Raw genomic sequence first — 57,671 nt, 5'->3', positions numbered from 1 at the left:
ACTTTATCCCATCCCCCTTTAAAGGTCATCAGAAAATTAATAGTCCCCGATGTTACCGGGATCAGCATACCAACACTACCGACAATGGCGGTAGTCTGAAGCCACCATGGCAAGGCACTGAAAACGAAATGGTGGGTACCGATCAGGGTGTAAAAAAGTATCTGCGTCCAAAAAGCCAGTACTCCCAGACTATAAGAGTAAATCGGCTTATTAAACTGCTGCGGTAAAAAATAATACAGCAGCCCCAGGCAAAACATCATAAACCATAACCCCACTGCCTGATGCATGTAAAAACCCTGCAATATGACTTCCCCAATACCATTTTGCCAGAAAGGCAGATAGGATACCAAGGCAATAATCGGAAGGAAAATGACAGCTGCACTGATATACCAGTTAGAAATGTAAATCTCTTTCGTCTTACGCTGTGCAATCGTTTTCAGGTAATTAGTAGTACTAAGCCCAAGTCCGATGGCGAACAAAAGCATGATTGGCCAGATATATTCCCGGTATTCTCCGCCACCGTTATTAATGCCGGCCATCAGTGAGACCGTTCCCAAGACATGGGATAAGTTGATCAAATGCAACGACGCCCAGCCCATTTTAATGTTGTACAGCTTGCCATTCCCAACCATCGGGACAACATAATAACCCAGTCCCAGCATGCCCAAAGTAGCCCAACCCCAGAAAACCAGATTGGTGTGTACGGGCCTGAGCCTTCCAAAACTCAGCCAGCTGATCGCATCGGCATCAGGCGCAACGAATTTAATCCCTACGTACTCACCAATTGTTGTTCCGATAACCAGCCAGAGCACAGCCGATGCGATAAAAGCTAAAATCAGCTGTGTAAGTTTCGGATCAATTTTAGGACGTGGAATTGGTTTCTTCTTAACTGGAAATATATCTGTTCCATGCTGTATTTTTATGTTATTTAACAGGCCCTTTTCATCTGATGCAATATTTTCCCCGGCCAGTTCATTCTGTGATAATTGAAAAAGCAAGGCTTTTTTCCGATCACTGAGCACCGATACTTCCTCATAGAACATTTCATTACCCAGGTTATCGGCGATGGATTGCAGCTCAACCTGGATTTTAGAACGCTGGTATTTTTTAAGCAGTGTACTAATTTTGCTGATTAAAAGCAAAAACCCTGCTAAAAGGGGAATAAAGAGTAAAACGAAGGTAATCAGTACACCTGGCTGTGTCAGAATATTTTCACGCGTTGCGGCTTGTACCGTTGTTTGTGCATTTGAAAAATGGGGCCATAACCATATAATCAGGGCTGGCAAAATGATTTTTACAGCCGGGGCTGGACCAGGCGTTTTGGTAACGATTTTTAACATGATATCAATTTGATCAGCTGTCAATCCACTAATCTGATTTTTATCCACCTTAAACGATATTTTTTTTAACAGGGTACCGCCTACCTGGCTTAGCGAAATGATTATTTTTATGATATATGCCAAAAATAATCCCAGCAATACAAATACCAGTAATTTCACTCCTATATCAGTTCCTTTATACAAGACAGAATTTTCCGGAGCTTGAGCAACGGCTTGCCAAGATAAAAAAGATAATAAAGTGACCAACTGCCACCTATTTTTACGAAAGAACCACATACATAGCTTCATTTAGTTAAATTGTGCTGTATTCCGATAACAGAAATACATTATGTCAGCTTTACGTCACGGCAACGTATTAAGAAATTGTAATGTAGATTTGACATCATTTTAATTTGAAATTAGTAATAAAAATATCCTCTGGATTACGATACAATTATGTAAAAATCAGTGTATCCATTTACTAATTAAGGGGTAAACTAAAGAAAGGGAGAAAAACCGTCACGACTTTCGTGTAGCATTTTAACTTGCCATAAGTCCGGAATATTGAATTCTAAGGCGCTAGGTTCAGATCCATAATCGAGCCCAAATCAAACATTTTATAATCTTTACCATCAGAAAAGTCATATTCTCCCACCAGGTTAATATGTGCCCAGCTGTGGGTAGAAGTTGCAAGAATTTTTTTCAACAGGATCTGCCTGTCATGTTCGGCCCTAGCTGCTACCAGTTTTTCAGATAACAACAACAGATTATAAGTGTTCACCGCATTTGCTATCAGCCTTTTACAACCTTCTGCCGTCAATTGCTCTTTACGGGTGCCCCAGATCAATTCCTGGTTATTGCCTACGGTGATGGCCTTGGAAAAGTTATTGCTGCTTTCGATTTTAGAAAGCGATCCAGACACCGATTTCCGGATTAACTCATCATCTATATATTGATAAATGTATGCTGTTTTGTAGAGCCTTCCCAAATCTTTGAGGGCTTTATAAAGTGGGTGTTGCTTCGAATATGAATTAAGACGTCTGAACAATGTGGACGCCTTTGCGTAACCCAGTTTGATCGTACAGACAAGTCTTAAAATTTCATCCCAATGATTTTCCAGGTGGGCCAAATTGATTTTAAGACTTGGAACAATCTTATAATTCAGCTCACGATACGTCCGCGCTTCATCAATTGAATAAAGCTGCTGATGGTGAAATCTTGCAAACCTGGGACGGAATTCAATACCAAGCAGGCCAGTTACGGCAAATACCGGTTCACTAAAACCGTGGGTATCTGTTGAATGCGCATTGGGAATGATCACTTCATTGTGGGTCAAACCATCCAGGACATAATGCGATTCAGGTTCAGCTGCACTGAATACGGTGGAATAAAATAACTGCCCGGCTTCGTCCAGAAAGGAATACATGGTAACACCCCTGCCATTTCCAAAGTACTTAAAAGAAGGAGAAGCCACTAGCGAAGCAACGGATACATCGAACTTTTGACCGTCGCTGGAAGTATGAACAAAGTCTGCATCCTTTCTAAAATGTTCGGTAAGAGGTAAAGAGTTGCTAAATGCAAGTACTTTGTCATTTGCCTGTATTACAGTCTCTGGCGAAAAATATTGGAGTGCCGTTGTTTCTAATGAAGTGGTCCTGATACCCTTAGACATGAAAGAGAATTTGCGGATTCCGATATTGCACCCAAACCCAAGAATTGCTGCAAAAAATAACTTCTCTTCCGGACGTTTAGGAATGTGGTCAATACCGCTATGGGTAAACGAGGAAATAAAGTCGCTTGTATTTTGTACAGTAGAAAGAACTTCCGCTAACGGAATAACATATTCGTTGGGATAAAGCGATTCCAGATCCGTTACTTCTTCCAAACGTTTATCTTTCATCAGGTGCCAGTCACCGGTAGGATCAAAGTATACCTGTTTGTTATTTCCTTTTTCTATACGCTCATTTGTTAATTTTATCTGGGCATTCAACTTTTCGTTTAATTTGAGAAGGGTTTTTCGGGAATCTGCAAAAGGTGTTAAGCCAGCTTGTTCTATGAGCTTTTCCTTCTCTTTGTTCCAAACCGAAGCCGGTATTTGATACTCATCAAAACTTCGGTAATCATAAGATGAATCGATTGGAAGTACTCCGGATTTGATACTATCCCTGATTTCCTGAAACAGGAATACTTTATATAAACCTGTACGTAGTTTCCCTTCCGTAGTTAATACCCGCTGCTGCTCTTCCATCCCTAAAAAATCAGTTGGTACAGCTGCGCGCGAAATAATAGAACCATTCTTTTCCTGGTAGTACCGGACCGCTTCAAGGATATCTTTTCCTGATGAAGTCGAACTAGGGATCAATGCTTTTACGATATCACTGACTTTACCATTTAATTTCGATGCATTTTTTTCAAGCATCTGATAGAAATCTTCCCGGTCATTTATTTTTTGGTTGGCTTCTTTTAATGCTTTAAGGCGCTGCTGGTCTTCCTGTAACAATTTTTGAGATAACCGTTTGTTTTTAAAAAGCTGCTCGATCAATGTTACCTTGGCCAACGGTTCTATGGTAGTGTCAGCAATAATTTGTTCAATGGCACCCAAAACATCAATATGGGTACTGCTCCGGTGGGCAACACTGCTAACCAGTTGCGCGGTCTGCATCCTGTTTTCATAAAGCTGCTGCTTTACCAGGTTCTCACACCCATTGACATAATTGGTGACCGCACTATTCAAAGTCAGGATAAGTGCATCTCCTAACATATAGTATTGATGGATAATGAAGGAAATCAGAAGAAGATAACGATTTGTGCTACGTGTTGCTATTTGCGTTACCTGGTTATTGATAACGTATTCCGCATAAAATTGAACAGTGGTATCAGATAATTTCAAGCGCTTGACAATCGGTAATAACTGCAAATACATATTCTTTAAGCTTTCAAAGTTGGTTACTCGCTCACGGATCTGCTTTGTTTCCATGGATTGAGAAATCCGTTTAAAGAATGTAATCTCATAGCGTTTTACTTTCAAATGCTTCCTGCTATCCAGTTGATAAGAAGTGTGTTCAACAAGAAGCTGCTCTAAAAGCAAAATATCGGCGGAAGTCAGGTACTTATTTAAAATAGACTCTAAATTTTGCTCGAAACGAGCAAGAGATTTGTCCAAAATCGTTTTCAGGCTTTGGTATGTTGGAATTTCTATATGATGTGATTGGAGAAAGTCTACCATCCCTTCGAAAATCAGGTATGGCCTGGTCTGTACATGTGCCAGTCTGTGTGTTTCTTCGGCCAACGCTTCAACCGAAGATTTTTCAAAAGCTGCGAAGCCAAAATATCCAAGAATGTCCTCCCGGTGCCTAAGTGAAGTCCGTCCCTCGTAGTCGGTCATTTGTACAGCATTGACATCAACAGAAATTCTTGCCGCTACAAAGTCCACATCACTTTGCTGAAAACGGTTCGATCCAAAAAACCTGCTGACCACCCGGAAGTATCCAACCTGCAAAAGAAAGCCAACTTTATTGGATGGTGTCTGCAAAGTCTTGACATATTCTTCTGCCCATTCAGGAGCCTCTAAGAAAATCATTTTCTGGTCGACGCTCAAAACAGGTGGATTGTCAAATCGTTGCCGGGCTTCGGAAGTCAGGTATTCTTTTCTTGGCATAAGACGATTTGTGTGTATAAAAAAACGTTACTCAGAATGTACAAACCTGCCAAGCTCCATGAGTCCAAAAGACGGACCAAAACCAGGCATATCCTATCAAATTAGTAAAATAAACTTGTATAGCAATCTAAGTACATTAAATTTGGTGTCACAGATGCTTTAAAGTAGACAAAAAGTGAAAATAGGATATGCTCGGGTATCGACCCAGGACCAGAATCTGGAAATGCAGCTGGACGCCTTGCAAAACATTGGCTGTGAAAAAATATTTCAGGAAAAGGCTTCTGGAATTAAATCGGATCGGCCCCAGCTTGCCGCCATGCAACTGATCCTTCGTGAAGGGGATGTTATCTACATTTACAAGTTGGATCGGTTAGGACGTTCTTTAAAACACCTACTCGAAATGACCTCCGATTTTGAAAAGCGGGGAATTGGCATGGTCTCTATTAACGATTCCATTGATACGACTACTGCCCAAGGCAGGCTAATCTTTAATATTTTTGCTTCATTGGCTGAATTTGAAAGAGACCTGATCAGGGAGCGGACAAAATCCGGATTGGAAGCAGCCCGTGCGCGTGGACGAAAAGGTGGACGTAGTCGTGGCCTTTCAAAGGAAGCTGAGAAAAAAGCGATGCTTGCCCAAACTTTATATAACGAAAGAAAGTTAGGGGTGAACGAAATTGCCGCAGATCTTGAAATCTCGAAAATGACACTTTATAAGTATCTACGACACCGCGGTGTCCAAATTAATAGTAAGACCTGAATTTGTATCGTAAATGAAGCAATATTAATCGACTTTGATCCGTGAACTGCTGGTTCAATAAGCTTTTCTAAGATTATCGGCCAGTGCATCTGATAGCATACTAAGCTCTATCGCCTGAGCCGCTTTTTCAATATCATATTTCACCCGCATGAATTCAACCTGAACTCCATCCGCACTTGTGGTAGTAGCGGACTGGTTAATAGTAAGCATCACATAACATGCCCTTGAATCACCATCTTTGGGTTTTCCAACGGAGCCGGTATTGATCAGGTGATGATAATGGTCACCACCGTCTTTCCCAGAATTAATGATCCGGTGGTAAGGCTTATGTGAATGACCAAAACAAAGAATATCAGCCTTAAATTCTGTAACCAAATCCAGCATATATTGCTCGGGCAATTCTTCCAGAAGATATTCATTGATGCTGCGGGGACTGCCGTGTACCAAAAGCATATTTAAATGATCTTTGCCGAACTGAAATTCGAGTTTCAAGTGCCTGGGAAGTGTCAGAAGATAATCCCGCTCCTTTTGGCCTACCAGTTTATAAGCATAATCACTCCTTTGATCCGTGCTGCAGGCACCCGCTGATGGCAAAATTTTAGAGACTTTCAGATCATGGTTTCCCGCAATGGTGGCAATCCCTCTTTTACGGATATGTTCGATTACCTGGTTTGGCCATACGTTATACCCGATCAAATCACCCAGACAGTATACCGCATCGGGCTTTTGCTTCTCCAGGTCTTCCAGAACTGCTTCAAAGGCGGGCAAGTTCGCATGAATGTCTGAGAAAAGGGCAATCTTCATAAATTGGAAGATTGAGTTTTATAATATTTATCACGTAGCCAAAAAGCCACATTGACCAGGGCAATCAATGCCGGTACTTCAACCAGCGGACCGATCACACCGACAAATGCCTGGCCGGAGTTGATCCCGAACACGCCGATAGCAACTGCAATGGCAAGTTCAAAATTGTTACCTGCTGCGGTAAAGGCAATCGAAGCATTTTGTGCGTAATCAGCACCCAGCGATTTTGCCATGAAGAAGCTGACCAAAAACATGATGGAAAAATAAATGACCAGTGGAACAGCAATTAAAAGAACATCCCCCGGAAGCTGAACAATCAGCTCGCCTTTCAGGCTGAACATCAGCATGATCGTAGCTAAAAGCGCAACCAAAGTAACAGGTGATATCATAGGGATAAATTTTTTCTCATACCAGTCTTCTCCTTTCAGGGCAGTCAGCCCAAAACGGCTGATCATTCCGGTAGCAAAAGGAATTCCCAGATAGATGCCTACACTTTTAGCAATTTCAGTGATTGTAACATTTACATTTAGTCCTTTTAGTCCCACCAAGGGGGGCAAAACCGTAATAAAGAAATAAGCATAAAAGCTATAAAGCAGCACCTGAAACACACTGTTTAACGCTACCAGCCCGGCAGCGTATTCCCTGCTTCCTCCTGCCAGCTCATTCCAGACCAGTACCATGGCAATACACCGTGCCAGACCGATCAGAATTAACCCGATCATATAATCCGGATGATTTGGAAGAAAGATAATGGCCAGTATAAACATAAGTACCGGTCCGATGATCCAGTTCAGTACCAGGGAAACAGTCATCACTTTGGTATTGCGGAACACTTCGCCCATTTTATTGTATTTCACCTTGGCCAGTGGCGGGTACATCATCAGGATCAGGCCGATAGCAAGCGGGATATTGGTTGTACCACTTGAAAAAGTATTGATATAATCTGGCAATGAGGGAACAAAATTACCAAGGCCTACGCCAATGGCCATGGCCAGAAAAATCCATAATGTTAAGTAACGGTCCAAAAAGCCTAGTTTCTTACGACTGGCTGCCGGAGCACAATTAGTAGCTGACATAATTATTTTTAAAGGTTCTCACTGACAAAATTTTCTGAATAGGTTTTGATCATTTCGCGTACCGTACGGAACTGCTCAGTTACCTGCTCATCACTGCCGGTAGCTTTACCTGGATCCGGAAAGTTTTGGTGGAACTTCTTTGCATTGGTCGGAAAGTAAGGACAGCGCTCTTTGGCGTTGTCGCATACAGTGATCACATAATCGAAATCAATGTCTGTGTACTCATCAATATTGTTGGATGTGTGGCCAGATATATCAATCCCATCTTCTGCCATAATGGAAATGGCTTTGGGGTTGACGCCATGGGTTTCAACCCCTGCACTATAAACGATGGCTTTATTACCTGCAAATTTTCTAAGGTAGCCTTCGGCTATCTGGCTCCGGCAGCTGTTACCGGTGCAAAGCACTAATACTTTTTTCATCGAAATGTTTAATTGATCCCTGTTACTTTACTTCTTCTTTCCAAAAGATTAACACTGCGCCATACCCCTTTCATCTTTCCTATATTTTCACGGTAACCGATCAATCTGAACCCGTTCTTTTCGTGAAGGTGCATGCTGGCGATATTCTCCGAAAAAATACCTGCTTGTAGCGTCCAATACCCGTTTTGCTCACTTTGGTCGATCAGGTGCTTCAAGAGCAGGTCTCCAATTTTCTGCCCCCTGAAACTGCTACCGATATAAACACTCACTTCGGCAACACCCGCATACACGCATCGCCCTGAAACAGGGGTCAATGCAGCCCAACCAGCAATTTCATCCGAATCGTTAATCGCTACATATCTAAGGCCCGAAACATGCGACTGGTCCCAGGCTTCCCACTCAGGAGGATTTGTTTCCAAGGTGGCATCACCGGTGGCAATACCCTGGGCATAAATTTCACGGACAGCTGGCCAATCCTTAGGCTCTAATGGTCGTATCGTGATCATATTTGTCTGATTTGAAATAATTAACAGCATCCACCACCAGGTGTACAGCAGGAAGAATCTTCTGTCCCAACCAGTTCAAGTGCCTCTTTTTCTTGCTGGACTACTCTGGTATCAGCAGAAACGGTTATTGTCTCAGCATTGACAGGGCCACAACAAGATGAAGCGGTGTCTGGCTTAGCAGTGCCACAGCTACTATTTCTTGTCAGCGCTTTGCATTGTGTAAAATCGGGTACCAGATTTACCGTAAAGATGTCACCATCAGTCAAAAACTCGCCTGGGTACATCTGCCGGGTATCGAATTTAGAATTGCCAAACTCAATTTTGACTACGCCAAGCGGATTAAGTGGCAGTGATTTCTCTACTAAATTAATAATTGACAGCGCTTTACTTACTTTCATAGCACGTTCGGTTTCCGTCACCAACGGTTCCCAAAGCTGCACGATGATTTCCGTCCAGTTGTTCATCACACCGCCACAGTCCACAGAGACGATCGGGGCTTGTTTGATTTCAGTAATATGGTATGATGTATCAACAAATTGTCCTTCGGCATATTGAAATTGAAGTACCTTATCAGGATTCTCTAAAAGGGTACTTTTGAAAGACTGCCAGTTCATTGGATTGAAATCATTCATTGCTATGTTACGATTGAATTGAAGATGAAAAAATTCTGCTTACATATTAATTGCAGCATGCAGCTGCTACCGATGTTTCAAATAAGTCACCAAAAATAGCTTTGGCTTCTTGCCATACCGTTTCATTGATACAGTAACAAACCCTTGGCGGGTTAATCTCTCCGTGTATAATGCCAATCTGTTTCAATTCTTTCAAATGTTGTGAAACCGTGGCCTGGGCAAGTGGCAGCACTTCTACCAGGTCACCGCAAACGCATGAATTTACTTTTAATAAATGCTGGATGATCGCAACCCTTGCCGGGTGCGCCAGCGCTTTGGCTAAATCAGCGATACGGTTCTGCCTATCCGTAAAAACTTGTGTTTTTGTAACTCCCATGTGCCAAAGATAAAATTATTTTTATTCATTGCAATAATACGATAGATACTTTTTTCAACCAATCATTGATTGGTTATCCCTTTTTTAAATCTCTTCATAAAAAGTCAACAGATTGCGATGATGATCTAATGCCGGAAACTCCCGGTCTCCCCATGGCTGGTCTTCTACAACAGTTTCAGAGTCATAAATAACACCTTGCTTTTTATATTCTTCGTACAACTCATCTATGCCCTGGACTTCAATCCGGCAACTGGCCGTGCCCGCCAGAAAGCTTTCTGCCCCACTGCCAATTGGATCTGCTACCAAGGATAAGCCTTTGTTCTTCCAGCTTTCATCCGAAGAAGCCCACAAATGGATTTCAATTTCGTCCCGGACTACTTTGGCAAAGCCGTCGTCATAATAAGGTGCTGTAAAACCTAGTTTTTCAGAATAGAATTTAACGGACTCTTCAATATTTTGAACAGGAAGGGCCGGAATTGTTTTCATCATTTTCATGTCATTGATATTATATTGCTAGGCACAGCATGACTTGTTCATTTGGATCGGGGGACATTTTTCGGTTCCATATGTGCAAAAAACACAGCAATCCCCAGAAGCTGGCTTTAACAATGTCTTGCAATTTGTACACTCATAAAAGTACATACACGCATCAACAGGCATTATTTCCGCACGTTCGGTGCTGCAATGCGGGCAGGTAATTACAGATTCTAATATTACATTCATAACTGTCTAGTTTGTTTCAACGACTTTATATCCGGTAGCATCGACTGCCTTTTTAATTTCAGCAAGGGACGTCTTTGTACTGTCGTACTTAACGGTTGCACTAGCCGTTTTATACGATACCTGAACCTGCTGTATGCCTTTCAATTTATTGACTTCCTGTGTGACATGATGCTCACACCCTTCACAGGTCATACCTTTAATCTTTATAAAGGCTGTTTGCCCTTTCTTGGAAATAGGTTGTTTTACTTCCTGTTTCTGATGATAGAGTAGTCCAGAATAACTTGGGAAAGTAATGAGTAATGCTGCTGCAAGGGTTACCAGGCTTAAAAACTTTTTAGATTGCATAAATGGTTTGTTTTCAGGTTCGCAATTACATGAGACTTCAGAAACTGGTTTTAACTGCTGATACCAGGCAAAACCCAAAATCAATACAGTACCAATAATAAAATAAGGACGTGCTGGCTCAATCCAATCAAAAGTTGTTGCCAGGCTGCTTGTCCCGGCGAACATGGCCAGTAGTGGTGTGATACAACAAACAGAACTTGCGAATGCAGTAAGTATACCGGCATTAGCAGTAACTTTGGGCGCTTTCATACTGCTATACTTTCTGGATTGGGAATATGTATAAATAACTGGTTGATGACATCTGCCTGATCTGGTATGATCGAATAAAAGATGGTTTGTCCGGATTTTCGGGTACGTACTAAACTGGCATCCTTTAATTTACGAAGATGCTGAGAAACAGCCGGGACCGTCATCTGCAAAATATCGCTTAAATCGCAAGGACAAAGCTCATTCTGTTGCTGGATAAGATAAAGTATTTTTAAGCGGGCATCATTTCCAGCAAGTGCATAAACCTGGGATAATCTGGTAAATGCGTCATCATTTTCGTCTAGAATTTCCTTACATACCTGGATCTGCACCTGATCAGCGAACAAACGGATACAGCTACTGACTTGATCTAACTCTTTTTCCATATCTGCCTATGATTTTAGACAAATATAAACATTATTTAAGTATTTGCTTAAATAATGTTATACTTAAATATCGAAGATTAAAAAAAAATGATCCCAACTGCAGATAATAAAAGATTGACCGTAAAACTCAGATGTTAAATGTTGACTTTATAAATCTAAAACTAATAACTTAGCGGCCGTCTGCGGTTTCTTGGCGTATGTTTTCCTCGTTCGCGACTGCGGCCCATTTGTAAAGAAAACGTTATTTTGAACATTTGCTAGCTATTTAGGTTAAATTAAAAGATTGTACAGTAGCGGACTGGCCGTCCATGTCACGGCAAAATTGTGAGTCCGATTACCTGTTATTGGTGATAGCACAGCATCTTTACAAAATTATGGATGTTACTATTATTTTCCCATCACGTTCAAAAGTACAAATAGCTGTTTTTTGATCTTTCGCCAACGCGAGTTTGGGATATTGGCCATTACCTAGGGAAATCGTCTTTAAACCATCAGGGCTTCGGAATTGGACCACATTTTCCTGCTGCCATGCTATTGCATTACCTTTTGTAGTTTGCAATATAACAGGGGTGCGGCCAGTACCTAATTTCATTTCAGGTTTACTGGGCTGCGCAAGATAAACTTCCATCTGACGACGCCAAACAGTAGAAGCCTCACCATTTGAATTAACAGTCAAATCTCCGCCGTCCATTGGACAGGCATTGATCATATAATCTCCGATCCCTTGTTTTTGAGCTTTCCCAAAATGTTCTCCTTTGTCTGTCGAAGAAATCAGATACATATTACGAGCACCATCCAGTTTGTTTCTGAACATGACAAAAATATGGCCTATTTGATTGATATAAACGGATGGCTTGCAGCAGTCACAAATACCGTTTTGCGTGCCTTTGTAAATTAATTGATTTTTACCCCATGTTAGACCTCCGTCAGTAGAAAGGGCACCGTATAAGTTATTATTTCCAAGACGCGAATCCAGCCAGGCGGTATAAACAAAATTATCTTTACCAGCACCCAGACCTGAAAGCGCTTCTTTGGCTGTTGTATCAGCATCATTTACTTTAACCGGTGCTGACCACTGATTTGTTTTCTTGGAAAGATTTACTGCAAACAGGTTTCCATTATGGTCGCCAACAGTTACGACAGTGTAATCCCTTGTCGCAGTCAGCTGTGGTCCCCGTCCCATCCCCAAACCCATTTGTGAAAAATTTCCGATTAAAAATGGCTTGGAGTATGATTTACCTTCATCATTCGATGCCACATAATATAAATCCCTTTCTTTTCCATTTTTGATGCCATAAACGATACGGATAACCCCATCGGCATCGACGGCTATTTCTGGTTGACTTCCCACGCCTATGTTTTGTTCATTTACTGCAGCATTAAATGGTCTGATATCCATTTGATGCATCCATATCACCAGAACACCCATGATCAATCCTAATTTCGGTAACAGCATAACTTTGGTATAATAATTTTAATGGAATGATATGACTAACAAAAAAGCAACAGCGTTAACTTTTTACCCCTCAGGAGAAGCGAATACCATAATTATGTAAGGTATTTCTGCAATTGTGTAAAAATATTGGCAAAGGAACTGTAATCTTTGTAATGTTAAAAACCGTATATTTCTGTATGAAAGGTTTTGTTTTGATGTTACTGATAATGACTCACTTACTGGCGCTGTCGGTAAGTAATAGTTATGCGTGTGGCAGCAAGCATAAGATCTCTAAAACTGAAATAAAGCATACTGGTAATAAAACAGCTTATTGTAATGCCTCTGACCATCAAAAATCAGGCAGTAAGAAGAAAATGTGTGGCCACACTTGTGACGGCTCGGGATGCAGTTGTACCCACGGGTCTTCGGTATTTGCATTAAAAACACATCAAGTCGCACTGATTAGCAAAAATGTTTTTGTTATTTCCCAGGCTAATTTCTGGCTCTTCAAAGAATCTACTCCCAAACCGGTATACCTCTCTCTTTGGATGCCCCCAAACATAAGCTGTTAAATTGTCCGACGCCACAAGTGCGTCTTTTCGAAAGCACCCTTGCTTTTGATTAATCAGTTTATTATTAACAGTTTAGGTCTTTTCATATGAAATCAATAAAAATATTGATGGCAATAGTGTTGTTGCTATCCCCATTTCTGTCTAATGCAGAAATCAAAAATGTATCTACCGAAAATGTAAAAATTGCCGGATCATGTGCCCTATGTAAAGAAGGGATTGAAACAGCAGCATTTGAAAAAAACACATCAAAGGCTAGCTGGGACAAGGATTCAAAAATGGCTCTGGTCACCTACGACAGTAAGAAAACCTCGATTGATGCAGTTCTTAAAAAAGTAGCTTTGGCGGGTTATGACAATGACAGGTTCTTGGCTCCTGACGATGCTTATGCAAAGCTTGCGGACTGCTGCAAGTATGAACGTGCCGTTAAAAAGCAGGCCGTTGCAGAGAAGAAAATGACAGAACATCAGCATGGTGCTATGGCGGACACACAGAAAAACGCTGCCGCTGATACAGATCCGTTAAAACCTGTTTTGGATGCCTATTATGCCGTTAAAGATGCATTGGTAAGTTCTGACGGCAATACAGCATCAACAAATGCTACGAATCTTGTAAAAGCAATCAAAGCGGTCAAAATGGATCAGCTTGCTTCTGAGCAGCATATGGTCTGGATGAAAGTAATGAAAGACCTTGATTTTGATGCAGACCATATTTCTGAAACCAAGGACGTAGGCCACCAGAGAGATCATTTTTCTTCGCTTTCAGATAATATGTATAAACTCATAAAATCTGGAAAGCCATCTGAGGCAGTTTATTACCAGCATTGCCCTATGGCCAAGGAGGGTAAAGGAGCCAACTGGCTGAGCCAGGTACCTGCTATCAAAAACCCGTACTACGGCGCACAGATGCTAAACTGTGGCAAAACTACCGAAACCATCAAGTAACAAAAGCAGGCCTATTTTGCCATGCTTTAATTCTGCCCTTACAGCTAGCTGTAGGGGCAGAATATTCTTCTATTATTTAACGTAAAACATCTTATGTATTTTGGTAAAACTGCTGGCATAAAGGCTATTTTCCCTGGTATTATTTTTCTTCTATTTTCTGAAATAGCATTTGCACAGAAGATAGTCCGGTATGATCTATACGTAAAGGATACGACTGTAAACTTTACGGGCAAACTAAAAAGAGCGATCGCGGTAAACGGACAAATCCCTATGCCTACGCTGACCTTTACAGAAGGTGACACGGCTGAGATTTATGTCCATAATGAGCTTAATGAGGAAACCTCATTGCACTGGCATGGACTGTTCCTGCCAAACAAATATGACGGGGTTCCCAATCTAACGCAAATGCCTATTAAACCGCATACTACACATTTGTACCGGTTTGCCATTATTCAAAACGGGACGCACTGGTATCATAGCCATACCGGATTGCAGGAGCAGATCGGCATGTATGGTTCTATGATCCTGAACAAGAAAAAAGAGACGGTTATCCCGACAGTTCCTATCGTATTGAGTGAATGGACAGACTTGAACCCTAAAAATGTGCACCGGATGCTGCACAATGCCAGTGATTGGTTTTCGATCAAAAAGGGCACGACACAAAGTTATTCAGAGGCCATTAAACAGGGTTACTTTAAAACCAAGGTAGCCAATGAGTTCAAACGAATGAATGCAATGGATGTCAGCGACGTCTACTACGAGAAATTCCTGATCAATGGCAAAAATCAGAGCCAGCTTTCACAGTTCAAGCCCGGTGAGAAAGTGCGTTTGAGAATTTCGAACGGAGGCGCATCCACTTACTTCTGGCTTACTTACGCCGGAGGGAAAATGACAGTAGTTGCCAATGACGGCAATGATGTGGACCCAGTCGAAGTAGACAGGTTGATTATTGCCGTTTCGGAAACTTATGATGTGATTGTTACTATTCCACAGGTAAATCCGGGGGCCAAACCAATCGCCTACGAGTTTCTTGTAACCTCGGAAGACCGCACCAGATCTGCTTCCCTGTATTTGGGTGAAGGAATCAAACAGCTTACATCCCCACTGCCCAAACTCAAATATTTTGAGGGCATGAAAATGATGAACGGCATGATGAAAATGAATGGTGATCTGGATGATATGGGCATGAACATGAGCCTGAACCAGATGGATATGAACCTGGTCATGTATCCGGAAATTACAGGCCCGGTGAAAGGAAAGAAAATGAAAGAGGCTGGTAAACCGGCTGAGATGAAGGGTATGAAAATGGATGATAGTAAGAAGCCAATGGAAAGCGGACATGCCGATCATAACATGTATAACAGCAACGCCCTTTCTTCGATTACAACCCTGAATTATGCCATGCTCAAATCACCTCTCAATACATCGCTTCCAAAAGATGCACCTGTGAAAGAACTGCGGTTTGTACTGACGGGAAACATGAACCGTTACGTGTGGAGTATGGACAATAAGGTAGTTTCTGAAAGTGATAAGATCCTGATTAAAAAAGGTGAAAATGTCCGTATGGTGATTTACAATAATTCCATGATGCGCCATCCGATGCACCTTCATGGGCACGATTTCAGGGTTCTCAATGGTCAGGGTGAAAATGCTCCGATGAAAAATATCATTGACATTATGCCTATGGAAACTGATACCCTCGAATTTGCAGCAACTGAAAGCGGGGATTGGTTTTTTCACTGTCATATTCTTTATCACATGATGAGTGGTATGGGAAGGGTTTTCTCTTATCAGAACTCACCTGCAAACCCTGAAATACCAAACCCTAAACTTGCACAGCGCAAACTTTTTGCCGACGACAGGGAATTTCACTTTATGGCGGAAAACGATATTGCCACAAATGGAAATGATGGCGAAGCCATGCTGCAAAATACCCGATGGAGTATCGGCAGTGAATGGCGGCTGGGTTATAACGACCACCATGGCTACGAAGTGGAAACGCATGTAGGACGTTACATTGGCAAAATGCAGTGGCTTATGCCTTTTATAGGATTTGACTGGCGGTACAGAAAAATGGGCATGGATGAAGTTGAAACCAATCTGTTTGGGCAGCGGAATACGAAAGACAAACGCTCGATACTGAGTGCGGGTGTCAATTATACGCTACCCATGCTGGTTTCTGCACAGGCTGAAATCTTTACGGATGGTATTGTCAGGTTTCAGTTAGAAAGGATGGACATACCCGTTTCCAAACGTTTGCGTATGAACCTGATGGTCAACACCGATAAAGAGTACATGGCGGCGATCAAATATATTTTTACCAGGTATGCGGGTGTTACCGCCCATTATGATAGTGATATGGGATTTGGTGTAGGATTGACTTTGAATTATTGATCAATGAAAGGCTTGCCCTTTCCACATAAACAAAAAAAAATGGAAAATCACCACGGGCACCATCACATGCCAAAAGAGGTTCCAATGCCTGAAGATCATCATCCAACGAAGCAAATGGATGAGCACCATGGCCACGACAAACATGCGGGGCATCATACAGAGGATTTTCTAAAACGATTTTGGATATGCCTGGTACTGACGATTCCTGTATTGCTGCTCTCGCATATGATCCAGCAGATGGCCGGATTTGACATTGCATTTTCCGGGGACAAATATGTGCTCCTGATCCTAAGCACCATCATTTATTTTTATGGTGGCTGGCCTTTTCTGACAGGCCTTGTCAGTGAAGTCAAAAATAAGAACCTGGGCATGATGACGCTGGTGGCAGTTGCCATTACGACTGCCTATGTATATAGTGTCGCAGTTGTATTTGGGCTGGAAGGGATGGACTTCTTCTGGGAGCTGGCTACCCTGATCGATATCATGCTGGTCGGCCACTGGCTGGAAATGAAATCCCAGATGGCCGCATCGAGGGCACTGGAATCACTGGTAGAATTACTTCCATCCGTGGTGCATGTGGAAAGGGATAACCATGTAACTGATATTGCTTTAAAGGATCTTCGCTCCGGTGACACATTGCTTGTAAAACCCGGCGAAAAGATACCTGCTGATGGGGTAATCCTGGAAGGTAGCTCCTATGTAAATGAAAGTATGCTGACCGGGGAAAGTGTCCCGGTGCAGAAAAAGAAAGATGACAAAGTAATTGGAGGTGCCATTAACAGCGATGGGGTATTGAAAATACATGTTACCGGCGCAGGAGATGACACTTATCTGCAAAAGGTGATTGGTATGGTTAAATCGGCACAGAGTGCCAAATCCAATACACAGAATCTGGCTGATAAGGTTGCCAAATGGCTGACACTGGTTTCCATCACGGTCGGAGTCGTTACTTTTATTGTCTGGTTTTCCAGCGGGCAGAGCTTGTCTTTTGCTTTGGAAAGAATGGTAACAGTGATGGTAACTTCTTGCCCCCACGCCCTTGGTGTAGCGATTCCACTCGTCATCGCCATTTCAACAACACTTTCGGCAACGCATGGCCTTTTGATCCGTAACCGGACAGCTTTTGAGAATGCACGTAAACTGACGACAATCATCTTCGATAAAACTGGTACTCTTACCAAAGGCTCCCATGAAATCCAGCAGATCATTATTGAGGATCAGCAGTTTTCAGCGGATCAGATCCTGCAATATGCAGCCGCGGTTCAGCAAAACTCTGAACACCATATCGCGCATGGTGTTATCCGGAAACTGAAAGAAAAAGGGTTAGAACTATGGACATCTTCCGATTTCAATTACATGCCTGGTATCGGTGTGTCAGGAACTGTGAACGGAAAAAAAATAGTTGCGGCCGGACCCAATTACTTTAATCAGGAAAACAAACCAATACCTGCCATCCCTGATCAGGTTGATCAGAATACCGATACAGTAAACTTTATACTCGTTGACGGAAAGCTGGTTGGAATAATCACTTTTGCTGATTCTATAAGGGAAAGTGCATCAGGCGCAATCGACGCATTAAAAAAGATGAACATTAAAACCTTCCTGCTGACCGGGGACAATGAAAAGGTTGCCGAAGCTGTGAGCAAAAGACTAGGTATGGATGGCTATCTGGCTAATGTTCTTCCGCATCAGAAGCAGGACAAGGTCAAGGAATTTCAGGACAAAGGAGAAATTGTTGCCATGACCGGAGATGGTGTAAACGATGCGCCGGCCTTGGCACAGGCCGATGTGGGTATTGCTATTGGTTCAGGAACAGATGTTGCAGCTGAGACCGCTGATATTATACTGGTTAATAGTGATCCGATGGACGTTGTGCAAATGATCACCTTCGGAAGGGCTACTTACCGGAAAATGGTACAAAATTTAGCTTGGGCGGTTGGTTATAATGTCATCGCAATTCCGTTGGCAGCAGGTGTTCTTTATCCTACGTTTATGCTCAGTCCGGCCATGGGGGCAGTATTAATGAGCGCATCTACCATTGTTGTAGCGGTGAATGCCAAACTGCTCAGGGTGAAATAAAATTGATAGAATATCCGGTTTTTATTTTTAACATACTAAAATCAAACACTATGAAGACGACTTTCAAAACATTGATGCTACTTGCTTTACTTGGTTTTACTGCTGCATGTTCTGATGATGACGATGATGCACTTAAAATCCAGGCCCATGACCAGAATCAAATGATGACAGTAATGCATGATATGATGGCTGAAATGGAAACAATGAAAATGACGCAGGATCCTGATATCGATTATGCCGAAATGATGAAAATGCACCATATGGGAGCGATTGAAATGGCCGAACTGGAATTGAAATCAGGAATCAATAGTGAAATGAAAACAATGGCCCAGGCTATTGTCGAAGCGCAAAAAAAAGAAATTACCCAGCTTGATTCATTCCTGGCAACAAGTACCCCGACAACCATGAACATGAAATTTCACATGCAGATGATGGAAGGAATGAACCGGATGGGAAAACAGGCAGACTTACAAATTATCACCGGGAACATCGATCAGGATTTTGCGACACTTATGATTGGCCATCACCAGAGCGCAACCGAAATGGCGCAAATGCAGCTATTGATGGGAAAAAATACACAGCTTAAATCACTGTCAACGATGATCGTCGAAGAACAGAATAAAGAAATAGCCCAGTTTCAGACCTGGCTACTGGCAAACAGAAGTAAATAAATTCATCCTTAAATATTCAAATAATGGAAAATCAGCAATTTAAAGACTGCATTGATGCTTGTGTAGCCTGTGCACTCGCTTGTAGCCAGTGTGCAACCGCATGTTTGAAAGAAGAAAACGTGGGCCATTTGACCATGTGCATACAACTTGATCTTGAATGTGCCGCTGTGTGTCGAAGTGCAGCCGAGTTAATGAGTCTGGGAAGCAGCTTCAGTGCTCACTTGTGCCGCGTCTGTGCAGATGCCTGTAATGCCTGCGCTGACGAGTGTGAAAAACATGCAGCCATGGGAATGGATCATTGCCGAAAGTGCGCTGAAGCGTGCCGGACATGCGCCAAAGCTTGTGAAGAAATGGCTACACCGGTATAACAGAAAATGGCGAACGTTAATAGTGAAGATGTATCGGTATGGAGTTACTTCAATTCCCGGTATGTCTTCACAAGCAAACTCAGGTCACATAAGATGCTGACCGAAGTCACATTTTGCTTATTAGCAAAAACTTACATTTGACAAACATTCAATTAAAGAAAATTCAACAATGAAAAAGCTAATATTTTTATTTGCCCTAATAGTGGTGACTTTAACGGCTACCCAAAACAGCTTTGCGCAAAATTACAAAATGCCAGTAACTTCTATTGATGCAAAGGGAAAGATAACTGATGCTAAGGGAAAACACATTGGATGGGTAACCAGTGATGGAATAATCAAAGATGCTGCTGGAGTGAAAATCGCCCACGTTGATAATGCTGGAAATGCGATTGATGCTGTAACGGGGAAAAACCTGGGTAAAGCTTCAAAAAATGGCACCTATCTTTATCATGTAAAAAGCGGGGTCAGTGACAGCTTAACAGTATCTATCCCCATGAATGGGGTATGCGAAGTCAAAGATACAAGTGGTAAAACCGTGCTTTTGGTTCATGAAAATTATAAGCAATACGGAGCCTGCGCGATGCATTGTCTTCAATTGAAAAACGAGCACAAGGATATGAAGATGAAATGATTCTAGAAATTCAGTTGATGTAGGATTTCCGACAACCAAAATGACCTCCTTGACCAATTAGTTGGGTTTTATATTGGCTGACGATTGAATGTAGCACGATACACCAGGAGAAAAACCCTACGCGAAAGTCGTGACGGTTTTTCTCCCTTTCTTTAGTTTACCCCAATTAACAATGATGGGAGAAGTGTCTTTTACTTTACGTTTTATTTATCAGACTTTACTATTTAATTATATCATTTACAGAATGTTATCCCTAAAACGTATTTAGTTTTAAGGACTGAAATGAACAATAATTATTGCATAACAGCCCTTAATAGCTAACGAAAGCATTTAATACGTTAAATTAGATTGTCTTGACCGCTAAATACCAGTCAACCATTTCCAAATTAGACTCTTTTCTTTCTAAGAGGGACTCAACAGTTCTGGGTGCACCAATTATAACTTTCTCACCTGGCTTCCAGTCTAAAGGCATAGCCACTTTGTACTCGTCCGAAGTTTGAAGCGCTATCAATGATCGCTTGATCTCTTCCATATTACGGCCAACATTGAGAGGATAATACATTACAAGTCTTACCTTGCCTTTTGGATCTATAATAAAGACCGCACGAACGGCCGCAGTTTCGCTTTCACCAGGTTGTAGCATACCATAAAGTTTTGCAACTTTCATATCAATATCGGCAATGATGGGAAATTCGAACAAAACACCTGTCTTATCGTAAACAGCATTAACCCAGGCAATATGTGAATGAATACTGTCAATACTTAATCCCATCAACTTAGTATTATGAGCCGCAAAAAAATCTTTCTCTTTTGCAAATCCAGTCATTTCAGTTGTACAGACCGGAGTGAAATCCGCAGGGTGCGAAAATAAAATAACCCAACTGTCCTTGTTGTATTCCGAAAAAACAAGCTTCCCCGTAGTTGTTAAAGAATCGAAATCAGGTGCCTGATCGCCGATGCGTGGCATATAAATTTCCTTTTCTAAGTTTTCCATTTGATATATAATAAATAATAATATTCCCGTTGAATCAAAAACAGCAGTTTGCTGTCTGCATCAACCTTTACAAATCTCGCTTATTAAAAGATTGGGGTTAGTGACATTTGTCACGTATATCAAACTATTAACTAAAATTTTGTTCAATATTTATGATTTAAAACAAAAAAATCAGTCAGGTCATCAATCCTGACTGATCTATATGTAAAAGGTTATAAATTATGGATGGACAATGGCCCATCCTTGTTGTTGTCGGATTATGATTTCGCCATTGCCACTTGGAACAAATGATATAAAATCAAAAAGCTCATCCTTGCTGATATTACGCTCCCGAAGTGTGTTTTCGCATTCGGCCAGAATAACTCCCTTTGCCTGTAAAGCCTTCAATTGAATCTCATAAGGATTCGTTTTTTTGAAGACAGCAACTCCCCCGCCGTGTACTACAAGCTCTGCTTGAAGCTTTCCTTTCAAACGGGGATCTTCCAAGGCATTCATCATGTTTTTCATGGTAGCCTTAATTATTTTATCATCGTCACTATTAAGCTGATAAACGACTTTGTAAAATTTTTTATCGGCAACTGCGCCATGAAATTCACTTGGATTGACTGCTTTGTCTTGCGCCGATGCTCCGATTGAAAACAGCATAGCAATAGCAAATAAAAGGGATGCGATTTTTTTCATTTCTCGATAATTTTAATTGAAACGGATGTTAATTATTTATTTGTTTATTCTGGTCGCTGCAATGGGCTTGAAAGGACCATATTTATGCTGGTTTTCAGTATATGCATCTGAATAAGGCCCGAATGGAAAGTCTATTGGCTTTTGAGAAATATTCTTCCAATCCAGGGCTTGATCTTTATGGGGCCGTGGTTGCGAATTTACAAATGCTGCCAAATCCCAGGCCTGCTCATCGGTCAGAATTTGATTTTGATAATTTGCTCCAAATGGCATGTTGTCTTTAACAAAACCGGCAAAGGACGAATTTCTATATAACCCTGCGCCGTCGTTATAGCTTCTACTTCCCCAAAGAGGCGGATAGACAAATGATTTTTGATCGGGCTGCATAATCCCTTCTCCTTTTGCTCCATGACAGACCGCACATTTTTCTTTGTAAAGAATCCTGCCGGTCTTGGGATCAGCGGCCCTATCAAGATATGCAAGCTTGTTAAGCCCTGAACCTTCGGGTGTCTTCCCTTTTTGCACATCCTTTCCGACCCACTTCATGTAGGAGACCATTGCCTTCATCTCTTTACTTGCACTATCGGGTTTTCTGCCATTTAAACTTCTTTCAAAACAATCAGATATCCTTTTGATGATCGTTTCAGTCCCCGCAGATCTTGCCCTAAACTTGGGATATGTCGAGTAAACTGCCAGATAATTATTGCCCATTATCTTTGTCCCTGCTTCCAAATGACAATTCTGACAGTTCATCCCATTCGAGATTTGGCGCACACTGCCTTTGGGCCCCAAATATTTAGAAGTATTGGCAATCAGGTCTTTGCCATACAGGATAAGCTCATCTTGCAATGAGTCTACTGGCAGGATACTTGAACTCACTCGCGGATTAGAGCGATTTGCTGGCTTCTGATCTTGCTTTTTCATGGGCCAGCCTGCTTTTACTTGCAAGGCCTGAAACTTATCGGCATATAATTCCGGAAATATTACGCTAAATACAATGGCGACTAGTAAACCTGAGACCAATACAATCAGAAAAATCAGAAGTCTAAGAAGTAACCGCCATGAACTAGGTTCTATATTTTTCATGTTGGGCCTGGCTTTAGTAGTCAAATCAATATTGTAATAATCTGGATATCATCATCGATCAGCAGCATCTGATTGACTATCGCGCGTAGCCCCGCAAACTTTCCCAGGCACCTCCATTATAAGCCGTTATCCCGGCCTGCTTTAACATTTTGGTCGCTCTTGCACTTCTTGCACCGCTCCGACAGCAGGTAATTACCGGCAGCTCATTGCTTTTAAGTCCATCAATCTTAGAGAGCAGCGTATCTAATGGAATATTGACGCTCGATTCCAGATGCGCATGCCTGAACTCCTCGGGAGTGCGCACATCGATAATCAAACACCCCTGGTCGATAACAGGTTGTAAGTTTGTTTTTTCAATCCCTAAAAATCTCGCTAATAATCCCATGCTATTATATGTTTAATGGACATACATACTGACTTATTTTAATCGCTCCATGCTGCTTGACAGCCTTGAAACCTCCCTTGATATCGATCAGCCTACCATATCCGCGTGCCCTAAGAATTGAGTTAAAGATCATGGAGCGGTAGCCAGTGGCACAGTGCACAAAGTGTGTTTTGTCCTTTTCTATACCCGCAAGCATTGAATTGATCTCATCAAGTGGGATATTCAAGGCGCCGGTAACGTGCTCTGCCTCGTATTCGCTACGTTTACGCACATCCAGGATTGTGGCCCCAGGCATATCCATAAAGTTCTCGGCCATCTGCTCTGCTGTAATGGAATTAATACGATCAACCTGCTTACCTGAATTTCTCCATGCTTCAAACCCACTTTTCAAATAACCAATAGTAAAATCATACCCTACACGTGCCAGCCTGGTTATAACTTCTTCTTCCCTGCCGATTTCGCAAACAAGCAGGATAGGCTGATGGGTATCAGGGATCAGCGAGCCTACCCAGGGAGCAAATCCTCCGTTAATACCGATGTTGATCGAGTTAGGAATAAAGCCGTTGGAAAACGCTTCCGCATCCCGGGTATCCAGGATCAATGCGCCGGTTTCATTGGCTGCATTCTCAAACTGCTCCGGATCCAGTGCCATGTTTCCCCTTTTTAAAACCAGGTCTATGCTCTCATATCCCTTTATCTTCATCATTACATTCAATGGAAAATAAGCAGGTGGTGCTGAAAGACCGGCAGTCACCTCCTTTATGAACTGCTCGCGGCTCATATCTTTCCTTAATGCGTAATTATACCTTTTTTGGTTACCAAGTGTATCACTGGCCGGCATGCTCATATTCTTCCCGCATGCGCTTCCTGCTCCATGGGAAGGATAAACCATGATCTCATTAGACAGGGGCATAATCTTGCTGCGAAGAGACTCAAATAAGTAACCTGCCAGGATCTGTTCATTTAAACCATTATCAATTTTTTGGGCTAGATCAGGCCGTCCGACATCACCAATAAACAAGGTGTCACCCGTGAAAAGAGCAATTTCCTTATCGTCTTCATCTTTCAATAAATAACAGGTGCTTTCCATGGTATGTCCGGGCGTATGGATGGCTGTTAGCGTGATTTTTCCAATATGAAACTGCTGACCGTCAGCAGCGATCACTGCGCCAAATTCGGGCTTAGCGGTCGGGCCATACACAATATCTGCCCCCGTCTTTTGAGCAAGGTCAATATGCCCTGAGACAAAATCTGCATGAAAATGAGTTTCAAAAACATATTTAATTTTCGCTCCTCTCTTTTCGGCCATTTCCAGGTAAGGCTCTACTTCTCGAAGCGGATCGATTACGGCAGCTTCTCCGTCACTTTCGATATAATATGCACCCTGCGCCAGACATCCTGTATAAATTTGTTCGAAATGCATGATTCTTCCCATTTGTTTGAAATGATATACAAATCTGACAAACTAGCCTGAAAGCTTCGGTGATATTTGTCACGTAGCACCTTACTTTTAAAAAAAATTTATTAGTGACCACCACCTACTTAGCCAGCTGGGCAATCATCTCCGTCATCTCATCGCTACTATAGTCGGCGGCACCTTCCTGTCTATAAACCATTTTCCCTTCTTGATCCAGGATTACCGTGGTAGGAACAGCTCCCTGCATGAAAACGGGCGGTATCTCGCTGGCCGGACTTACCACCTTTAAAGCGTAGTGGTGCTTTTTCATGAAGCTGTCCGACTTCTGGTAATTGCCATCTACGTCGACCATTAAAAAGACCACATTTTCTTTGTCCTTGAACTTAGTATACAAATCATTGATTGAAGGCATCTCTGCAATACACGGAGGGCACCAGGTTGCCCAAAAATTGATAAATATGACCTTTCCTTTTAACGAGGCAAGATCAACCGCTTTACCATCGCCATTTTTAAAATAAACGTTTGGTAAAGGTTCTGCGGCAGCTTCATCAGGCTGCTTGTCAATTTTGGGTTGGAACAGGCCGATTTTCATTAGGCTCTGAATTGTCCATCCTTTTACCTGTGGGCTGACCACCATGGCAGCTATAAAGACCACCATCATGGCCGAGAATATGTTTGAAGGCGATAACCATTTCTTTTTCATCGTTATTTCTAGTTTAAAGCGTTATTTAATTATAATCTTACCGGCATTGAGCAGCTCTTCGCTGCCAATTTTGACAATCTGGTCTTTTCGATCCAGCTCGCCAAATACCTCTTGAATCGAATCCCTTCTTGTTCCCTCACTAACGGGCACTTTTATGACTGTTTGGTTTTCCACACGAAGTACAAATGTTCCCGACTGCGCGTGTACGATGCTGCTGGCAGGCACCCATAAAGTAGAATCTGGACGCCTTAGTTTCATCGTTACCTGAGCATATTCGCCCCCATCCAGGGAATTATCCTTGTTTTCCACATCAAATTCAGCGGTTACAGAGCGGTTCTGCTGCTGTAAAACCTGGCTCTTCCTGGACAGAACAGATGTAAACATTTTTCCAGGCAGATTGGAAACCGTAAAGCTGGCCATGGCATTTTTGCCAACCGACTGTGCATGTTTTTCCGGGATTGCAACAGTCAGCCTCAGCTTTCTGTTCTGGGCAATTACTAGCAGCGGTGTTGTATTATTTTCCCCCACCAGGGCTCCCACTGATACATTCCTTTCCACTACTACGCCATCGAATGGCGCAATAATTTTTAAGTATTCTTCGATCTGACCAAAGGATTGGGCACTCGAGATAGCAGATCGATATGCAGCACTGTCACTTCTTAGTTTGCTTTTAGCCCGATCCAGCTCGATGGCGGCAACAGAACCGTCCTTTTGAGTAGCTTTCAAAATCCTCTCATACATCTGGCGGCTCAGCTGAAAATCTTCATAGAACTTCTGCTGGTCAGACCTGGCTGACTGAAACCGTTGTGAGACTTCCGGAGCATCCAAAATGGCAAGCACCTGTCCTTTTCTTACTACGCTGCCACGGTCAACTTTTATGGCTTTTACAAAGCCCCTGACCTTTGCAAACAGGCTGACCTGTTCATAAGGTTTCAGCTCACCTGGCAATGCCAGCGTGTATTCTGGCTGGTATTTCACTGGGCTGATTACCTGAAGGCTCACAGGGCCTTTCTCATTTGGCTTGCTTTGGCTCTCTGTTTCCGGTTTGCTACCGCAGCCATTTATAACAACACTTATCAGGGCTAGGCCCAGAAAGAGAACGGTTGAATTTTTATGGATTGTCATCATGTTTGACAGCATTGTTGTATTCATTTAGTGATTGCAATTAATTGAGCCTCGGTGTCGTCCGGATCCAGTGATGGACTTTCCCGGCCTGTTTTACGCATGGCCCATGTAAAAAGGTGCGGCATAACCAAAAGCACAGTAAGCGTGGACAAAAGAAGGCCACCGATTACAGCCTGGCCCAGGGGGGCGACCTGCTCGCCGCCATCTCCCATGCCCGAAGCCATCGGTACCATACCGGCAATCATAGCCAGCGTCGTCATCACGATGGGCCGTAAGCGCGAGGATGCCGCAGCAAGGCTGGCCTGCCGTGCCTGCATCCCCATGTACAACCTGTTATGCTCAGCCTGATTGATTAAAAGCACCGCATTAGAAACAGATACACCTACCGACATGATAATACCCATGTAGGACTGTAAATTAAGAGTGCTGCCAAATACCAGAAGCATCAGGATACTTCCACCGATCACAGCCGGCACGACAGCAAGTATCATCGCAGATATTTTAAAGGACTGATAATAAGCTGTCAGCATCAAAAAGATCACCACAATTGCCACCACCAAACCCGTCTGGAGTCCCGACATGGTTTCATCCAGCAGCTGCATGAGCCCTTCGCTCGAAACAATCACCCCGCGCGGTGCATCACCTGCATCCGCCAGAACTTGCCTGACTGCGCCGGAAGCACTACCCAGATCCTTTTGGTAGGTATTGGCCAATATAGTAACGTACCGGTTTGCCCCCTGCCGGTTCACCTGGCCAGCTTGCTTGACCATTTCCAGGCTGGCCACGTCTTCGAGTACCGGGCGCGGCTCGCCCGATTTGAGCGGAATAGCGCGAAGTTTGTCCAGCGAGCCCATATCCGATTCCGGTATCTGCACCTGTACCTGAAATACCAGACCTGACTTAGGATCTACCCACAGGTTTTTATTGGTAAAACGGGTTGATGATGTGGCAATAGCCAGCGCCCGTGAGACGTCTTCCATAGTCAGACCAAATTGGGCCGCAAGCTGTCTGTCCACATTGATCTTTACACTCGGATAATTGACCGGCTCGGCAATACGAACATCTCTTAAAAAAGGGATTTTATCCATTTCCCCTTTCAACTTCAACGCATACTGATTAGCAGCTTTTAGCTGCCCAGCAGCAACTTTGATCTGTATGGGGGTCATGGCCCCCTGACTCATAATCTTTTCAACAAGCTCCATAGGCTCAAAGTTGATTTTCAGCTCAGGCAGCTCTTTTTTTACTTGTAACCTGATCCTTTCCTTGAGTGCAGCAACGGACTCTTTAAAAATCGTCTGATCAATTGAAATCTGCAAAACCGCTTCATGCGAACCACTGGTGAACAGGAAGATGGGATTAATGGCGGTAGCCGATGGCTGAAGGCCTACAAAGGCAGAGCTAATTTTGATCGCATTTTCAGGCAGTGCCTGCTGGATGATACCCGTCACTTTTTTTAGGTATGCCTCTGTATTTTCAAGCCTGCTGCCCTCGGGGGCGACAATCCGTAGCTGTATATCACCGCTGTTGCTAGCTGGTAAAATATCAGTTCCGACTGCTAGAAAAGATGCCGTCACCATAACACCCACTGTAAGCGCATAGACCGTCAAAACAGCCACGGGCTTGCCTTGCAAACGCCGGGTGAGCGATAAATAACGACCCTTAAAAGCATCAAACCTTGTTCGCCTTGCGCCGTTGACCTTATGATGGGCTTTTAACTTTTCCGGTTTCATTAGCCAGTTGGCCATGATAGGCACAAATGTCTGTGAAGCCAGAAAGGAAGCGATCATGGCAAAAGCCACAGCCAAAGAGAGCGGCATGAACATATCTTTTGGAATGCCGCTCATCATAAATGAAGGGATCAGCACAGCCAATATACAAAGCAGGATTAAAAGCTTAGGGACCGAAATTTCCAGCAGTGCATCCAGGATGGCCCTTTTCTTGGGTTTGTCCATCTCAAAATGCTGATGGATGTTTTCAATGGTCACCGTAGCTTCATCGACCAGGATCCCGATTGCCAGGGCAAGACCGCTCAAAGTCATCACATTGATCGTCTGACCGAGCATATATAGCATAATTACAGCCGAAAGAATCGCGATGGGTATGGTCATTACCACAATCAATGATCCACGCGAATCTCCCAGAAAAAGAAATACCATCAGCCCTGTTAGCAGCGCCCCTAATATGCCTTCGTGGATCAGGTTTTCAAGTGAACGCTCGATATAACCCGACTGGTCGAAAACATACCGGATATCTACATCTTCCGGCAAGGCTGCTTTCAGCATGGGTATGGCCGCTTTCAGGTTTTCTACCACTTTCAGCGTAGAAGCATCTGATTTTTTGATCACAGGCAAATACACAGACCGTTTGCCGTTGATGATCGCATAGCCGGTTGTGATATCAGCAGCATCTTCCACACTGGCAATATCTTTGACATATACATTAGTCCCTGATCCTTTGCGGATTGGAATATCTAAAAATTCCTGTGGATCATTGGCAATCGAGTTAAGCGGGCTCATCAAATTCTGGTTGCCGATCCGGATGTTACCCGCAGGGGCAGGAAAATTATTCTTGGCTATTGCAGTAGTGACTTCTTCCGCTGAAAGCCCGTAAGACTGCATCAGATCGGAATTAACCTTGACAACCATCGTGCGGATATTACCGCCGAAAGGTGCAGGGGCCGTCACCCCAGGGATGGACACAAACATAGGCCTGATCTTAGTCAGGGCCATATTTTGAAGCTCAGTGATTGATCTTTGAGGGCTTTCAAACACCAGTTGCCCGATCGGGATCGAGCTGCCGTCAAAGCGCACGACCTGAGGCGGTACTGCGCCAGGTGGCAGAAAGCCCATAGCCCTGGAAACCTGGGTTGAAACCTCGCCAGAAGCCTGCGCCATATTGGTACCAGGGTAAAATGTCAATTTCATCAGCGTAAAACCCTGGATACTTTTAAAGTCAATATCCTTGACACCGCTTACAAATATGAGCACTTTCTGAAACTCGTTGGCCATAAAACCATCCATATAGGCTGGTGATAGCCCACCATAGGGCATAGCAATATATATGACCGGAAGTTCGACGCTAGGGAATATATCCACATTGATCTTGCGGATCGCCGTGAAAGAAAAGTAAGCTATACCAATAACAGCTACCATTATCGATAAAGGTCTTCGCAAAGCAAGCCTTATAATATTCATCGTATTCTATTTAAATTGGTTTTGCAGATAGGAAAAATCGCCCGATGCCTCAGAGCGGACCAGAACCTGCTCCCATAGCTGACTATGGGCATCGATATTGGTTTTCTCTGCTTGCTGTAAGATCAACTGGATCTGCAATAGTTCTGTCAAACTGATCAGCCCGTTCTCATATCTGGACAAATAAAGCTCGTAAGCCAGCCTGGCGTTTTTAACCGCTGCATTAATGCTGCTGATTTGTCTTAGCTGGCCTTCAATACGTTTTGAGGCCGAACTCTGCCGTGTGTTTAGATCAAGTTTTTGAACGTCATAATTTGCCTGGCGCGACCTAACTCTCGATAGTATACGTTTCTTCTCCAAGTTACTGTTTGAAGCGTTAGTTATGTTCCAAGTGACAGCCAGCCCCAACAGGTAGTTGGTGGACCCGTTTCCATAGCCATCTAAAACTCCATTTTCCACAAAGCCATCCTGACCAATACCGCTGCCCCTCAGGGCTAGTCCCCCAAGTGCTGAAAATGATGGTAGCGCCTGGCGGCCCGCGAGCTCAGCCTGGGTCTGACCATACCTTACAGCATCATCAAGTACTTGCAGGTATGGGTGACCAGGCGCTATCACGCCGCCTTGCATTACAGGAGCCGGGGCCAGGTAAGGCTGATAATCTAGGACCTGGGCTGTGTCCACCTCAGGTGCGAGTTCAATCAGCGCTTGCAGGTCTGAGCTTAATTTTGCTTGCCATGACTCTTGCTCTGCATCCGTCTGTAAATAAGCAGACAAGGCAAGTGAACTGTCCGCTCCCGGCTTTAAGCCTGCCACAGCCAGACTTGCCGATAACTCAAAGATTTGTTTTGTACGTGCTTCATTTTGAAGTGCCCATTGCAAATTGACTTTACTGTTTAACAGCTTCAAAAACAATTGGGTAGACCTGGTTTTAAGCCTGAGCTGCTCTGCGCTGAGCTCATCTGTCGCCTGATCGATACCCAGATCAGCAGCTTTGATGGAAAGATTTTTGCGGCCAAATTCGAAGAACTTCCAATCTGCTACAACCGATCCGAAGGTATTGAATGCTGCTGACGGCTGGCCTGGTTGCCCTGCAGCCCGGCCATTGATATTAATCACGCCAGGAAGCGGAAAAAATGCACCGCTGCTGCTGGCGTAGGTCCCCATCGAATTTTGGAGCTGCAATTGCACATTGGGCATATAGGCATTACTCCGGGTAAGCCTTTTAGTCAATCTGGATTCATCCAGCTGCGCCTGTTTTGAGCTTATCGACGGATAATGAGAAAGGGTCATATCCCAGATTTTGGTAAGCCCCAAACTGGATTGTGCATGCAAAGATGAGCTGACAAGCATTATCAAAATGACTGGCAGACAAAGCTTATGCCTTATCATATTAAATCTGTTTAAATGGTAACGGCAGTTAGTAATGCTTAAAAGCACTAACTAATGCCAATTAAAAGTCAGACTGAATATGAAGGCTCAAATCAAAAGATACCGGTTTTTTAGATAAATGGGGCTTCTACCTACCGCAGGATGAACTTTGATGCGATGGGTAATAATACCGTGCGCATCACCAAAAAACCTTGCGAAAAATAGTAATAATGGAAAGTAGGATAGCACCGAACTTGATGCAGGTGGCACCAGATCAGTGGCCGCTTTAATATGAAGATCTTGATCTGAATAAGCAGCACTTTTACCCGATGCGCAAAGCCCGTTTTCAGAAATCTGCACAGAGCCAGCAGGTGCCTTTGCACTTCCCGGTGCTGAATGACCTGCTACTGGGTGATTTAAAAGAGCCGCGCTCAGCGATTTTTTGACCTGGCAGTTCGACAACAAAAACAAAGTAAAAAACAAGAATAGCAACGCCCTGACAGGTGTGCATGCTTGTTCTTTAAATTTTATTGATTGTTGCTTTATCATAAAGAATTCATTTGCGGCTGGTAAAAAATTAAGACTGCTTAATAGCCAGCACACGGGAACTTGTTCATATTAACGAAAAAGAATTGGATTTTATTGGTTCAAATTCAGGATTCTTTTTTAGATAGTCAATCATTGCAGCGACTGCTTTAATTTTTAAATCCTGACGGTTAGAACCTAGCCCTTCAGCTACACCTTGTGATGTGATAAAGGCTGCTTTATAAACTTTTCCTGGTTCAAGTGGCTGATCTCCTATGAAAATTTGCTGTATCCGATGCCCTTTAGGATTTTCAATGCGCATGTAAACATGGATATTCCAGCACCTTTTCACATATCCCCCCATTTGTTTCATCGGGTCGATGCAAAAAGTCCTTTCCAGGTTTTCTTCCAACATTTTAAAAATCTCTCCGCCGGTCAAATCAACCGTTGAAACCACCGGGTTCATCGGAACCATATTATACAGGTCGCCTTTTGTAATCGGGCCGGTTGGTATGGGAGCCCCGTACCGCCACCCATTGGAAAAAGCAATTTCACTACCACTGACGTCTTGCAGTGATCTTAAAAGGAGCTCATCCATGGGCGACTCCAACGTGTTATATCGGTCGAGCAGCATCGTCGTCCGCCCTACAACTTCATTCAACTCCCCATAGGGCTCCATAATCTCACCAATCAGCAGGTCCATGCCACCGTCCAAAGGAACGGTATTATCGACAGTGAGCAGCTGATAATCGAAATCCTGAATTTTTCCATCATTGATTTCTATATCCAGTTGCCCTACAAAACTACCATGACAACCACATTGGATCAGGATTGTCTCATTGATGATGGTGGCCTCATACAACCTGTTATGCGTATGCGCGCTCAGACATACGGCAATGCCCGGAATTTGCCCGAGCATATCAATGTCCTGGGGATATCCATTATGTGAAAGTAGAAAAACGATATCCGCACCCAGTGATCTGACACTTTCAATGGCACCAGGCAATTCTTTGATTCCATCTGTGACTAAAAGCCCTTCGCTGAACTGCTTGGGCATCGTTTTGTCTATAATATTAGAACAAACACCAATCACTGCCACCTTTATATTTTCAATTTCCAAAATAATGTATGGATCTAAAAACAGGCTTCCATCCTTATTATATACATTGATCCCCAAGACCGGGTGATTTAACAAACTTTGAAGTTTTTTTAACTGCGAGGGCCCGTAGGCAAAATCCCAATGGCCCACCATTGCCTGGAAACCAATTTTGTTCAGGATAGGAGTGATTGCTTCACCTTTTGAATCAATCAGCGGCAAAGTGCCATGAAAGGTATCTCCACCATCAAAAACAAGCGTATTGGGATTTTTACTTCTGATTTCCTGGATCAAGGAATATATGCGCGAGTAACCACCGGCCACGGCTACTTTTTTTTCACGTCCTTCAAAGAATATTTCCTGGTGCGGCTCCAAATAACCATGCACGTCATTGATGTAGGCAATTGAAATTTTCATTTTCTAATGTTTAATGCTTCACGACTGGCCAGGTCATGTTGTTTTTACCAGATAGATCATTAAAAGTATACTGGCCAGGAAAATAATCGCAGTCACAATTTTGATTAAAACAGATGATTGGTGATAGTGTCCCTGTTCCAGCTGCTTTTTAGTATTCGAATACCTGATATAAGCAAACAAGGTTGCCAAGGCACCCAAACCCACAAGCAAAACACCGATCACCGGTGAATAGCCCGTCGGGTGAATTTGGGCCTTTTCCCCCAATGCAGTCGATATCTGCCTGATGAACAGGGAAAATTTAACTACAACAAACCCAAAGCCCATAATACCAATACTTGTCCGGATCCAGGCAAGGAACGTCCTTTCATTGGCAAGATGATCACCTGCATTTTGTCTTTCTTTATTATTTGCCTCCTGATTCATTAATTGCTCAATGCTCCGTTGGCTGCTTGTCAAACTCCTTAATATGCTCACTTATGTCATAAACAGGCTTTGCACCCCCTGTTAGTGAAGCAATCAATGAGCTGCCTATCGCGCTCCTGTATCCGCCCGCGCAGTGAACAGCAACGGGTTTATCCATTGGTATTTCACCGACCCGGTCTTCTAATTCTGCCAACGGAATGGCGATGCTATCAGCAAAAATTTTGTTGGACTCTACTTCCGTTGGGTTTCTAACATCGACAATCGTATAGTTCTGTTGATGTTCACTAAAATCATCAATGTCCAGGACAGGCATAGTTTCTGGCCCATCATCTGCAACGAACGCCTCTTTGATGTTTGTTTCGTACCCAATGGATGCAGCCCGGGCTATAAGTCTTTCCAGTGTAGCAGTATCGGCTGCAACGAGATAAAATTGCTCATTGGGGTCAATCATGCTTCCCAGCCAGGTTTCAAACTTGGTTCCGTCCATGATGTTGATCGATTTGGCAAGATGCCCTTGCTTGAAATCCTTTTGTGGCCTGCTGTCGACGATCCATATATGCTGATCTAAACTAGATTGGTCTGAAACCGATGACAACATTTTGACTTTGCTGACACTTTCCTGAAATGGCAATGCACCTTTTTTATTGAGCTCAACATCAAAAGGGAAGTAGGCCGGAATAAATGGCTGGTCTGTCGTAAGCTCACTGACGAAGGCCTGCTCACTCATCGGCTGAAGGGACCAGTTCTCTGCTTTTTGCTCACCCATAGTACTACTATTAGCATCGCTTAGCGCTTTTCCGCACAATGTACCGGATCCATGTGCCGGGTACAAAATCACATCATCTGGCAACGGCATCAGTTTTTCGCGGAGAGAATGGTACATCTTAGCGGCCAGCTTTTCACGCTGAGCGTCCATATTCCCGCCAGACTCTCTTAAATCAGGCCGGCCACAATCTCCAATAAATAACGTGTCACCACTAAATATATATTTGGGTTGGCCATCGTGGATGAGCAACACCGATATACTATCATCGGAATGACCAGGTGTGTTGATGGCTTTTAAGACAATCTTGCCCAGGATTAGATCCTGGCCTTCATCAAAAGGCGTTAAGCTATATGCAGCTCCTATTTTTGCGCTTGCATAAATTGCCGCACCCGTAGTCTGGGCAATTTCCAAATGGCTGCTAACAAAATCGGCATGTGAATGCGTTTCTATGACTGCAATAATTTGCGCGCCATGCTGTTTTGCAAATTCATAATACTGTTCGGGGTTACGCCCGGGATCAATCAACGCTACTTTGCTTTCACATTCACTTAATATGGCATAGCTGTAATGTGCCAGGAATTTATCTTCAAACTGTTGAACCTTCATATGCAATCATTTTATAATTAAGCTGTTCCTTTAAGAATTTTGTTCCAGTAAAGCCACGGAAGCACCTTGGTCTTTAACAGCCACATGCTATATCTCTCTTTGCCCTGGTCAAATGGAAAGGTTTCCATTGGATTGTTATTGTAATCAAATTCGGCAAGTACTAGTTTGCCATAACCAGTAACCAGCGGGCAAGAACCATACCCGTTATAGACCTGGTCCAAAGATTTGCCTTCCATTACGTGAATAAGATTTTTGACAAGCACTGGCGCTTGTTTACGTATGGCTGCGCCGGTCTTAGAATTAGGCGTGCTTCCAGCATCACCTAAACCGAAAATATTCTTGTAACGGTTATGCTGCATCGTGTCCTTATTAAGATCTACCCATCCAAGCGGGTTATCTTTGAGGGTTAGAGGACTATTTTTAATAAAGTCGGGTGCTGATTGGGGTGGGGTCACATGCAGCATATCAAATGCTTGTGTAATGCGATGCGCGAGCCCATCTGCATTTTTTGTTTCAAAATGGGCCAGTTGGCCAGGCCCGTCAATTTCAACCAAGTTGTAATTGAAATGGGTTTGGATACCGTAATTGCTAACCACCCGGTTTAATACATCAGCATATTTTTTCACTCCGAATATTACACTGCCACCACTGTAAAAATGGACTTCTGAATCTGAGAGCAGCCCCTGTTTTCTTAAATAATCCGAGGCTAGGTACATGATTTTTTGTGGGGCACCACCACATTTAATAGGCGTATTCGGAGCTGTGAATATGGCCTTGCAAGGGCGCTTTATTGAGCTAAGCGTTTGCCAGGTGTAGGGGGCAGATTCAAAAGTATAATTGCTGCAAACTCCATACTGTCCCAGGTTTTCCCTGAGACCTTTGATTTTATCCCAATCAAGCTGGATACCCGGAGCCACTATCAGATAGTCGTAAGTGATCCGCCCACCACCCAGGCAAGTGATCGCATTTTGATCCGGCTCAAAAGACACTACTCTGTCCTTTATCAGTTGCGCCTGCTTAGGAACACAATCCGCCTCCTGCCTGACAGTTTTATCTATATCATATGCGCCGCCACCGACCAATGTCCAGGCCGGCTGGTAATAATGTTTTTCGGATGGATCAATAATGCCAATATCGAGTTTGCTATCCTGATTCAAGAGCTGTGCAGCGACTGAAATCCCGCCATTTCCACCTCCTACAATCAAAATCTGAAAGTGATTTTTCATAAAATTACCTGGTTGTTTTGTTTGTACGGAGTCCGAAAGTGTAATAGAGAGGACAAAAGCTCACGAAGCTTGTCAGGATAAAAATCCCGGCAACCACCAGCAGCACAATGGCTACCGTACCAGAAATGATATGGGTGTAATAAAGGATCACAATGGATACTGCGATCAGTATGCGTAAGACCCGGTCAAGTATTCCCATATTCGCTTTCATAGTTGTCTGGTTTAGTTTAATAAACCAAAGCTACTGACAGCGCCCTACGGGCACAGTGACTTATGTCACATAAGCCGATATAATTTTAAAATAATAAAATATTATAAAACCCTGACCCGACCACATCAGACTTAATGAGGTAACCAACGCTTAACTACCCCATAAAAGTAAGTACCGCCCAATGCACCCAAAATGACAATGAGCATTGGCCAGTACCCGTATCCTAAATTGACAAACATAGGCCCAGGGCACGCGCCTGTTAATGCCCAGCCCAGCCCGAATATGGAACCGCCGATTAGGTAACGGGGCCAGCTTCTATCCTTATCCTGAAATTTAATAGGCTCACCGCTGAAATCACGAACGCTGAATTTCTTGATGAGAAATACTGAAAGGGAGCCCAATACGACAGCAGTCCCAATAATACCATACATCTGAAACGATTGAAAACGGAACATTTCCTGGATCCTGTACCAGGAAACAGCCTCCGATTTGGCCATGACCACACCAAAGAGAATACCCGTCAAAATAAATTTTAAGCCTTTCATTGCATCAAAAAATTAAAGGGAAGAAAAAATACGTCATCACCAGGCCCCCTATAAAGAAACCAATTACGGCTATAAGTGAAGGCACCTGTAAATTGGACAACCCACTAATGGCATGTCCGGAGGTACAACCGCCCGCATACCGGGAACCAAAGCCCACTAAGGCCCCACCAATTAAAAGGATTAGAAAGCCTTTTGGCGATGTTGCAAAATCTTTCCCAAACAGCTGGGAAGGATTAAGACCGCCATCGAATTGGATCCCAAGGTTACTTAAATCACTGATGGTAGCTTCTGATAATTGGAGCTGTCCAGGATTGCTTAACCACTGAGAAACGATAAATCCCCCAATAACAGAGCCTACCAAAAACAGAAGGTTCCAAATTTCTTTACGCCAGTCAAAATCAAAGAATTTCACTTTCTTGCCTGCTCCCGACATGGTGCAGATGGTTCTCAAATTAGATGAAAAGCCGAACGATTTTCCGAAATATAACAGCATGACCATGATCAAACTGATTGCAAAGCCAGATATATACCATGGCCATGGCTGTCTTATGAATTCTAACATATCGTTTTAATGTTTGGAGAATGGGGTGTTATAAAAATGGAAAAAACCGGTAAGTGTGGCTGCGGTATTGCTTGTAATCATTATAAAAGGCCATCAGCATTTTTTCCTCGTACTGTGATTTAAAGTAAAAAAGCAGTAAAAGAAGCCCGCTGATTACAATTTTAGATGTGTCACCTGCTTGCAAACCATATCCTGCCGCGGCCAGGATAATGCCCGAATAGATGGGATGCCTTATGTATTTGTAGAGTCCCGTTGTAATAAGCTCCCCGTTCCTGACTGGTGAAGGAAAAGGGGTCAGACTCCGCCTGATTTGAAATATGGAAACCAGTATTATGACCACCCCTGATATGGCCGTCAATACCCCAGCGAATTTTAGGATCCTATTAACTGGAAAATGGCTGAAAGAGGGAGCGAAGGCATATAAGCCGAATAAGACGAGCTGTGTTCCTACAAAAAGGATATCTTTTCTTTTTCTCATATGTGCAGTTTACAGTGCTATGATCTCATGAGTTATAATATAGATTCCCATCACCAGAATGAACCAACCAAACCCTTTTTTAAGCTGGTCTGAGTTAACATGTTTTCCAAGCACCCCGCCAAGCATGATGCCAGCAACAGCAATACCCGTAATTTTTAAAAGGAATGGCCAGTCGATTGTAAAATGCCCGATATCCCCTACAAAACCAATCAAAGAGTTCAAGGCTATAATCAAAAGCGAAGTGCCTACGGCCTTTTTCATGGGCATACCTAAAAAAAGCACCAGTGTTGGGATCAGCAGGAAGCCACCTCCTGCGCCAAGTAAACCCGTTGTAAGCCCAATACCAATACCGAACACAAACAGTTTAAGATAATTGTTCCCTTTGCCTTCAGATTGATCTGTGACCTTTGCATCATTTCTAATCATACCAAAGGAGGCAGCCATCATCAACAGGGCAAACAGCACCATCGTTAAAATAGGTTCTGTAATCTGAAAACCGCCTATTGTAAAAAGCTGTTTTGGGATCAGGGGAATCAGAAATTTCCGTGTAAGGAACACCGTCGTTATCGAAGATGCACCAAATAAGAGTGCAGTGCGCACACTGACTGCCCCTTTTTTATAATTGTTGAAGGCCCCTATTAAGCTAGTCGAGCCAACAATGAACAAAGAATATGATGTTGATAAAAGTGGTGAGATCCCAAACATGTAGACCAGGACTGGGACTGTCAAAATGGAACCACCGCCACCGATCAGACCAAGCGAAATACCAATAAGCGCTGACGCTATGTAAGCTAAAATTTCCATTTTTCCATATTAACCTTACAAAGCAAGCACTTTCAATTTTGTCAGAAAGTGACTTTTGTCACATAGTCGTCTTTCTTATCAGTGATCAAGAGATACGGCCTAAAAACGAAAATATCCGAAGGCAACGACGATGCTGCGCTTCGGATATAAAGACAAAAAAACAGACCTGACTAACTAGGATTGTTCCTTGACGACAAAGTTGGTTATCAATGGCTCCTCGGTTGCTATCAGCTCATTCTCATGAGGGAAATTGGATGCAAGTGTCTGGGAATAGGGAATATTTTGAGGAATGAAATCTTCTATCGCGCCCGGTTTGCTGTAATCGTAGGGCCAACGGTACACGAATGGGATTTTGCCTGGCCAGTTTCCATGACCTGGCACCAATGGTGTTGTCCATTCCAGTGTATTGGAATTCCACGGATTAAGTGCTGCCTTTTTTCCATAGAAAATGCTTCTAATGAAATTAAAGAGAAATATAAATTGCGCTGAAAAAGTCAGAATGGCCGCAACACTGATAAAAGCATTCATATCCACAAATTTTGTTGTAAAGTCATAACTTGTAAATGCGTAATACCGGCGTGGAAATCCTGCAATTCCAAGGTAATGCATAGGAATAAATGTCATGTATACCCCCACAAAGGTTACCCAGAAGTGTATATAGCCCAGAACAGGGTTCATCATCCGCCCAAACATCTTGGGAAACCAGTGGTAGATACCGGCCATCATTCCAAAAAAGGATGCCGACCCCATGATCAGGTGAAAATGGGCCACGACAAAATATGTATCGTGAAGCTGGATATCCAATGCCGAGTTTCCCAGTATTGCCCCGGTAACACCTCCGGAAAAAAGGAACGAAACCATTCCAATCGAAAAAAGCATAGCTGGCGTGAAAATGATATTACCTCTCCATAAGGTCGTAATATAGTTGAAACCTTTCACCGCAGATGGTACTGCGATGATCAGCGTCAGGAACATAAAGACCGAACCTAAAAAAGGGTTCATGCCAGTCACAAACATGTGATGCGCCCAAACAATGAAGGATAAAAACATAATTGCCATCATCGAGGCGATCATGGCGCGGTAACCAAAAATGGGTTTGCGCGAGTTGGTAGCAATGATGTCGGAAGTAAGCCCAAGGGCAGGCAAAAAAATGATGTAGACCTCTGGATGGCCCAGAAACCAGAATAAATGCTGGTACAGGATTGGCGAACCGCCGACATTGGGCAAGGCCTGGCCGTTTATATAGATGTCTGAAAGAAAAAAGCTGGTACCAAAGCTCCTATCCATGAAGAGCAGTAAAAATGCCGATAAAAGAACAGGGAACGACATTACCCCGATTACGGCCGTAATTAAAAATGACCAGATAGTCAGCGGTAATCTATTAAAAGACATTCCCCTGGTTCTCATATTAATTACAGTTGTGATGTAATTAATACCTCCAAGAAGCGTCGATATAACAAACAGGGCAAAGGACAATAGGTAAAGGGTCATCCCCATTCCCGAACCTGATATCGCTTCCGGAACAGCGCTCAAAGGAGGATAAACAGTCCACCCTCCCATTGCAGGTCCTGTTTCCAGAAAAAACGAAGAAAAAAGAACCACGCTGGCCGCAAAGAAAAACCAATACGAAAGCATGTTCATAAACCCGGAAGCCATGTCGCGTGCACCGATCTGAAGGGGGATCAAAAGATTACTGAATGTCCCGCTTAACCCGGCGGTCAAAACAAAAAACATCATGATTGCCCCGTGCATGGTGACAAGGCCCAGATACATGGAAGGATCTAGCTTTCCACCATCATTAATCCATTTCCCTAAGATAGGCCTGAGCCACCCAAGGTTCATTGTTGGAAAACCTAATTGCAACCGGATGACCATGGATGCACCGCCACCGATTAACGCCCAAAAGATTCCTGAAAAAAGAAATTGTTTTGCGATTACTTTGTGGTCTGTACTAAAAATGTACTTTGTCCAAAACCCCTGCTTGTGATCTGAATGGTCAACTGGTTTTTCAGGGGTGACAATGACGTTATCGTGATTTTCCATAGATATTCCGGACTGTGAACTAACAACCCCAAATTTATCTGCTGGCAAATTCGGTTCATATAGCCAAATCGGGGCATCATCGGTACGGATCAACGATTACCATAATACTTGTTTGAATTCGGAAGGAGAAATCCCGAACTGCTTTTTAAAAAACCGGTTAAAGTACGAGGAGTCTTCAAAATTAAGGGCTGTGGCCACTTCTTTGATTGTTGCCCCTGTGTGTCCCAGTAAGCGCTGGGCTTCAATGCCGATCCGCTCATAGATCAGCTGGCTTGCGGTTTTATTCAGCACGTTTTTGCAGAGAAAATTCAGATGATTAGGTGTTATCCCAAGAAGATCCGCATAAAACATAACTTCCTTATGGTGCAAATAATGTCGGTTGATTTCCTGTTCATATCGTTGCACAAGCGTATGTTCTTGCTTGCCGGAGTGGTCCGGGAATTGAATTAGATAGAGACGGTTCGCCTTTTCAAGAAGTATATTGAAATATGATAATACGACTTGATTTCGCTGCGGCTGATAATTTATGTATTCGTCATAAGCTTGTTGAAACAGAGATAAGAACAGCTCGGGATGTCCGGATACATCGATGAGTGAGGACTGTCCTTGTGAATGAAAAAACGGATAACTATAAAGCCTATCCGGATATTGGGTCATCAGGAAATTGGACTCAAAAAATAGAACAAACCCCTCGATATCCTCACTTAGCTCCCAAGTATGGACTTGTGCAGGACTTAGCAAGTACATTTGATTTTTGTGTATGTCATACGTGTGAAGGTCAATAAAATGTTTACCCGAACCCTTTATGACAATCATCAGCATATAAAAAGAGTGTGAATGTGGGTGATCAACACCTTTTACCCTCTTTGACAATTCTTCAAGCCTGATCATGTAAAACGGCTCATTTTCCCCGCTTGAAGGGTACATACTCAGGCAAAATATCGGCAATTTAATTTTATGGATATCCATGTCTTATCTATGTGCTTTTCAGCCGGATTGTGATAAGACGAAATATCGCCTGAACATCCGATATAGTCAGTGACTTTTATCACACTGGGCGATATTTTTGTAAACCTGGGCACTATTCAACCCAGGCAATATGGTTTCGGAAAAGTTTGATCTTTTTATTTTGCTCCATCTTTTTGAGAAGTCGGGAGATCACTTCTCTGGAAGTATTCAGGTCGTTGGCAATTTCAAGGTGCGTAATTGGTAGCTCCTTGACACCACTATTTTTGAACTGATTTCTTAGATAAAAATCCAGACGCTCATCCATGCCTTTAAAGATGACACTGTCCAGCACTGTTAAAAGTTCTTCAAAGCGTGACCTGTAATTTTCAATTACGAAATAGTACCAGCTTCGGTAGGTCTTCATTAATTCATCCATCAATTGGATGGGGATCATAATCACCATCGTATCTTCCACGGCTTTGGCCATAATTTGGCTGGACTCCTGCTTGGTCGCACAAATCATCGATAATGCACACGCATTGCCTTGTTCCAGGTAGTAGATAAACGCTTCCTCTCCATCTGTACCTTCCCGGTAAAGCTTAACTCGTCCATCAGCAATCAGGACAGTATGTTTGATATACTGACCGGTTCGCATGATGATTTCTCCTGCTGGAATGCTCCTCAGAGTTCCAGCAGACGCGATTTTGGCCTTTAGTTCAGGCTCGAAAGATTTGAAAAACGTTTCTAGATAGTATGTGATATCAGTTTTTGGACTCATAAATGGAATATTAACTTTCGCAATTCATTAGATAAATGTCTATTATAACAAAATTGTCAAAAGTAAATTCAATAACGATTAGGGAACGTACATTCAAATCATCTCTGGAGGAAAGATTAGGGTTCTACCTGAAAAATCAGTTTTAAGGTAGTAAGACCAATATTTTGTCAATCACCCATCAGGAAATTGCCAATGACCTCAATACATCACGGGAGGTCGTATCAAGATTACTAAAAAAAATGGAACAGGATAAAAAGATCGGGTTGCTTAGAAATAGTATCCAGTGGCATTCCTTGAAATAAATCTAATGTCAACGCTCAAATTACGCTTTGGATAAGATATACAATCAATACTATACTGATCAGTAAAATCATGCCCGTTAGAACGGTAGTCAGAACATTGGACGGCTGGTAAGTGCTGCTTCTGAGCTGCTGGTCTGTCTTTCGGTATTGCCAGAAAGAAAACAAAATAGCCAGAACGCCCATTGCTACCAGCACAATCCCAATGATAGCAGAATAACCGTGCGAGGGAGTATTCACTTTAGTGCCCAGCGCCAGACCTATTTGTTTAACAAACAAAGAGAATTTTACCACCACAAAGCCAAATGCCATAATCCCGATCCCTGTCCTTATCCAGGCCAGATAAGTCCTTTCATTGGCTAGGTGATCAGCTGGCTTAAAAGGTGAATTTTCATTTTGATACATAAAACAAACGTAGCACTGATTGTAACTTAAGTTAGGATAGAGATAAAGTAGGCAAAAATATGCAAACCGTAGTACCCTTACCAGCTGCAGAATCAACTGTAAGTTGTCCCTGGTGCATATCAATAATTTTCTTGGCTATGGTAAGCCCGAGCCCAAAGCCCGGAAGACTGCCCACATTGGCAGCCCGCATCATGGGCAGAAATACATCTTCAAGCTGCGTAGCAGGAATGCCAATCCCCTGGTCGATCACTTTCATCATCACCAGATTTAGGTCGAAATCTACGATAAGTTCAACAGGTTTATTTAAAGAATACTTGCTGGCGTTTTCCAGAATATTGTTAAGGACGGTACGGAGCAGCGTTGAATTTCCCAGTATCCTTATTGACGAAGTATTTTCGGTAAAACTATCGGTTAGTTGCAGTTCAATATGCTGGTCGGGATGCTTTTCACCAAAATAAGTGATCGTATCCAATATCGTATCGACAATATTGATATCTTCCTTGAATTGCCCTGACTGCAAACCTTCTACTTCTGCCAGGTGCAAAAGCGAGTTCGCCAGATTGATGGCCCCTTCCAGGCGCACAAGTGCTTTTCCCATGCTTTGTTTTGTGTCTGCCAGGCTCTGATCATAAGCCAGCGAAGTTTCTAAAACACCTTTCACTACCGTTAAGGGGGTACGGATTTCGTGCGAAGCGTACGAAACAAAATGCTCCTGGCTCATCGCCAAGGTTTGCAAACGGGCTAGTAATTCGTTAAACGAACTCGCTAGATAAGCCGCTTCATCGTCTTTGGACTGCGTAGAAAGACGAAATGAAAAATCATTGACAGCGGCCGGGTTCATTTGTCCTATTAGCCCATCAAATGGCCTCAAAGCCCTTCTGGCAAACCAAAATCCCGCAAAAGCTACAATGACCAGCATAATCACGTTCCCGGAAATCAGGATAAAAAGCAGGCTTTCGTTGGCTTGTCTGCCGGTCAGATCATAGGCGGTAACCACAGAAACATATTGTGTTCCCTCAATTTTGAAGGACAGCGTAACACCTTCCTTCGCTGAACCCCAGGGTTCGGCTTTATACTGAAAATAAACCTCTTTTTTACGAGCTTCTGCAAGCAGATTTTTGGTTAACTCAAAATCATTGGCACCAGACGATTGGTAAATCAGCTTATTTTTTTCGTCGATCAACCACTCGTGCTGATCGGGAAGTGTCAGATAGCTTGAACGATGAAACTCAAGTCGATCTTTAAAATAGAGCTGCCCGGCCAATGCACGTCTTTGCAGCCGGTTTCTCATCAGAGACCTGCGGTAAGACTCGTAGTTCTGATAGATAAAAACAGAGAACAATAGCAGTAAAGTGGCCACCAAAACACCGAAGCCGATTGTTATCCTGCGCTTGATGCTCATGGTTCTGCGCCGATCATATAACCAACACCAAAAACGGTGTGAAGCAGTCGGGGTTCTGAACGGTCGATTTTTCTACGGAGATAATTCACATACACATCAACAACATTGGTGTTGGTATTAAAATGTACATCCCATACATTTTCCAGCAGGTCTATCCTATTCATTACCTTTCCTTGATTAATCATCAGATATTCAAGCAGCGCATATTCACGTGCCGTCAGTTCAATCCGCTCTCCTGCCCTCCATACCTTATGAGAATCAGTCTCAATTTCAAGGTCCAGCAATTCCAGCCTTTTGGCCATGGGAGCCCGGGACGGGTGTCTTCTTGCCAACGCTTTCAGACGGAACAACAGCTCTTTAAAAGCAAAGGGTTTTGATAAATAATCGTCTGCACCGGCCTCAAATCCTAATACCTTGTTATCCAGGCTGCCCAGCGCGGTGAGCATAATAACAGGAATTGCGGGCCAGTTCTCCTTAATAAAGCGGCAAAGGTCAAAACCATTCATGCCCGGAAGGTTTACATCCAGGATGACCACATCAAACCGGTGCTCATTGACCATACTACGGCCAATAACGCCGTCGAAGGCGACCGAAACCGCAACTCCTTCAGAAAGCAGTCCCTTTTGAATGAACTGAGTTAATTCGACATCATCTTCAACGACTAAAACATTCATAGCATTTTACCGGTCTCATACACTTCACCGGGTAAAATTAAGCAACCCAGATGGAACACCTGCTTAAAGCTGGCCTTCTAATCACATTTTAATAACCCTCTAACTACCCTCTAATCAGATCGGTATTTACTTTGGACTTTGATGCCAACGCTTATGACACTTAACGCTGAATGGACTGTGTATCTGGTAGATGATGACGATGATGATGCACTTTTCTTTGAAATGGCAGTAAAACAAACCCATTCTAACTGCATTGTAAGACGTTGCGCGAATGGAGAAAATTTTATGTTCGAATTACATAAGAATCGACAAGTAGCAACCAGTCTCGTCTTTCTTGATTTGACAATGCCATCTCTAAGTGGTATTGAAATATTACGTCAGGTTCGTGCAGTTCCTTTTTCATCGAATTTGCCCGTTGTTATTTTATCTGGCTCACAATCTCCCAGCGCGATTGGTCAGGCTTACAAAGCTGGGGTAACAGGCTACCTATCAAAACCGGCATTTCATGGCGATTGGACTTTTGTCCTGGACCGTGCTATTCATTTTGCAAAGAAAATTTCAATTCAATCATGACAAATATATCGCGCCGTTTGATCGGTGTTTTAATCGTTTTAATATCTCCATATGCACTATTCGGGCAGGTTTTGAGTCTGGAAGAAGCTGTTAAAACAACTTTGTCTAACTACCCTTCACTATCGGCTGCGCAGTCGGCGCTGGAAGCGGTTCGCGAGAATGCCCAGGTTATTAAGGACAACCGGCTGCCCAATGTTCGTTTGCATGATCAGATCAATGTGGGTACAGCTAACGGGCTTTCAGGTTCTTATTTTTCGATGGGGCTCATTGTTCCGACTTCTGGAGGACGGCGGTCAGAAAACAGCATGGATCTGGCCTCAGGCAACATTGCCTTGGCGACGGCCGATTGGGAGGTGTTTAATTTCGGACGTTTTCAGGCTGAAGACCGGCTGGCCCGTGCAGATATTATTGTGGGCGAATCTGCCGTTGAAAATGAAAAATTTGGCATCCGTCAAACCGTCATCAATACGTATCTGGATCTGCTCTGGCTCAGACAAACCCTTAAAATCGAGGAGCGAAACCTGGCGCGAGTCGATACAGTTCGCAGGATTATTATCAATCTGGTACATAATGGAATACGTCCTGGACTGGATTCTTCACTGGCCACCGTGGAATACTCTCGCGCTAAGCTTAATTATTTCCAGATGCAACAGGAACTCCAGCGGGCTTTTATCCAACTCGCTACCCTGACCGGCCGGCCTGTAAAAGGGTTGGAGATTGATACAACTTTTCAGCAGCAGGCTCTTTTGATGCAGCCTTTTGATATTAAACTCAACGCTGATCATCCGCTGCTGCGTTACCGTAGTAATCTGGTAAACCGACAAAATACAGAAGTCGAATTGATCCGAAAATCGGCATTGCCCAGGGTGTCGGTGCTTACCTCAGCATGGGCGCGCGGAACGAGCCTTGATATAGACAATAATTTTGGCCCGATTGGCTCAGGTTTTGGATACAGCAGGACAAATTTTTTGGTGGGCGTAGCAGCAACTGTAAACCTGACAGACTTCCACCGGATAAAAAACCGGACTCAATTGCAACAATGGCGGGTCAAACAAGCCCGCAGTCTATTAGAAACACAGCAAATTCAGCTGCAAAATACGCTCACTACCTCTGACTCGGTGATGGCAACAGTCCGGCTAGCATTAATGGAATTGCCAACTGCCCTGAACTCGGCTGAACGAGCCTATCAACAGCGGCTTTCACTGTATAACAACGGGATAGAAAATATTCTGGGCTTAACTGATGCATTGCAACTGCTGACTACCGTGGAAAAACAATCCGTGAATATCCAGCGCAGCGCAGTCGATGTCCGTCTGCAACGCGCATATGCAACCAGTAATTTTGACGATTTTTTTGCGCTTTTCCGTCGCTAATAAATTCCTATACCAACTAGATTTATGTTATCAACCTCATTAAAACGGCCAATTTCAATCCTGGTACTAGTAGCCGGGCTGATCGTTTTCTCGGTCATGTCTGCGACAAGGATACCCATTGACATTTTCCCGCGACTTAACTCACCGGTGATTTATGTCATCGAGCCGTATGGCGGGATGTCCCCTGCACAAATGGAGGGCTTTTTTGCTACCCGTATGCAGGACCAGTTTCTGTACATTGGTGGAATAAAGGAAATTTCCAGCCGGAGTGTGCAGGGATTAACCGTTGTAAAACTGGCTTTTTACGAAGGCAGCGACATGGCCCAGGCTTCTGCCGAAGTCGCCATTCAGGTCAACAGGGCCATGAAATTCTTTCCGCCCGGTGCATTGCCTCCGCAGGTCGTCCGCTATGATGCTTCCTCGGTACCCATTGGTGACCTGGTATTCAGCAGTAAGACGCGCTCCCTAAAAGAAATTCACGAGTTGGCCGTGACCAGAATCCGGCCTCTGTTTTCAACGGTACCTGGCCTGACTGCACCGCCTCCAATTGGTACCAATGCCAGGACGGTGGTGATCAACCTGGATCCACAGAAAGCGCGCAGTTTAAACATATCACCCGATGAAGTGGTTGAAGCCCTTGCGGCTAACAATGCCACGACGCCTTCGGGTAACATACGTGTGGGCAATACATCTTACATCACAACCCTGAATTCACTGGAAGAACAGGTCGCTGATTTCGGTCAGATACCCGTTACGACCGATGGACACCGGACCGTTTTCTTAAAAGATCTGGCAAATATCCTGGACGGATCAGATGTTACGGCCGGTTATGCGATTGTGAACGGAAGCCGGTCTTCTTATATACCAGTCGTTAAAACAGCGGACGCTTCTACCTGGGACGTGGTTACTGCCTTAAAAGCCAAACTTCCTGAAATGCGCAGTTTGCTACCGGATGACATTGAAGTAAATTACGAATTCGATCAGTCAATCTTCGTGATAAATGCCGTAAAAAGCCTTCTTTTTGAAGGAGGTTTGGGCGCTATTTTAACGGGTTTAATGGTTCTGCTCTTTCTGGGCGACTGGCGCTCATCGGTTATTGTAATTGTAACAATTCCGATTTCAATCATTGCAGCCGTGCTGTTTTTAAGCCTTGCCGGACAGACCATCAATATCATGACATTGTCCGGATTGGCCCTTGCCATCGGAGTGCTCGTCGATCAGGCAACGGTGACCATTGAAAATATCCACCAGCATCTGGAAATGGGCAAACCCAAAAAGCAGGCCATTTACGATGCTTGTCAGGAAGTTGCCTTGCCCCTCTTACTGATCTTGCTTTGTATCATAGCTGTATTTGCGCCTTCCTTTATCATGAGCGGCGTGCCCAGGGCTATGTTTCTTCCGCTTTCTCTATCGATCGGTTTTGCCATGACCGTATCCTATTTTCTTGCCCAAAGCCTGGTACCCATCCTGGCTAACTGGATGCTGAAAGACCATTCAGGGCACACCCAAACAAATGATACCCCTAAACCCGCTTCCTTTTTCGACCGCATCCGTGAAAGTTTCATGGGCCAGAACCGAAGGTTACTGCGCAGTAACCGCCTGATCGTGGTGGTATATCTGGTAGTGATCTTCGCTTTGGCAGCAGCGGGTTTTATGTTGATTGGAAAGGATATGCTTCCCCAATTAAATTCCGGGCAGATGGTGATCCGGCTAAAAACCCCTGACGGAACGCGGTTGGAAAGAACAGAAGAAAAAGTAAGTGAGTTGATAACCATAGTCGATCAGGCAGCGAATGGCCACCTGGCTATTTCTTCCGCTTATGTGGGTGTTGTACCAACCAATTACGCAACTACAAACCTATATGTGAGCACCAGTGGTTCTAATGACGCGGTCATCAAAGTGGGGCTTGATAGTGAGTATCATACGAATATGCAGGATTTAAAAGAAAGGATCCGCGATGCCGTAAAAGAACAGATGCCCGATGCCACATTGTCTTTTGAGCCCGCCGACCTGACTGAAAAACTAATGAGCGGCGGCGCTTTCACCCCGATCGAAGTGCAGGTGGCAGGACGGGATATGAAACAGATCGAAACCTATGCCAACAAACTGGTACATGGTTTGTCACAGGTTAGTAATCTTCGCGATGTGCGTATCGTACAGCCGCTAAAATTTCCGGTCATTAATATCAAACTGGACCGACAAAAATTAGCTGTCATGGGACTCAGTTTAGAGCAGACAGCGCGCTCGATTACTGCATCCACCTCATCCAGCCGTTTTACAGAAAAAAACCAGTGGCTTGACGCGAAGGCAGCTTACACCTATCAGGTCCAGGTGCAGATACCTGAATTTGCCATGCGCAACCTTTCTCAGTTACAGGAAATCCCGCTGGTAGCGGGGCAGGTCCGTCCAGTGCTAGCCGACGTAGCGACTTTGTCCATTGACACACTTCCCGGTGAATATGCCCGTATTGGCCCACGGCGTTTCGTAACTGTTTCAGCAAATCTTCACCACACAGATTTAGGAACCGCTACGAAATCCGTCGAGAAAGTAATTGCCGGTCTGGGTGAAGCACCTAAAGGATTAGTAACACAGGTGAAAGGAATGTCCTCGCTGCTGACTGAAACACTCGATAGTTTACAACTAGGGCTAGGCATTGCGATTGTCGTCATTTTCCTGCTGCTGGCAGCCAACTATCAATCGCTGAAATTGTCGTTGGTCATACTTTCAACAGTTCCAGCCGTTATTGTGGGCTCGATCGCAATCCTTCTTTTGACAGGAAGTACGTTGAACCTACAATCCTACATGGGCATTATTATGTCGACGGGTATCTCCGTTGCCAATGCAATCCTGATCGTTACCAACGCCGAGCGCCTTCGCTGGGAGTACCGCGATGTACGCCGTGCTGCCTTGGATAGTGCCGGCCTTCGCCTTCGCCCCGTGCTCATGACCAGTTTCGCTATGATTGCCGGTATGGTGCCTATGGCATTAGGGAGCGGAGAAGCAGGCGAACAGGTAGCGCCGTTGGGCCGCGCGGTTATAGGCGGATTAATCGCTTCGACGCTAGCCGCACTTTATATTGTACCACAGGTTTATGTTTGGCTGCAAGGTAAAACCACTTTTGAAGACCCATCGCTTTTACCTGATCAGGTTAATGCATCCCAGTTTATTGAACATTCCAATGGTATTTCCCATACAGATCCAATCATCCACTCATGAAAAACATACTATATAGCGGCTTGTCTTTGGCTTTAAGCCTTACTGTTTTATCGTCCTGTTCCTCATCGGAATCAGCCGAAGCCACATCAAAAGATAAGAAAATTAAATTTGTCCCAACCTATCAGTTTGGCACAGTTTCAAGCCAGAAAGTTGGAGAGGAAATCCAGTTACCCGGAGAATTCCTTCCCTTTCAGGAAGTCAGCATTTATCCAAAAGCGGATGGTTTTGTTGAAAAAGTGCTGGTAGACAGAGGATCTAATGTGCATAAAGGTCAGGTCCTGATGGTACTTGAAGCGCCGGAAACAGAGGAGCAATTAATAGCTGCCCGTTCCAACTATCTCAAAGCTCAAGCCATGCTGGTAGGCAGTAAAGAACATTACCGAAGGCTGGTCTCAGGAAGTAAAATTACTGGTTCTGTCTCGGCCCTGGATCTGGAAAGTGCCAACGCAAAAATGATGGCTGACAGCGCTGCAGCCATGGGTGAGCAGGCAAATTTCGGGGCATTGACCAAAATAAAATCCTACCTGGTAGTCCGAGCGCCATTTGATGGGGTCATTACCGAACGGAACGTTCATCCGGGTGCATTGGTTGGATCAGGTGTACGATTAGCCGGTCCGATGCTGATGCTTCAACAACAAAACCACCTAAGGCTTGTGGTTGACATTCCCGAGACTTACAGTCTGGGTGTTAAAAATGGGAAGGCGGTTACCTTCGAAGTAAACGCAATGCCAGGAAAGAAATTTACTGGAAAAATCAGCCGGCGCTCTGGGAATATGAATGAAAAATTCCGATCAGAAACCGTTGAAATTGATGTGAAAAACAATGACGGTATACTGAAACCGGGCATGTTTGCTGAAATCAGCATGGCTTCCGATGGTACCAATGGAGCGTTGGCCGTTCCTACTTCAGCTATTCTGACTTCAACCGAAAGCCAATATGTGGTACGGGTACAAAATGGATTGGCAGAATACGTTGAAATCAAGCCTGGTCAACAGTCTGATACAATGACAGAAGTTTTCGGAAATCTTCGTGTTGGTGATAAGATTGTTACCAATCCGCGTAATGATCTTAAAAGCGGGACTAAAATAGCGATGAAATGATTGTAAAAGTTAGGCAGGAAAAGGTTCCGATAAAAAATCCATATTTAGAGATTCAATTTCATCATAGCAATTCGAAACGTTTGAAAACGTACTTCAGAAATGATACTTCTGATCCTATTAATAATGATTGCTTTAGGGGCTGCAATTCTTGTATCTCAAGCAATTTATTGTCATAGTTCGGAATTAAGCCAAAAAAAGTACAGTCAAATAACCCACCAAAGAAAAAGAAGTCGAAGACAGATTGAAAAGGATCTTGATTGGTTAATACTTCTTAAAAAAAACGATGCAATTGATGAAAAAGAGTTTTGTAATCAAGTCGACCAGTTGATTGATGAACTTTCCACTTGCTCTAAATCATTTTTGTAAACGGGTTATTATCATCGGTAACATTGTATCCCCGGGCAAGTGATGCCCGGATTTCCAAATCTGCTTCTTGTCTGGCCAAAAGGCCTAGATATTCGTTATTGACTTTCCCATAAAATTCCCTTGGGTCAATCTGTCGGCCGTTCAGTGGTGTTTCTGCACCAAAGCGGTACCGAAGCCTAAATTCTGGCGGAGTTCCAGAACTAAACGTCTCATCTAGGACTATCCTGTGCGCGTTAATGAATACTTCCAGGTCTTTTACGTTGCTAAACTGTTGTATGAGGCGATGTGTAAAATTGCCGTCTTCCAACCTGGCGAAGTATCCCCCTCCTCTTGAATTATCCGCCGAAATCTTTTTGGTAAGAACCCAACTAGATCAGTTTTTTCATATTTTAACTGCTTAAATCAGGGACGCTTCGGGCTGCTTTTCACGAAAAATTTGCCTTGCCTCCAATTTCGTATTCAGCTTCCAATTTTCTGCAATCCTAACGTTGACATTAATTTGGGCAATCGAGCCAGTCTTGTAACTTGCCTGACCAAATACACTAACACCAGTTACAACGAACAAAAAACAACCAAGAAGGGTTTTTACATCAATAAATCAAGTTGTCAGTGTTGCGTTGTACAATTTCCTTAATGCTAACGACTGTCCCGTCATTTTCAGAAAGTACTTCAAAATAGCGCTCAATCCTGTCGCGAAACCCTTTTAATATAATTTCATAACGGACCAGAACACCTTTTACAGCCATGTTTTCAAGCAAAGATTCTTTTAAGATGCGCTCGGGTCCTTGCCAATGCACTTGGGTCTTGACGATTTTGTAATGTGAGAAGGATATGCTTAGGGAGTCTTTCAGTTTTGCCTGCCCACTTGAATTCATTTTACTAATACTCGATATTATTTCAACATCCTGGATATGTCCGGATTCATCGAACTCGATACTATAGCGTTTGCCGGAATATTTCAATTTAGCTTCTATTGACTTTCCCGTCAGGCTCTGCTCGCCATACCAATGGATTTTAGACTTTTTAAACACCGAGGATACAAACTCTACTGCCATTTCAGGAACAGCATTTGGCTTTATCCCGAACTCTCGCTCATATTTTTGTTGCCCTAGGCAAGGCGTACATAGAAACCAGGTGGCTAGACCAAAAAGGAGTTTACTATGAAATTCTGTGCTAATCATGCGAATAATTCGGACAATAAGGTTCAATTCTTATGTTAACTACTAAAAACTACGTACCACACGCATTTACCCATAAACATGTTCAAGAAATGAAGTACGGCTCAAAAAGACTTTATCTAGCTAATACTAAAACGGGCAGCACTTTTCAGGACGGGTTCAAAACTTGGATTGTCCGATTTAAATAGTAAAATGTATCATATCAGCGTACTGGTTATCCAGAACCCATAAAACAACTTTAATCCCATATGTTTTCTTGCTGAAACATTTACCAGAAAGACGCAATTTTGCATGATATGGCCTGCCGACATTTTTAGTAATTCTAACTGAGTTGGAACTTCAAAATCGAGAACTAGTATTTCGAGCAAAGTTACCCTAGTAGCTAAAATTAGCGAAACTGTACCGATTTAAAGTATCCACATCAAAATAGGGTTTTTGACGGTTTCCTTCATGATTTATAAATGCAAAAAATGTACCGATTTAAACATTAGTTTATTTCGGTACACCTTCTTATCTTCATGTCCATGAAAGTTCTGGAAGCAAAATCTCAAAAAGGCGACGTGTCGCACCTCTCGCCTCTAGCGATTATTTTTACGCGCGTCTCAAAAAACGTCCAAAACTATCAGCGCCAGATTGATGACTTGACTGCTTACGCTATTAAACAAGGTTGGACAGTAACTGGTGTGATCTCGGAGAAAATTTCCGGAAGCAAAAGTAATGAAGACCGTGGTGGCATCACCCAACTGATGGAAGCGGCTAGGCTTGGCAAGTTAAAAAAAGTCCTTGTGTCCGAAGTCTCACGCCTGGGGAGAAGACCCTCACAGACACACCAGGTATTAGAGCAGTTAACAAGTCTTAAAATTTCTCTTTATATCCATCAATTTAACATAGAAACGCTCTTACCCAATGGTAAGCTAAACCCGGCTGCCTCAATGATTTTTTCTATTACGGCGGATATGGCCCGGCAGGAAAAAGAAACCCACGTTGAACGGGTGATCAGTGGCATCCAGTTAGCCAAAAGAAACGGACAGAAGTTTGGCAGAAAATTCGGACCTCTCTATACGGAAGCGCAGCTGCTGCGAAAATATTCCAAAGCAGCAAAGGATTTACAATTGGGAATCAGTATACGAAAAGTGGCCAAGATATACGGAATATCTGCCGACACAGTGCAAAGGATTAAAAAGTTAATTAAAACCGAGACATCGCAATTACCTGATTAGACAAAACTAGTTACGGTACAGAATAACCATTTACGAACAGTAGCTTACCTTATATCTTTCAAATTTAGCTTCCTTTTAAAATGACCTACATTATCAGTGGATTGGAATTCAAAACAAAAAAGCTGTTGGAAGCCTATGCAAAGGATATCTTATATTCAGGCACTTTAAACGAACCAGTGACAGGACCGGATTCAGCCTTTATGTATGACTACTTCAAAAAAATGCATGTTGAGTTCGATATGAAAGAAGGTTGCGGTTTGCAAAGCATCATCAGGGTTATAGAACCCCTTTATGGTAAATACCGCGGTTTTAAACTTGTCAGAGTGGATGGATCCGATACCGATATATCATATATACTTTCCAACATAACAAAGAAAAATCCGTTAAGGGATCTGAAACAGGCATTCAGGGCAGCGATCGAGCCGCAGCTGAATTCCTTCAAGTTAGCTCAACTTGCCGAAAATCCTCAGATGAAATGTCCGTTTACATCAGAATCACTCTATTACGGACACAGCCATGTGGATCATCATGAGCCTACCTTTGATCAGTTAGTTTCAACATTTATACAAATGCATAGCTTAGACGACGTAAGGATAAATGAAATTATATCCCAGCCGGCCGACAACCAGCTTCTGGCTGAACTAACCGATAAATACTTGAAGGAGAGCTTTTGCGAGTTTCATGAAAAAAATGCAAAACTGAGGCTCTTATCCCCGCTGGGTAATTTGTCCCATGCAAAGACTAGTACACCTCTTTGACAATTAAGGTAAAGTCAATACATAAGACCGTTACTTCATTTTATTAAGAAAATCTTCAAGTCTATATCCATTCCTTGTAAGATCCCTGATCAAATTCGCTTCTAACTTTTCGCAATTTTCTTTCAAGTTCCGCTGTAAGAGGGATAAGGTCGAGTAATCCCCCTGCTTCAGTAATTCCTTTAATTTTTCTGTTGAGTCTTGGTGTTCTTCCGATATCTCTATCCTTAATTGCTCCAATAGAGAGTTCTCGGTCTCTGTCAAATTTTGCTCTAAGGTCTTGTTCAGATTTTGCAAGTTCTGATCGAAAGCTGTTTTCTCTTGATTCATTCTCAGCTCTGACTCGTTTTTCAATTTCTGCATATTCATCTGGTAATCTTGACGTTTCGATCTCAACTGCGACGATTTGGCTGTCAATTGCTGAGATTTCTTCTGTAGTAGCGTCTGTTTTTCCATCAATATCAACCTCTTTGGATTCAATTGATTGTCCATATCGTTCTTCTTCTGCTCGGAGTTTTGCAATTCTATCTGATAGAGGTTCTGGGTTTGCTCCCAATTCTCGAATTCGCTCTGCAATGTCGTCAATCTCGTCTTGGCTTGTTGCTCGATAAGTACTTTCTTCGTATCCAAGGCTTTGATCTTTGAATTTATATCGTCCCTCCAGATCTTCGTTTGTTTTTTCAAATTCTCTTCCTTCGAGAATAAACTTAGCTTCAATCTTGTCAAGTCTTGCTCTCTCTGATTCAAATCCTGCTGAGACCTCTCCGTCAATTGTTTCCTGTAATTCTCGCCATTGCTTTCGATGTGCTGTTGTATTTCTCTCAGTTCGTCGTATTTTTTTGTTGATTGATTCTCTAGTGCTTGTAATTGTTCTGATTCCAAATATCTTCTAAATCGCCGTATAGCTTCTTTAAGTTCAAAAGCTTTGCATTCGTAAGTCCTTTCAAAGTTGGCAAGTCCTTTCTCGAATTCATCACCAAGTGATATATCCTGGCCAGCTCTAGGGGGAACATGTTGGTATTCGGTATTTTCTCGCTCATAGTTGTAGACCCATTTTGTGCGGGCGGTTTTATGGAAGGTTTCTTCTATTTCAGGAGATGGTCCGGTGGGTAAACTCACCTGGATGGTATCAATGCCCAGATTTCTGATCTTTAAATATTTGTCCTCACTGATTTTATGAGTGGCGACTAATTCTATCAAAAGAATCGGTTTCCCTGTTTCATCAAAGAATGTGACATCGGGTTGAATCTGTAAAAATTTACCTGAGTCAGTCTTCCAATCAAGATCTCTACCCCAGACAATCTTTCCCTCTTCATTCTCATAAAAAGGCATTTCAACCGCTACGGAATCTGCTTCCACAGTCCAAGACTCACGAATGATCTGAACTCCCCCACTTTGCCCATCAGCCGGATATTTCCTAAGTGAGGGTACTTTTACATGTTTCAGGTGTTGGAGAATCTCTTTGCCAAGTTTGTGTCTGATTGTTTCATCAGAATAGGAACACTTTCCCCTGCGCTCAACATCTTGCGGATCATGAGCGAAATGGTGAATCTTGATATCTCCTTTTCTGGCTATCATCCTTTGGCGGCAGCCCGGACAAAAATAGCCCTTACGGCCTCGCTCTACCTGTGAAATATGCTGGAGCTCGTCTAGAAGATTTAATGCATATGAATGGTCGTCATGTTGGTTTTGTTCATTCATAGAACTTCTGTTCGTTTCTGGCCACTTCCGCCGCTAATCATGCTTTCAAGTGCAATCCACTATGCAGCGGTTTTTATGTAGGTATTTTAAATCGGCACAGTTTATGGATTAATTAACTGACCCAATGACAAAACTAATGAACCGATAGAACTTATATTTGCTCCCATACCTACTAAATTATTCCATGTAGACTTTGTCATACTAAATCCAATTTAAATAGACGTATTTCTGATATAGGGAAAACAAGTAAGTGAAATCACGTTGTCAATGGATTCTGAAATGTTCTCTACTACGGGTGCATATATAGGTAACTCTTAGAAAAAATATATTTGTCTCAAGTTGCTGAGCTATTCTGTAGAAGTTAAGGTTTAGTAGATTTGTGAACTTTGATCTAATACTAAATCCAATTTAAATAGACGTATTTCTGATATAGGGAAAACAAGTAAGTGAAATCACGTTGTCAATGGATTCTGAAATGTTCTCTACTACTTTCTGAATTTTTTGTTGTGCGAGTTCTAGGCTGTCAAAAACTTTGTTTTTCAGATACCTCCGCACTTCCTTGAAAAATCTTTCAATAGGATTTAGTTCAGGACAAGCGGGCGGCAATTTTTTAAATACTAATTTGTTGGCATCAAAAAGTTCGTCTTTATGAGCTTTCGCACCGTCGGCTATAAAAAGAGACTTTTGGTT

At 43.1% G+C, this 57,671-nt stretch carries 56 protein-coding genes and 1 pseudogene (1 of these 57 running past the window's edge); 15 read left to right on the top strand and 42 right to left on the bottom strand.

What is annotated here, in order from left to right; genetic code table 11:
- Positions 1 to 1,499 carry the 5' portion of a cbb3-type cytochrome c oxidase subunit I gene (locus E0F88_RS31170; RefSeq protein ID WP_229213966.1) on the bottom strand. 553 nt of this gene lie to the left of the window's left edge, so only the first 1,499 of its 2,052 coding nucleotides appear in the window; it begins with the start codon at positions 1,497 to 1,499; its stop codon lies beyond the left edge, outside the window.
- Positions 1,500 to 1,890: 391 nt separating this feature from the next.
- Positions 1,891 to 4,977, bottom strand: coding sequence for a Tn3 family transposase (locus E0F88_RS31165; RefSeq protein WP_131962304.1), 3,087 nt, complete (start codon positions 4,975 to 4,977; stop codon positions 1,891 to 1,893).
- Between the two features lie 175 nt (positions 4,978 to 5,152).
- On the opposite strand from E0F88_RS31165, the gene E0F88_RS31160 reads away from it, so the two are divergent.
- Entirely contained in the window at positions 5,153 to 5,737 is a 585-nt protein-coding gene (locus tag E0F88_RS31160; RefSeq protein WP_131962302.1) for a recombinase family protein, read from the top strand.
- Between the two features lie 54 nt (positions 5,738 to 5,791).
- Here E0F88_RS31160 and E0F88_RS31155 read toward each other — a convergent pair whose 3' ends face one another.
- From E0F88_RS31155 to E0F88_RS31105, 11 genes are all read right to left on the bottom strand, one after another.
- Positions 5,792 to 6,541: a metallophosphoesterase family protein gene (locus E0F88_RS31155; protein WP_131962300.1), complete on the bottom strand. Its 750-nt coding sequence runs from the start codon at positions 6,539 to 6,541 to the stop codon at positions 5,792 to 5,794.
- Positions 6,538 to 7,617 (bottom strand): ACR3 family arsenite efflux transporter, encoded by a 1,080-nt coding sequence (arsB, locus tag E0F88_RS31150; RefSeq protein WP_131962298.1) that lies wholly within the window; start codon positions 7,615 to 7,617, stop codon positions 6,538 to 6,540. Before arsB ends, E0F88_RS31155 begins: the two co-directional genes overlap by 4 nt.
- Before the next feature lie 8 nt (positions 7,618 to 7,625).
- Positions 7,626 to 8,039, bottom strand: coding sequence for an arsenate reductase ArsC (locus E0F88_RS31145; RefSeq protein ID WP_131962296.1), 414 nt, complete (start codon positions 8,037 to 8,039; stop codon positions 7,626 to 7,628).
- Positions 8,040 to 8,047: 8 nt separating this feature from the next.
- The gene (locus E0F88_RS31140; RefSeq protein WP_220466409.1) at positions 8,048 to 8,545 is read right to left on the bottom strand and encodes a GNAT family N-acetyltransferase; all 498 of its coding nucleotides are present in this window, start codon (positions 8,543 to 8,545) and stop codon (positions 8,048 to 8,050) included.
- 20 nt (positions 8,546 to 8,565) lie between these two features.
- Positions 8,566 to 9,177: a DUF6428 family protein gene (locus tag E0F88_RS31135; protein WP_131962292.1), complete on the bottom strand. Its 612-nt coding sequence runs from the start codon at positions 9,175 to 9,177 to the stop codon at positions 8,566 to 8,568.
- Between the two features lie 46 nt (positions 9,178 to 9,223).
- A complete protein-coding gene (locus E0F88_RS31130) occupies positions 9,224 to 9,553 on the bottom strand; it encodes an ArsR/SmtB family transcription factor (protein ID WP_131962290.1) in 330 nt (109 codons plus the stop codon).
- A gap of 84 nt (positions 9,554 to 9,637) precedes the next feature.
- Positions 9,638 to 10,048, bottom strand: coding sequence for a bleomycin resistance protein (locus E0F88_RS31125; protein WP_131962288.1), 411 nt, complete (start codon positions 10,046 to 10,048; stop codon positions 9,638 to 9,640).
- 18 nt (positions 10,049 to 10,066) lie between these two features.
- Positions 10,067 to 10,276 carry a GDCCVxC domain-containing (seleno)protein gene (locus tag E0F88_RS34450; RefSeq protein ID WP_131962286.1) on the bottom strand — a complete coding sequence of 70 codons (210 nt, stop codon included), beginning with the start codon at positions 10,274 to 10,276 and terminating at the stop codon, positions 10,067 to 10,069.
- 6 nt (positions 10,277 to 10,282) lie between these two features.
- A complete protein-coding gene (gene merTP, locus E0F88_RS31115; protein WP_131962284.1) occupies positions 10,283 to 10,870 on the bottom strand; it encodes a mercuric transport protein MerTP in 588 nt (195 codons plus the stop codon).
- The gene (locus tag E0F88_RS31110; RefSeq protein WP_131962282.1) at positions 10,867 to 11,253 is read right to left on the bottom strand and encodes an ArsR/SmtB family transcription factor; all 387 of its coding nucleotides are present in this window, start codon (positions 11,251 to 11,253) and stop codon (positions 10,867 to 10,869) included. The genes merTP and E0F88_RS31110 overlap by 4 nt, the downstream gene beginning before the upstream one ends.
- A 364-nt stretch (positions 11,254 to 11,617) precedes the next feature.
- Positions 11,618 to 12,709, bottom strand: coding sequence for a sialidase/neuraminidase family protein (locus E0F88_RS31105; RefSeq protein WP_131962280.1), 1,092 nt, complete (start codon positions 12,707 to 12,709; stop codon positions 11,618 to 11,620).
- Positions 12,710 to 13,367: 658 nt separating this feature from the next.
- Here E0F88_RS31105 and E0F88_RS31100 point away from each other — a divergent pair.
- The 6 genes from E0F88_RS31100 to E0F88_RS31075 all read left to right on the top strand — a co-directional run bounded on the left by E0F88_RS31100 (position 13,368) and on the right by E0F88_RS31075 (position 20,344).
- The gene (locus E0F88_RS31100; RefSeq protein WP_229213965.1) at positions 13,368 to 14,201 is read left to right on the top strand and encodes a DUF3347 domain-containing protein; all 834 of its coding nucleotides are present in this window, start codon (positions 13,368 to 13,370) and stop codon (positions 14,199 to 14,201) included.
- A gap of 93 nt (positions 14,202 to 14,294) precedes the next feature.
- Positions 14,295 to 16,595, top strand: coding sequence for a multicopper oxidase domain-containing protein (locus tag E0F88_RS31095; protein WP_131962276.1), 2,301 nt, complete (start codon positions 14,295 to 14,297; stop codon positions 16,593 to 16,595).
- A 39-nt stretch (positions 16,596 to 16,634) separates the two neighbouring features.
- A complete protein-coding gene (locus tag E0F88_RS31090) occupies positions 16,635 to 18,674 on the top strand; it encodes a heavy metal translocating P-type ATPase (RefSeq protein ID WP_220466408.1) in 2,040 nt (679 codons plus the stop codon).
- Between the two features lie 50 nt (positions 18,675 to 18,724).
- Positions 18,725 to 19,345 carry a DUF305 domain-containing protein gene (locus E0F88_RS31085; protein WP_131962272.1) on the top strand — a complete coding sequence of 207 codons (621 nt, stop codon included), beginning with the start codon at positions 18,725 to 18,727 and terminating at the stop codon, positions 19,343 to 19,345.
- Between the two features lie 23 nt (positions 19,346 to 19,368).
- Entirely contained in the window at positions 19,369 to 19,713 is a 345-nt protein-coding gene (locus E0F88_RS31080; protein ID WP_131962270.1) for a four-helix bundle copper-binding protein, read from the top strand.
- Between the two features lie 169 nt (positions 19,714 to 19,882).
- On the top strand, positions 19,883 to 20,344 hold the full coding sequence (locus E0F88_RS31075) for a hypothetical protein (protein ID WP_131962268.1): 462 nt from the start codon (positions 19,883 to 19,885) through the stop codon (positions 20,342 to 20,344).
- A gap of 343 nt (positions 20,345 to 20,687) precedes the next feature.
- Here the strand turns inward: E0F88_RS31075 and E0F88_RS31070 are convergent, their stop codons facing one another.
- The 22 genes from E0F88_RS31070 to E0F88_RS30965 all read right to left on the bottom strand — a co-directional run bounded on the left by E0F88_RS31070 (position 20,688) and on the right by E0F88_RS30965 (position 42,719).
- Positions 20,688 to 21,338, bottom strand: coding sequence for a peroxiredoxin (locus E0F88_RS31070; RefSeq protein ID WP_165940201.1), 651 nt, complete (start codon positions 21,336 to 21,338; stop codon positions 20,688 to 20,690).
- Between the two features lie 219 nt (positions 21,339 to 21,557).
- Positions 21,558 to 22,019 carry a DsrE family protein gene (locus E0F88_RS31065; RefSeq protein WP_131962266.1) on the bottom strand — a complete coding sequence of 154 codons (462 nt, stop codon included), beginning with the start codon at positions 22,017 to 22,019 and terminating at the stop codon, positions 21,558 to 21,560.
- Between the two features lie 36 nt (positions 22,020 to 22,055).
- Positions 22,056 to 23,102, bottom strand: a complete 1,047-nt coding sequence (locus E0F88_RS31060) for a c-type cytochrome (protein ID WP_131962264.1) — start codon at positions 23,100 to 23,102, stop codon at positions 22,056 to 22,058.
- A gap of 76 nt (positions 23,103 to 23,178) precedes the next feature.
- Entirely contained in the window at positions 23,179 to 23,487 is a 309-nt protein-coding gene (locus tag E0F88_RS31055; protein WP_131962262.1) for a rhodanese-like domain-containing protein, read from the bottom strand.
- Positions 23,488 to 23,491: 4 nt separating this feature from the next.
- Positions 23,492 to 24,910 carry an MBL fold metallo-hydrolase gene (locus E0F88_RS31050; protein ID WP_131962260.1) on the bottom strand — a complete coding sequence of 473 codons (1,419 nt, stop codon included), beginning with the start codon at positions 24,908 to 24,910 and terminating at the stop codon, positions 23,492 to 23,494.
- A 115-nt stretch (positions 24,911 to 25,025) separates the two neighbouring features.
- Positions 25,026 to 25,607 (bottom strand): TlpA family protein disulfide reductase, encoded by a 582-nt coding sequence (locus tag E0F88_RS31045; RefSeq protein ID WP_131962258.1) that lies wholly within the window; start codon positions 25,605 to 25,607, stop codon positions 25,026 to 25,028.
- 21 nt (positions 25,608 to 25,628) lie between these two features.
- Positions 25,629 to 26,759: an efflux RND transporter periplasmic adaptor subunit gene (locus E0F88_RS31040; RefSeq protein ID WP_131962257.1), complete on the bottom strand. Its 1,131-nt coding sequence runs from the start codon at positions 26,757 to 26,759 to the stop codon at positions 25,629 to 25,631.
- Positions 26,756 to 29,926 (bottom strand): efflux RND transporter permease subunit, encoded by a 3,171-nt coding sequence (locus E0F88_RS31035; RefSeq protein ID WP_131962255.1) that lies wholly within the window; start codon positions 29,924 to 29,926, stop codon positions 26,756 to 26,758. The genes E0F88_RS31040 and E0F88_RS31035 overlap by 4 nt, the downstream gene beginning before the upstream one ends.
- Positions 29,927 to 29,932: 6 nt before the next feature.
- Complete coding sequence (locus tag E0F88_RS31030) at positions 29,933 to 31,312, bottom strand: TolC family protein (protein ID WP_131962253.1); 1,380 nt, start codon at positions 31,310 to 31,312, stop codon at positions 29,933 to 29,935.
- An 87-nt stretch (positions 31,313 to 31,399) separates the two neighbouring features.
- On the bottom strand, positions 31,400 to 31,840 hold the full coding sequence (locus E0F88_RS31025; protein ID WP_131962251.1) for a hypothetical protein: 441 nt from the start codon (positions 31,838 to 31,840) through the stop codon (positions 31,400 to 31,402).
- A gap of 64 nt (positions 31,841 to 31,904) precedes the next feature.
- On the bottom strand, positions 31,905 to 33,329 hold the full coding sequence (locus tag E0F88_RS31020; RefSeq protein WP_131962249.1) for a bifunctional metallophosphatase/5'-nucleotidase: 1,425 nt from the start codon (positions 33,327 to 33,329) through the stop codon (positions 31,905 to 31,907).
- 33 nt (positions 33,330 to 33,362) lie between these two features.
- Entirely contained in the window at positions 33,363 to 33,752 is a 390-nt protein-coding gene (locus E0F88_RS31015) for a YidH family protein (RefSeq protein WP_131962247.1), read from the bottom strand.
- Between the two features lie 7 nt (positions 33,753 to 33,759).
- Entirely contained in the window at positions 33,760 to 35,124 is a 1,365-nt protein-coding gene (locus tag E0F88_RS31010) for an MBL fold metallo-hydrolase (RefSeq protein WP_131962245.1), read from the bottom strand.
- A 17-nt stretch (positions 35,125 to 35,141) separates the two neighbouring features.
- A complete protein-coding gene (locus E0F88_RS31005) occupies positions 35,142 to 36,350 on the bottom strand; it encodes an NAD(P)/FAD-dependent oxidoreductase (RefSeq protein ID WP_131962243.1) in 1,209 nt (402 codons plus the stop codon).
- Between the two features lie 4 nt (positions 36,351 to 36,354).
- Complete coding sequence (locus E0F88_RS31000) at positions 36,355 to 36,561, bottom strand: YgaP family membrane protein (RefSeq protein ID WP_131962241.1); 207 nt, start codon at positions 36,559 to 36,561, stop codon at positions 36,355 to 36,357.
- 131 nt (positions 36,562 to 36,692) lie between these two features.
- Positions 36,693 to 37,106, bottom strand: coding sequence for a DUF6691 family protein (locus tag E0F88_RS30995; protein WP_131962239.1), 414 nt, complete (start codon positions 37,104 to 37,106; stop codon positions 36,693 to 36,695).
- A 4-nt stretch (positions 37,107 to 37,110) separates the two neighbouring features.
- Positions 37,111 to 37,668, bottom strand: coding sequence for a YeeE/YedE family protein (locus E0F88_RS30990; RefSeq protein WP_131962237.1), 558 nt, complete (start codon positions 37,666 to 37,668; stop codon positions 37,111 to 37,113).
- A gap of 28 nt (positions 37,669 to 37,696) precedes the next feature.
- Entirely contained in the window at positions 37,697 to 38,146 is a 450-nt protein-coding gene (locus tag E0F88_RS30985; protein WP_131962235.1) for a methyltransferase family protein, read from the bottom strand.
- Positions 38,147 to 38,155: 9 nt separating this feature from the next.
- Complete coding sequence (locus E0F88_RS30980; RefSeq protein WP_131962233.1) at positions 38,156 to 38,950, bottom strand: sulfite exporter TauE/SafE family protein; 795 nt, start codon at positions 38,948 to 38,950, stop codon at positions 38,156 to 38,158.
- Between the two features lie 174 nt (positions 38,951 to 39,124).
- Positions 39,125 to 40,993, bottom strand: coding sequence for a cytochrome c oxidase subunit I (locus tag E0F88_RS30975; protein WP_131962231.1), 1,869 nt, complete (start codon positions 40,991 to 40,993; stop codon positions 39,125 to 39,127).
- A 96-nt stretch (positions 40,994 to 41,089) separates the two neighbouring features.
- Positions 41,090 to 41,962, bottom strand: coding sequence for an AraC family transcriptional regulator (locus E0F88_RS30970; RefSeq protein WP_131962229.1), 873 nt, complete (start codon positions 41,960 to 41,962; stop codon positions 41,090 to 41,092).
- Between the two features lie 112 nt (positions 41,963 to 42,074).
- Positions 42,075 to 42,719 carry a Crp/Fnr family transcriptional regulator gene (locus tag E0F88_RS30965; RefSeq protein WP_220466407.1) on the bottom strand — a complete coding sequence of 215 codons (645 nt, stop codon included), beginning with the start codon at positions 42,717 to 42,719 and terminating at the stop codon, positions 42,075 to 42,077.
- Positions 42,720 to 42,871: 152 nt separating this feature from the next.
- Here E0F88_RS30965 and E0F88_RS30960 point away from each other — a divergent pair.
- Positions 42,872 to 43,021: pseudogene (locus tag E0F88_RS30960) on the top strand (helix-turn-helix domain-containing protein); the annotation flags it as partial.
- A gap of 15 nt (positions 43,022 to 43,036) precedes the next feature.
- Here E0F88_RS30960 and E0F88_RS30955 read toward each other — a convergent pair.
- From E0F88_RS30955 to E0F88_RS30945, 3 genes are read right to left on the bottom strand one after another with little or no spacing between them, the layout of a single operon-like run.
- Positions 43,037 to 43,423, bottom strand: a complete 387-nt coding sequence (locus E0F88_RS30955) for a YidH family protein (protein WP_131962227.1) — start codon at positions 43,421 to 43,423, stop codon at positions 43,037 to 43,039.
- Between the two features lie 31 nt (positions 43,424 to 43,454).
- Entirely contained in the window at positions 43,455 to 44,825 is a 1,371-nt protein-coding gene (locus tag E0F88_RS30950) for a HAMP domain-containing sensor histidine kinase (protein ID WP_131962225.1), read from the bottom strand.
- Entirely contained in the window at positions 44,822 to 45,499 is a 678-nt protein-coding gene (locus E0F88_RS30945; RefSeq protein ID WP_131962223.1) for a response regulator transcription factor, read from the bottom strand. Before E0F88_RS30945 ends, E0F88_RS30950 begins: the two co-directional genes overlap by 4 nt.
- 153 nt (positions 45,500 to 45,652) lie before the next feature.
- Here E0F88_RS30945 and E0F88_RS30940 point away from each other — a divergent pair, with 153 nt between their 5' ends.
- The 5 genes from E0F88_RS30940 (at position 45,653) to E0F88_RS30920 (ending at position 52,127) form a co-directional block, all read left to right on the top strand.
- A complete protein-coding gene (locus E0F88_RS30940; protein ID WP_165940199.1) occupies positions 45,653 to 46,072 on the top strand; it encodes a response regulator in 420 nt (139 codons plus the stop codon).
- Positions 46,069 to 47,445, top strand: a complete 1,377-nt coding sequence (locus E0F88_RS30935) for a TolC family protein (protein ID WP_131962219.1) — start codon at positions 46,069 to 46,071, stop codon at positions 47,443 to 47,445. Before E0F88_RS30940 ends, E0F88_RS30935 begins: the two co-directional genes overlap by 4 nt.
- Before the next feature lie 24 nt (positions 47,446 to 47,469).
- Complete coding sequence (locus E0F88_RS30930) at positions 47,470 to 50,661, top strand: efflux RND transporter permease subunit (protein WP_131962217.1); 3,192 nt, start codon at positions 47,470 to 47,472, stop codon at positions 50,659 to 50,661.
- Positions 50,658 to 51,761, top strand: a complete 1,104-nt coding sequence (locus E0F88_RS30925) for an efflux RND transporter periplasmic adaptor subunit (protein ID WP_131962215.1) — start codon at positions 50,658 to 50,660, stop codon at positions 51,759 to 51,761. Before E0F88_RS30930 ends, E0F88_RS30925 begins: the two co-directional genes overlap by 4 nt.
- Before the next feature lie 99 nt (positions 51,762 to 51,860).
- Positions 51,861 to 52,127 carry a hypothetical protein gene (locus tag E0F88_RS30920; RefSeq protein WP_131962213.1) on the top strand — a complete coding sequence of 89 codons (267 nt, stop codon included), beginning with the start codon at positions 51,861 to 51,863 and terminating at the stop codon, positions 52,125 to 52,127.
- On the opposite strand, the gene E0F88_RS34930 is transcribed toward E0F88_RS30920, so the two are convergent.
- Positions 52,111 to 52,476, bottom strand: coding sequence for a DUF2490 domain-containing protein (locus tag E0F88_RS34930; RefSeq protein WP_131962354.1), 366 nt, complete (start codon positions 52,474 to 52,476; stop codon positions 52,111 to 52,113). The genes E0F88_RS30920 and E0F88_RS34930 overlap by 17 nt on opposite strands.
- A gap of 241 nt (positions 52,477 to 52,717) precedes the next feature.
- Complete coding sequence (locus E0F88_RS30910) at positions 52,718 to 53,308, bottom strand: hypothetical protein (RefSeq protein ID WP_131962211.1); 591 nt, start codon at positions 53,306 to 53,308, stop codon at positions 52,718 to 52,720.
- 521 nt (positions 53,309 to 53,829) lie between these two features.
- Here E0F88_RS30910 and E0F88_RS30905 point away from each other — a divergent pair.
- Positions 53,830 to 54,525: a recombinase family protein gene (locus E0F88_RS30905; RefSeq protein WP_165940198.1), complete on the top strand. Its 696-nt coding sequence runs from the start codon at positions 53,830 to 53,832 to the stop codon at positions 54,523 to 54,525.
- 80 nt (positions 54,526 to 54,605) lie between these two features.
- Positions 54,606 to 55,283, top strand: coding sequence for a DCL family protein (locus tag E0F88_RS30900; RefSeq protein WP_131962207.1), 678 nt, complete (start codon positions 54,606 to 54,608; stop codon positions 55,281 to 55,283).
- 30 nt (positions 55,284 to 55,313) lie between these two features.
- On the opposite strand, the gene E0F88_RS30895 is transcribed toward E0F88_RS30900, so the two are convergent.
- Together E0F88_RS30895 and E0F88_RS30890 are read right to left on the bottom strand one after the other, a co-directional pair.
- Complete coding sequence (locus E0F88_RS30895) at positions 55,314 to 56,981, bottom strand: competence protein CoiA family protein (protein WP_131962205.1); 1,668 nt, start codon at positions 56,979 to 56,981, stop codon at positions 55,314 to 55,316.
- Positions 56,982 to 57,389: 408 nt separating this feature from the next.
- Positions 57,390 to 57,671 (bottom strand): transposase (locus E0F88_RS30890; protein ID WP_181956071.1); only part of this gene is annotated, 282 nt, incomplete at its 5' end.

Source organism: Dyadobacter psychrotolerans (genome assembly GCF_004349265.1).
GTDB classification, from domain to species: domain Bacteria; phylum Bacteroidota; class Bacteroidia; order Cytophagales; family Spirosomataceae; genus Dyadobacter; species Dyadobacter psychrotolerans.
The sequence above is the reverse complement of the archived record's forward strand: the minus strand, read 5'-3'. Positions and strand labels throughout refer to the sequence as shown.

Bases quoted from the DNA above. Each gene is read 5' to 3' on its own strand.
- E0F88_RS31065 (WP_131962266.1), bottom strand. From the start codon at position 22,019: ATGAAAAAAATCGCATCCCTTTTATTTGCTATTGCTATGCTGTTTTCA.
- E0F88_RS31095 (WP_131962276.1), top strand. From the start codon at position 14,295: ATGTATTTTGGTAAAACTGCTGGCATAAAGGCTATTTTCCCTGGTATT.
- E0F88_RS30895 (WP_131962205.1), bottom strand. From the start codon at position 56,981: ATGAATGAACAAAACCAACATGACGACCATTCATATGCATTAAATCTT.
- E0F88_RS31140 (WP_220466409.1), bottom strand. From the start codon at position 8,545: ATGATCACGATACGACCATTAGAGCCTAAGGATTGGCCAGCTGTCCGT.
- E0F88_RS30980 (WP_131962233.1), bottom strand. From the start codon at position 38,950: ATGGAAATTTTAGCTTACATAGCGTCAGCGCTTATTGGTATTTCGCTT.
- E0F88_RS31135 (WP_131962292.1), bottom strand. From the start codon at position 9,177: ATGAATGATTTCAATCCAATGAACTGGCAGTCTTTCAAAAGTACCCTT.
- E0F88_RS31000 (WP_131962241.1), bottom strand. From the start codon at position 36,561: ATGAAAGCGAATATGGGAATACTTGACCGGGTCTTACGCATACTGATC.
- E0F88_RS30920 (WP_131962213.1), top strand. From the start codon at position 51,861: ATGATACTTCTGATCCTATTAATAATGATTGCTTTAGGGGCTGCAATT.
- merTP (WP_131962284.1), bottom strand. From the start codon at position 10,870: ATGAAAGCGCCCAAAGTTACTGCTAATGCCGGTATACTTACTGCATTC.
- E0F88_RS30910 (WP_131962211.1), bottom strand. From the start codon at position 53,308: ATGATTAGCACAGAATTTCATAGTAAACTCCTTTTTGGTCTAGCCACC.
- E0F88_RS30940 (WP_165940199.1), top strand. From the start codon at position 45,653: ATGACACTTAACGCTGAATGGACTGTGTATCTGGTAGATGATGACGAT.
- E0F88_RS30955 (WP_131962227.1), bottom strand. From the start codon at position 43,423: ATGTATCAAAATGAAAATTCACCTTTTAAGCCAGCTGATCACCTAGCC.
- E0F88_RS30905 (WP_165940198.1), top strand. From the start codon at position 53,830: ATGAAAGTTCTGGAAGCAAAATCTCAAAAAGGCGACGTGTCGCACCTC.
- E0F88_RS30970 (WP_131962229.1), bottom strand. From the start codon at position 41,962: ATGGATATCCATAAAATTAAATTGCCGATATTTTGCCTGAGTATGTAC.
- E0F88_RS31165 (WP_131962304.1), bottom strand. From the start codon at position 4,977: ATGCCAAGAAAAGAATACCTGACTTCCGAAGCCCGGCAACGATTTGAC.
- E0F88_RS31090 (WP_220466408.1), top strand. From the start codon at position 16,635: ATGGAAAATCACCACGGGCACCATCACATGCCAAAAGAGGTTCCAATG.
- E0F88_RS31100 (WP_229213965.1), top strand. From the start codon at position 13,368: ATGGCAATAGTGTTGTTGCTATCCCCATTTCTGTCTAATGCAGAAATC.
- E0F88_RS31010 (WP_131962245.1), bottom strand. From the start codon at position 35,124: ATGAAGGTTCAACAGTTTGAAGATAAATTCCTGGCACATTACAGCTAT.
- E0F88_RS31125 (WP_131962288.1), bottom strand. From the start codon at position 10,048: ATGAAAATGATGAAAACAATTCCGGCCCTTCCTGTTCAAAATATTGAA.
- E0F88_RS30925 (WP_131962215.1), top strand. From the start codon at position 50,658: ATGAAAAACATACTATATAGCGGCTTGTCTTTGGCTTTAAGCCTTACT.
- E0F88_RS30930 (WP_131962217.1), top strand. From the start codon at position 47,470: ATGTTATCAACCTCATTAAAACGGCCAATTTCAATCCTGGTACTAGTA.
- arsB (WP_131962298.1), bottom strand. From the start codon at position 7,617: ATGTCAGCTACTAATTGTGCTCCGGCAGCCAGTCGTAAGAAACTAGGC.
- E0F88_RS31020 (WP_131962249.1), bottom strand. From the start codon at position 33,329: ATGAAAATTTCAATTGCCTACATCAATGACGTGCATGGTTATTTGGAG.
- E0F88_RS31050 (WP_131962260.1), bottom strand. From the start codon at position 24,910: ATGCATTTCGAACAAATTTATACAGGATGTCTGGCGCAGGGTGCATAT.
- E0F88_RS31080 (WP_131962270.1), top strand. From the start codon at position 19,369: ATGGAAAATCAGCAATTTAAAGACTGCATTGATGCTTGTGTAGCCTGT.
- E0F88_RS31085 (WP_131962272.1), top strand. From the start codon at position 18,725: ATGAAGACGACTTTCAAAACATTGATGCTACTTGCTTTACTTGGTTTT.
- E0F88_RS31030 (WP_131962253.1), bottom strand. From the start codon at position 31,312: ATGATAAGGCATAAGCTTTGTCTGCCAGTCATTTTGATAATGCTTGTC.
- E0F88_RS31005 (WP_131962243.1), bottom strand. From the start codon at position 36,350: ATGAAAAATCACTTTCAGATTTTGATTGTAGGAGGTGGAAATGGCGGG.
- E0F88_RS31145 (WP_131962296.1), bottom strand. From the start codon at position 8,039: ATGAAAAAAGTATTAGTGCTTTGCACCGGTAACAGCTGCCGGAGCCAG.
- E0F88_RS31015 (WP_131962247.1), bottom strand. From the start codon at position 33,752: ATGAATCAGGAGGCAAATAATAAAGAAAGACAAAATGCAGGTGATCAT.
- E0F88_RS31045 (WP_131962258.1), bottom strand. From the start codon at position 25,607: ATGAAAAAGAAATGGTTATCGCCTTCAAACATATTCTCGGCCATGATG.
- E0F88_RS31110 (WP_131962282.1), bottom strand. From the start codon at position 11,253: ATGGAAAAAGAGTTAGATCAAGTCAGTAGCTGTATCCGTTTGTTCGCT.
- E0F88_RS31040 (WP_131962257.1), bottom strand. From the start codon at position 26,759: ATGAATACAACAATGCTGTCAAACATGATGACAATCCATAAAAATTCA.
- E0F88_RS31025 (WP_131962251.1), bottom strand. From the start codon at position 31,840: ATGATAAAGCAACAATCAATAAAATTTAAAGAACAAGCATGCACACCT.
- E0F88_RS30985 (WP_131962235.1), bottom strand. From the start codon at position 38,146: ATGAGAAAAAGAAAAGATATCCTTTTTGTAGGAACACAGCTCGTCTTA.
- E0F88_RS31105 (WP_131962280.1), bottom strand. From the start codon at position 12,709: ATGCTGTTACCGAAATTAGGATTGATCATGGGTGTTCTGGTGATATGG.
- E0F88_RS30965 (WP_220466407.1), bottom strand. From the start codon at position 42,719: ATGAGTCCAAAAACTGATATCACATACTATCTAGAAACGTTTTTCAAA.
- E0F88_RS30990 (WP_131962237.1), bottom strand. From the start codon at position 37,668: ATGTTAGAATTCATAAGACAGCCATGGCCATGGTATATATCTGGCTTT.
- E0F88_RS34450 (WP_131962286.1), bottom strand. From the start codon at position 10,276: ATGAATGTAATATTAGAATCTGTAATTACCTGCCCGCATTGCAGCACC.
- E0F88_RS31035 (WP_131962255.1), bottom strand. From the start codon at position 29,926: ATGAATATTATAAGGCTTGCTTTGCGAAGACCTTTATCGATAATGGTA.
- E0F88_RS30975 (WP_131962231.1), bottom strand. From the start codon at position 40,993: ATGGAAAATCACGATAACGTCATTGTCACCCCTGAAAAACCAGTTGAC.
- E0F88_RS30950 (WP_131962225.1), bottom strand. From the start codon at position 44,825: ATGAGCATCAAGCGCAGGATAACAATCGGCTTCGGTGTTTTGGTGGCC.
- E0F88_RS30935 (WP_131962219.1), top strand. From the start codon at position 46,069: ATGACAAATATATCGCGCCGTTTGATCGGTGTTTTAATCGTTTTAATA.
- E0F88_RS30945 (WP_131962223.1), bottom strand. From the start codon at position 45,499: ATGAATGTTTTAGTCGTTGAAGATGATGTCGAATTAACTCAGTTCATT.
- E0F88_RS31075 (WP_131962268.1), top strand. From the start codon at position 19,883: ATGAAAAAGCTAATATTTTTATTTGCCCTAATAGTGGTGACTTTAACG.
- E0F88_RS31130 (WP_131962290.1), bottom strand. From the start codon at position 9,553: ATGGGAGTTACAAAAACACAAGTTTTTACGGATAGGCAGAACCGTATC.
- E0F88_RS31055 (WP_131962262.1), bottom strand. From the start codon at position 23,487: ATGGGATTATTAGCGAGATTTTTAGGGATTGAAAAAACAAACTTACAA.
- E0F88_RS31155 (WP_131962300.1), bottom strand. From the start codon at position 6,541: ATGAAGATTGCCCTTTTCTCAGACATTCATGCGAACTTGCCCGCCTTT.
- E0F88_RS31060 (WP_131962264.1), bottom strand. From the start codon at position 23,102: ATGAAAAATATAGAACCTAGTTCATGGCGGTTACTTCTTAGACTTCTG.
- E0F88_RS30995 (WP_131962239.1), bottom strand. From the start codon at position 37,106: ATGAAAGGCTTAAAATTTATTTTGACGGGTATTCTCTTTGGTGTGGTC.
- E0F88_RS31070 (WP_165940201.1), bottom strand. From the start codon at position 21,338: ATGGAAAACTTAGAAAAGGAAATTTATATGCCACGCATCGGCGATCAG.
- E0F88_RS30900 (WP_131962207.1), top strand. From the start codon at position 54,606: ATGACCTACATTATCAGTGGATTGGAATTCAAAACAAAAAAGCTGTTG.